At 71.1% G+C, this 54,546-nt stretch carries 52 protein-coding genes, 1 other RNA gene and 1 riboswitch (1 of these 54 only partly in view); of the genes, 20 read left to right on the plus strand and 33 right to left on the minus strand.

The window, feature by feature from the left end:
- The 3 genes from ftsL to AC1ROY_RS32345 form a co-directional block, all read right to left on the minus strand.
- Nucleotides 1–470: cell division protein FtsL (gene ftsL, locus AC1ROY_RS32335; RefSeq protein ID WP_493153071.1), on the minus strand; the 470-nt coding region annotated here is incomplete at its 3' end.
- Nucleotides 467–1,411, minus strand: a complete 945-nt coding sequence (gene rsmH, locus AC1ROY_RS32340) for a 16S rRNA (cytosine(1402)-N(4))-methyltransferase RsmH (protein ID WP_493153072.1) — start codon at nt 1,409–1,411, stop codon at nt 467–469. The genes rsmH and ftsL, both read right to left, overlap by 4 nt.
- Complete coding sequence (locus tag AC1ROY_RS32345; RefSeq protein WP_493153073.1) at nt 1,408–1,857, minus strand: division/cell wall cluster transcriptional repressor MraZ; 450 nt, start codon at nt 1,855–1,857, stop codon at nt 1,408–1,410. Before AC1ROY_RS32345 ends, rsmH begins: the two co-directional genes overlap by 4 nt.
- Before the next feature lie 381 nt (nt 1,858–2,238).
- Between AC1ROY_RS32345 and rnpB the strand changes: the two genes are divergently transcribed.
- From rnpB to AC1ROY_RS32360, 3 genes are all read left to right on the plus strand, one after another.
- Nucleotides 2,239–2,635, plus strand: an RNA gene (gene rnpB / locus AC1ROY_RS32350) — RNase P RNA component class A.
- 216 nt (nt 2,636–2,851) lie between these two features.
- Nucleotides 2,852–3,331, plus strand: a complete 480-nt coding sequence (locus AC1ROY_RS32355) for a DUF305 domain-containing protein (protein ID WP_493153074.1) — start codon at nt 2,852–2,854, stop codon at nt 3,329–3,331.
- A 16-nt stretch (nt 3,332–3,347) separates the two neighbouring features.
- The gene (locus AC1ROY_RS32360; RefSeq protein ID WP_493153075.1) at nt 3,348–4,811 is read left to right on the plus strand and encodes a YncE family protein; all 1,464 of its coding nucleotides are present in this window, start codon (nt 3,348–3,350) and stop codon (nt 4,809–4,811) included.
- 94 nt (nt 4,812–4,905) lie between these two features.
- Here AC1ROY_RS32360 and AC1ROY_RS32365 read toward each other — a convergent pair whose 3' ends face one another.
- The 3 genes from AC1ROY_RS32365 to AC1ROY_RS32375 all read right to left on the minus strand — a co-directional run bounded on the left by AC1ROY_RS32365 (nt 4,906) and on the right by AC1ROY_RS32375 (nt 7,055).
- A complete protein-coding gene (locus AC1ROY_RS32365; protein WP_493153076.1) occupies nt 4,906–5,445 on the minus strand; it encodes a nucleotidyltransferase family protein in 540 nt (179 codons plus the stop codon).
- Nucleotides 5,442–6,119 (minus strand): N-acetylmuramoyl-L-alanine amidase, encoded by a 678-nt coding sequence (locus AC1ROY_RS32370; RefSeq protein WP_493153077.1) that lies wholly within the window; start codon nt 6,117–6,119, stop codon nt 5,442–5,444. The genes AC1ROY_RS32365 and AC1ROY_RS32370 overlap by 4 nt, the downstream gene beginning before the upstream one ends.
- Before the next feature lie 174 nt (nt 6,120–6,293).
- Entirely contained in the window at nt 6,294–7,055 is a 762-nt protein-coding gene (locus AC1ROY_RS32375) for a TerB family tellurite resistance protein (RefSeq protein WP_493153129.1), read from the minus strand.
- A gap of 97 nt (nt 7,056–7,152) precedes the next feature.
- On the opposite strand from AC1ROY_RS32375, the gene AC1ROY_RS32380 reads away from it, so the two are divergent.
- From AC1ROY_RS32380 to AC1ROY_RS32395, 4 genes are all read left to right on the plus strand, one after another.
- Nucleotides 7,153–10,815, plus strand: a complete 3,663-nt coding sequence (locus AC1ROY_RS32380; RefSeq protein ID WP_493153078.1) for a hydantoinase B/oxoprolinase family protein — start codon at nt 7,153–7,155, stop codon at nt 10,813–10,815.
- Nucleotides 10,812–13,628, plus strand: coding sequence for an AsmA family protein (locus AC1ROY_RS32385; RefSeq protein WP_493153079.1), 2,817 nt, complete (start codon nt 10,812–10,814; stop codon nt 13,626–13,628). Before AC1ROY_RS32380 ends, AC1ROY_RS32385 begins: the two co-directional genes overlap by 4 nt.
- 68 nt (nt 13,629–13,696) lie before the next feature.
- A complete protein-coding gene (locus tag AC1ROY_RS32390) occupies nt 13,697–15,097 on the plus strand; it encodes a M20/M25/M40 family metallo-hydrolase (RefSeq protein WP_493153080.1) in 1,401 nt (466 codons plus the stop codon).
- A gap of 79 nt (nt 15,098–15,176) precedes the next feature.
- Entirely contained in the window at nt 15,177–16,427 is a 1,251-nt protein-coding gene (locus AC1ROY_RS32395) for an MgtC/SapB family protein (protein ID WP_493153081.1), read from the plus strand.
- A gap of 12 nt (nt 16,428–16,439) precedes the next feature.
- Here the strand turns inward: AC1ROY_RS32395 and AC1ROY_RS32400 are convergent, their stop codons facing one another.
- From AC1ROY_RS32400 to sdhC, 5 genes are all read right to left on the minus strand, one after another.
- Complete coding sequence (locus tag AC1ROY_RS32400; RefSeq protein WP_493153082.1) at nt 16,440–16,862, minus strand: DUF1489 family protein; 423 nt, start codon at nt 16,860–16,862, stop codon at nt 16,440–16,442.
- A gap of 187 nt (nt 16,863–17,049) precedes the next feature.
- Entirely contained in the window at nt 17,050–17,832 is a 783-nt protein-coding gene (locus AC1ROY_RS32405; protein ID WP_493153083.1) for a succinate dehydrogenase iron-sulfur subunit, read from the minus strand.
- Between the two features lie 96 nt (nt 17,833–17,928).
- Nucleotides 17,929–19,740, minus strand: coding sequence for a succinate dehydrogenase flavoprotein subunit (sdhA, locus tag AC1ROY_RS32410; protein ID WP_493153084.1), 1,812 nt, complete (start codon nt 19,738–19,740; stop codon nt 17,929–17,931).
- Nucleotides 19,741–19,843: 103 nt separating this feature from the next.
- Nucleotides 19,844–20,242 carry a succinate dehydrogenase, hydrophobic membrane anchor protein gene (sdhD, locus tag AC1ROY_RS32415; protein ID WP_493153085.1) on the minus strand — a complete coding sequence of 133 codons (399 nt, stop codon included), beginning with the start codon at nt 20,240–20,242 and terminating at the stop codon, nt 19,844–19,846.
- 5 nt (nt 20,243–20,247) lie between these two features.
- A complete protein-coding gene (gene sdhC / locus AC1ROY_RS32420) occupies nt 20,248–20,685 on the minus strand; it encodes a succinate dehydrogenase, cytochrome b556 subunit (protein ID WP_493153086.1) in 438 nt (145 codons plus the stop codon).
- A 268-nt stretch (nt 20,686–20,953) separates the two neighbouring features.
- On the opposite strand from sdhC, the gene AC1ROY_RS32425 reads away from it, so the two are divergent.
- Entirely contained in the window at nt 20,954–21,973 is a 1,020-nt protein-coding gene (locus AC1ROY_RS32425; protein ID WP_493153087.1) for a Bug family tripartite tricarboxylate transporter substrate binding protein, read from the plus strand.
- 49 nt (nt 21,974–22,022) lie between these two features.
- Complete coding sequence (locus AC1ROY_RS32430; RefSeq protein ID WP_213672230.1) at nt 22,023–22,364, plus strand: hypothetical protein; 342 nt, start codon at nt 22,023–22,025, stop codon at nt 22,362–22,364.
- 73 nt (nt 22,365–22,437) lie between these two features.
- On the opposite strand, the gene AC1ROY_RS32435 is transcribed toward AC1ROY_RS32430, so the two are convergent.
- From AC1ROY_RS32435 to AC1ROY_RS32445, 3 genes are all read right to left on the minus strand, one after another.
- Complete coding sequence (locus tag AC1ROY_RS32435) at nt 22,438–22,695, minus strand: hypothetical protein (protein ID WP_493153088.1); 258 nt, start codon at nt 22,693–22,695, stop codon at nt 22,438–22,440.
- 358 nt (nt 22,696–23,053) lie between these two features.
- The gene (locus AC1ROY_RS32440) at nt 23,054–23,395 is read right to left on the minus strand and encodes a hypothetical protein (RefSeq protein ID WP_493153089.1); all 342 of its coding nucleotides are present in this window, start codon (nt 23,393–23,395) and stop codon (nt 23,054–23,056) included.
- 8 nt (nt 23,396–23,403) lie between these two features.
- A complete protein-coding gene (locus AC1ROY_RS32445) occupies nt 23,404–24,807 on the minus strand; it encodes an amidase family protein (protein ID WP_493153090.1) in 1,404 nt (467 codons plus the stop codon).
- Between the two features lie 125 nt (nt 24,808–24,932).
- On the opposite strand from AC1ROY_RS32445, the gene AC1ROY_RS32450 reads away from it, so the two are divergent.
- On the plus strand, nt 24,933–25,301 hold the full coding sequence (locus AC1ROY_RS32450; RefSeq protein ID WP_493153091.1) for a hypothetical protein: 369 nt from the start codon (nt 24,933–24,935) through the stop codon (nt 25,299–25,301).
- 63 nt (nt 25,302–25,364) lie between these two features.
- Nucleotides 25,365–26,942: an FAD-dependent monooxygenase gene (locus AC1ROY_RS32455; RefSeq protein ID WP_493153092.1), complete on the plus strand. Its 1,578-nt coding sequence runs from the start codon at nt 25,365–25,367 to the stop codon at nt 26,940–26,942.
- On the opposite strand, the gene AC1ROY_RS32460 is transcribed toward AC1ROY_RS32455, so the two are convergent.
- The 4 genes from AC1ROY_RS32460 to AC1ROY_RS32475 form a co-directional block, all read right to left on the minus strand.
- Nucleotides 26,911–28,080, minus strand: coding sequence for an acyl-CoA dehydrogenase family protein (locus AC1ROY_RS32460; RefSeq protein WP_493153093.1), 1,170 nt, complete (start codon nt 28,078–28,080; stop codon nt 26,911–26,913). The two genes, AC1ROY_RS32455 and AC1ROY_RS32460, sit on opposite strands and share 32 nt — an antisense overlap.
- A gap of 138 nt (nt 28,081–28,218) precedes the next feature.
- Nucleotides 28,219–29,004, minus strand: a complete 786-nt coding sequence (locus AC1ROY_RS32465; RefSeq protein ID WP_493153094.1) for an enoyl-CoA hydratase/isomerase family protein — start codon at nt 29,002–29,004, stop codon at nt 28,219–28,221.
- Nucleotides 29,001–30,098: an acyl-CoA dehydrogenase family protein gene (locus tag AC1ROY_RS32470; protein WP_493153095.1), complete on the minus strand. Its 1,098-nt coding sequence runs from the start codon at nt 30,096–30,098 to the stop codon at nt 29,001–29,003. The genes AC1ROY_RS32465 and AC1ROY_RS32470 overlap by 4 nt, the downstream gene beginning before the upstream one ends.
- Nucleotides 30,095–30,736, minus strand: coding sequence for a 3-oxoacid CoA-transferase subunit B (locus AC1ROY_RS32475; protein ID WP_493153096.1), 642 nt, complete (start codon nt 30,734–30,736; stop codon nt 30,095–30,097). Before AC1ROY_RS32475 ends, AC1ROY_RS32470 begins: the two co-directional genes overlap by 4 nt.
- 308 nt (nt 30,737–31,044) lie before the next feature.
- Between AC1ROY_RS32475 and AC1ROY_RS32480 the strand changes: the two genes are divergently transcribed.
- The gene (locus AC1ROY_RS32480) at nt 31,045–31,467 is read left to right on the plus strand and encodes a hypothetical protein (protein ID WP_493153097.1); all 423 of its coding nucleotides are present in this window, start codon (nt 31,045–31,047) and stop codon (nt 31,465–31,467) included.
- On the plus strand, nt 31,464–32,441 hold the full coding sequence (dapA, locus tag AC1ROY_RS32485; RefSeq protein ID WP_493153098.1) for a 4-hydroxy-tetrahydrodipicolinate synthase: 978 nt from the start codon (nt 31,464–31,466) through the stop codon (nt 32,439–32,441). The genes AC1ROY_RS32480 and dapA overlap by 4 nt, the downstream gene beginning before the upstream one ends.
- A gap of 6 nt (nt 32,442–32,447) precedes the next feature.
- Here dapA and AC1ROY_RS32490 read toward each other — a convergent pair whose 3' ends face one another.
- From AC1ROY_RS32490 to AC1ROY_RS32520, 7 genes are all read right to left on the minus strand, one after another.
- A complete protein-coding gene (locus AC1ROY_RS32490; protein ID WP_493153099.1) occupies nt 32,448–33,260 on the minus strand; it encodes an alpha/beta fold hydrolase in 813 nt (270 codons plus the stop codon).
- Nucleotides 33,261–33,271: 11 nt separating this feature from the next.
- Nucleotides 33,272–33,955, minus strand: coding sequence for a 3-oxoacid CoA-transferase subunit A (locus tag AC1ROY_RS32495; protein WP_493153100.1), 684 nt, complete (start codon nt 33,953–33,955; stop codon nt 33,272–33,274).
- Between the two features lie 119 nt (nt 33,956–34,074).
- Nucleotides 34,075–35,163, minus strand: coding sequence for a hypothetical protein (locus AC1ROY_RS32500; protein ID WP_493153101.1), 1,089 nt, complete (start codon nt 35,161–35,163; stop codon nt 34,075–34,077).
- 46 nt (nt 35,164–35,209) lie between these two features.
- Nucleotides 35,210–36,022, minus strand: coding sequence for an isocitrate lyase/PEP mutase family protein (locus AC1ROY_RS32505; protein ID WP_493153102.1), 813 nt, complete (start codon nt 36,020–36,022; stop codon nt 35,210–35,212).
- A 166-nt stretch (nt 36,023–36,188) separates the two neighbouring features.
- Nucleotides 36,189–37,550, minus strand: coding sequence for a ribosome biogenesis GTPase Der (gene der / locus AC1ROY_RS32510; RefSeq protein ID WP_493153103.1), 1,362 nt, complete (start codon nt 37,548–37,550; stop codon nt 36,189–36,191).
- Nucleotides 37,551–37,554: 4 nt separating this feature from the next.
- Nucleotides 37,555–38,895, minus strand: a complete 1,341-nt coding sequence (locus AC1ROY_RS32515; RefSeq protein ID WP_493153104.1) for an outer membrane protein assembly factor BamB family protein — start codon at nt 38,893–38,895, stop codon at nt 37,555–37,557.
- A gap of 23 nt (nt 38,896–38,918) precedes the next feature.
- Nucleotides 38,919–39,569: a tetratricopeptide repeat protein gene (locus AC1ROY_RS32520; protein WP_493153105.1), complete on the minus strand. Its 651-nt coding sequence runs from the start codon at nt 39,567–39,569 to the stop codon at nt 38,919–38,921.
- 121 nt (nt 39,570–39,690) lie between these two features.
- Between AC1ROY_RS32520 and AC1ROY_RS32525 the strand changes: the two genes are divergently transcribed.
- Nucleotides 39,691–40,044: a hypothetical protein gene (locus AC1ROY_RS32525; RefSeq protein WP_493153106.1), complete on the plus strand. Its 354-nt coding sequence runs from the start codon at nt 39,691–39,693 to the stop codon at nt 40,042–40,044.
- On the opposite strand, the gene AC1ROY_RS32530 is transcribed toward AC1ROY_RS32525, so the two are convergent.
- Genes AC1ROY_RS32530 through AC1ROY_RS32540 form a run of 3 tightly spaced genes read right to left on the minus strand, consistent with a single transcriptional unit; the run spans nt 39,992 to nt 42,463 of the window.
- Entirely contained in the window at nt 39,992–40,702 is a 711-nt protein-coding gene (locus AC1ROY_RS32530) for a 5-formyltetrahydrofolate cyclo-ligase (RefSeq protein WP_493153107.1), read from the minus strand. The genes AC1ROY_RS32525 and AC1ROY_RS32530 overlap by 53 nt on opposite strands.
- Nucleotides 40,695–41,150: a group III truncated hemoglobin gene (locus tag AC1ROY_RS32535; RefSeq protein WP_493153108.1), complete on the minus strand. Its 456-nt coding sequence runs from the start codon at nt 41,148–41,150 to the stop codon at nt 40,695–40,697. The genes AC1ROY_RS32530 and AC1ROY_RS32535 overlap by 8 nt, the downstream gene beginning before the upstream one ends.
- The gene (locus tag AC1ROY_RS32540) at nt 41,147–42,463 is read right to left on the minus strand and encodes a dihydroorotase (RefSeq protein ID WP_493153109.1); all 1,317 of its coding nucleotides are present in this window, start codon (nt 42,461–42,463) and stop codon (nt 41,147–41,149) included. Before AC1ROY_RS32540 ends, AC1ROY_RS32535 begins: the two co-directional genes overlap by 4 nt.
- Nucleotides 42,464–42,554: 91 nt before the next feature.
- Nucleotides 42,555–42,776, plus strand: a riboswitch (cobalamin riboswitch).
- 127 nt (nt 42,777–42,903) lie between these two features.
- Between AC1ROY_RS32540 and AC1ROY_RS32545 the strand changes: the two genes are divergently transcribed.
- The 4 genes from AC1ROY_RS32545 to AC1ROY_RS32560 all read left to right on the plus strand — a co-directional run bounded on the left by AC1ROY_RS32545 (nt 42,904) and on the right by AC1ROY_RS32560 (nt 47,501).
- Nucleotides 42,904–43,110 (plus strand): DUF1289 domain-containing protein, encoded by a 207-nt coding sequence (locus AC1ROY_RS32545; RefSeq protein ID WP_493153110.1) that lies wholly within the window; start codon nt 42,904–42,906, stop codon nt 43,108–43,110.
- Between the two features lie 21 nt (nt 43,111–43,131).
- Nucleotides 43,132–45,429, plus strand: a complete 2,298-nt coding sequence (gene metE / locus AC1ROY_RS32550) for a 5-methyltetrahydropteroyltriglutamate--homocysteine S-methyltransferase (protein ID WP_493153111.1) — start codon at nt 43,132–43,134, stop codon at nt 45,427–45,429.
- 444 nt (nt 45,430–45,873) lie between these two features.
- The gene (locus AC1ROY_RS32555) at nt 45,874–46,704 is read left to right on the plus strand and encodes an ABC transporter ATP-binding protein (RefSeq protein ID WP_493153112.1); all 831 of its coding nucleotides are present in this window, start codon (nt 45,874–45,876) and stop codon (nt 46,702–46,704) included.
- Nucleotides 46,701–47,501: an ABC transporter permease gene (locus tag AC1ROY_RS32560; protein WP_493153113.1), complete on the plus strand. Its 801-nt coding sequence runs from the start codon at nt 46,701–46,703 to the stop codon at nt 47,499–47,501. The genes AC1ROY_RS32555 and AC1ROY_RS32560 overlap by 4 nt, the downstream gene beginning before the upstream one ends.
- A gap of 63 nt (nt 47,502–47,564) precedes the next feature.
- On the opposite strand, the gene asnB is transcribed toward AC1ROY_RS32560, so the two are convergent.
- From asnB to AC1ROY_RS32585, 5 genes are all read right to left on the minus strand, one after another.
- Nucleotides 47,565–49,316, minus strand: a complete 1,752-nt coding sequence (asnB, locus tag AC1ROY_RS32565) for an asparagine synthase (glutamine-hydrolyzing) (protein WP_493153114.1) — start codon at nt 49,314–49,316, stop codon at nt 47,565–47,567.
- A gap of 189 nt (nt 49,317–49,505) precedes the next feature.
- Complete coding sequence (locus AC1ROY_RS32570) at nt 49,506–50,546, minus strand: glycosyltransferase (RefSeq protein WP_493153115.1); 1,041 nt, start codon at nt 50,544–50,546, stop codon at nt 49,506–49,508.
- Nucleotides 50,543–51,499: a glycosyltransferase gene (locus tag AC1ROY_RS32575; RefSeq protein WP_493153116.1), complete on the minus strand. Its 957-nt coding sequence runs from the start codon at nt 51,497–51,499 to the stop codon at nt 50,543–50,545. The genes AC1ROY_RS32570 and AC1ROY_RS32575 overlap by 4 nt, the downstream gene beginning before the upstream one ends.
- Nucleotides 51,496–52,260, minus strand: coding sequence for a glycosyltransferase family 2 protein (locus AC1ROY_RS32580; RefSeq protein ID WP_493153117.1), 765 nt, complete (start codon nt 52,258–52,260; stop codon nt 51,496–51,498). The genes AC1ROY_RS32575 and AC1ROY_RS32580 overlap by 4 nt, the downstream gene beginning before the upstream one ends.
- A complete protein-coding gene (locus tag AC1ROY_RS32585; protein ID WP_493153118.1) occupies nt 52,257–53,183 on the minus strand; it encodes a glycosyltransferase family 9 protein in 927 nt (308 codons plus the stop codon). Before AC1ROY_RS32585 ends, AC1ROY_RS32580 begins: the two co-directional genes overlap by 4 nt.
- A 63-nt stretch (nt 53,184–53,246) precedes the next feature.
- Here AC1ROY_RS32585 and ygfZ point away from each other — a divergent pair, with 63 nt between their 5' ends.
- Together ygfZ and AC1ROY_RS32595 are read left to right on the plus strand one after the other, a co-directional pair.
- Nucleotides 53,247–54,071 (plus strand): CAF17-like 4Fe-4S cluster assembly/insertion protein YgfZ, encoded by an 825-nt coding sequence (gene ygfZ, locus AC1ROY_RS32590; protein WP_493153119.1) that lies wholly within the window; start codon nt 53,247–53,249, stop codon nt 54,069–54,071.
- A gap of 76 nt (nt 54,072–54,147) precedes the next feature.
- Nucleotides 54,148–54,546, plus strand: partial view of a hypothetical protein gene (locus tag AC1ROY_RS32595; RefSeq protein ID WP_493153120.1) — the 5' portion only. 309 nt of this gene lie beyond the right edge of the window; 399 of the gene's 708 nt are visible here — the first part of the coding sequence; the start codon lies at nt 54,148–54,150; the stop codon falls past the right edge of the window.

Raw genomic sequence — 54,546 nt, forward strand, 5'->3', positions numbered from 1 at the left:
GTCGCCGCCGCGGCCGCGACCACGGCAGGCGCGGGCGCCGGCACGACGCGCTGCGCCGGCGCGGCGCGGCGGGGCTCCGCCTCCGCCAGCATCGTCGCGGCGGTGAAGACCAGCACCTCGCCCGGGGCGGAGGGCGCGTCGGCGCGGCGGCGGAAGCCGGTGGGCTCCGGCACGAACGCCAGCGCCTGCGGCATGCGGCGCTGCGCGTCGTCCAGCCGCTGGAACTGCGAGGGCTCCATCGGCTGCATGTCGCGCAGGTAGCTCGTCACCATGCTGCGCAGCCGGTCCTGGTCGTTCAGCCGCGCCCATTCCGCCGAGAGCGTCTGGGTCCGCGAGCGCTCGCCCTCGATCTCGCGGGTCACGCCGCGCAGCTCGCGGTCGAGCTTGGCCACCTCCTCCTTGGTCTGGAAGACGTAGAGGCCGGCACCGAGGAAAGCCGCGAAGGTCACGAGGGTCAGCGGATGGATCATGCGGCGCGGCTTTCGGGCTTGCGGAGCAGGGCGCGGAGATGGGCGGAGCGAGCACGCGGATTTTCGGCGGCCTCGGTGGCGCCCGGACGGACGGAACGTGGTGTGAGCAGGGCGAATTCCGTCTCGGCGCGCGGCGCGAGCAGCGCGCCCGGGTCGTGCCGTGACGCCCCTGGCGTGCGGCCGGCGGCCTTCTGGAAGGCGCGCTTCACGATCCGGTCCTCCAGCGAGTGAAACGATACGACAACGATTCGGCCGCCGGGCGCCAGCAGGCCGAGCGCCTGCTCCAGCGCGCGCTCGATCTCGCCGAGCTCGTCGTTCACGCGGATGCGCAGCGCCTGGAAGCTGCGGGTCGCGCCGTGGATGCCGGAGGGGTCGCGGGGGACGGCACGGCGGATGGTCTCGGCGAGGCGCAGCGTGGTCTCGAAGGGGGCTTCGGCGCGATCGCGCACGATGGCGCGGGCGACGCGGCGGGAATGCCGCTCCTCGCCCAGCTCCCAGATGAGGTCGGCGAGCTCGGCCTCGGGCAGGGTGTTCACGAGGTCGGCGGCGCTCGGGCCGGTGCGGCCCATGCGCATGTCGAGCGGCCCGTCGAAGCGGAAGGAGAAGCCGCGCTCGGGCGTGTCGATCTGGAAGCTGGAGACGCCGAGGTCGAGCACCACGCCGTCCAGCGCGGTGACGCCGGCGGCCGAGAGATGGGCCAGCATGTCGCCGAAGCGGCCCTCGATGAGGTGCAGCCGGCCGGGATGGGCGGCCGCCAGCGCGGCGCCGCGGGCGATGGCCTCGGGGTCGCGGTCCATGGCCCAGACGGTGCAGGGGGCGGCCTCGAGGATGGCGCGGGCATAGCCGCCGCCGCCGAAGGTGCCGTCGAGGATGTTTTCGCCCGCGTGGGGGGCCAGGTATTCCAGGACCTCGTTCAGCAGGACGGGGATGTGGCCGGTCATTGGACCGTCCCCCCGGCGGCGCGGGCGCGGGCTTTCTCGGCGAGGGCCTGGCGGGCCTTCTCGATCTGCGCCTCGGCGGCCGCGGGCTCCCAGAGCTCGATGCATTCCATGCGGCCGAGGAAGGCCACGCTGTCGCTAAGGCCGGCGAAGGTGATGAGCTCACTCGGCAGGATCATGCGGCCGTCCGGGTCCGGCGTGATGTCCACCGTGTCGGAATAAAGGGCATAGGCGCGGAAATCCTCGTCCTCGTCCGGCTCGTCGAGCGGGTTCTTGGAGGTGAGGGCGACATCGAAGGCGGAGGCGGGCCAGGCCTCGATGCAGGGGTGGCGGGTGGAACGGCGCAGGACGAGGCCCTCTCCGGCAAGCCGGGTGCGGAACAGGGCCGGAACGCTGCAGCGGCCCTTCTTGTCCAACCCGTTGATGAACTTGCCCCGGAATTGGGTCATCGTGCCGTCGGATGCCCCTGCTCAATGCGCCACAGGGGGAGTGCCGGCTGCTCCGCTCGGGGCGGGAGCAGCGGCCGGCAAGATCCCCCCCGGAACCCTGCCGGCTCGCCCGACCAGCCCTTTCCAAACGGCTCGCCCCCCCGAGCGTGTCCATCTGTCCTGGGCTGGGAGTGGTTTTAGATGGGGGAATATGGGTAATCAAGGGATAACGACGCAGGATCAAACCGGGAACGACTGATGTTGTCGTGTTTTTCCAGTCGTTTAGGAGGGTTCGCTCAAACCTTACCTTCATGGTCTGTCACTTCTCCGCGCGCTGTTGCAATCCGGCAACATGGCGCCGCTTGACCAAGGACGGGCGGATGGCGCAGGAAGCGCGTGATGCCGGGCGGCTGGACGGCCGCTGGTCTGGCGAGCGATCGCCGGGCTGGAGGAAAGTCCGGGCTCCACGGAAATACGGTGCCGGCCAATGGCCGGCGGGCGTAAGCCTAGGGAAAGTGCCACAGAGAACAGACCGCCGCCCCAGCTTCGGCTTCGGCCGGGGTGCGGGCGGTCAGGGTGAAACGGTGGGGTAAGAGCCCACCGCGCTTCCAGCAATGGCGGCGGCACGGTAAACCCCACCGGGAGCAAGGCCGAATAGGGAGGGCAGCGCAAGCAGGGGCATTTCCGCCCCGTCCTCCGGGTTGGCCGCGCGAGGCCCGCGGTGACGCGGGTCCCAGAGGAATGGTCGTCCATGGCTTTCGGGCCAAGACAGAACCCGGCTTACAGGCCGCCCGGCATCATCTTCCGACGCGAAGCTAAGGATTGCCCGGCCTTTGTCGGGGTGGGTCCGGGGAGGCGCGAGCCCTCCCGGGAGGGTTCGCGCCTCCCCTCCAGCATCTCGAACCGAGGCACAAACAAGCAAACCCGCCGTCCTTCGAACTGACAGCCTTCTGAAGGCGCCGTTGCCGCCTGAAGGAGCCGTACCATGCGATATCGACAATTTCCGCGCGTTGGAATGATGGTCCTTTTCGCCGCGGCCGCGATGGCCGGAGCGACGGGCGCGCGGGCGCAGGACATGCCCCCTGGCGCGCCGCCGGCGCAGACTGTCGAGGAAGCCCCCTTCCTCGCCGAGAACAGCGCCGCCATGGACCGGATGATGGCGGACATGGACGTGATGCCGACGGGCGACGTCGATGCCGATTTCGTCGCCATGATGGTTCCGCACCACCAGGGCGCCATCGACATGGCGCGCGCCGTCCTGCGCTACGGCAGGAACGAGCAGATCCGGCGCATCGCGCAGGAAATCATCGTCGAGCAGCAGCAGGAGATCGTCGCGATGCGGCTGGCGCTCGGCCAGCCGCTGCCGCCTTCCGCGCCGGCGCCGACGCAGCCCGGAACTGCGGCGAGCGGGATGCCGGCGCCCGCTGCGGCGGCCAGCCACCACCATTCCGCGACGCTGCACGACGCCATGTCGATGCCGCCCGCCGCAAACTGAGACAGGAATCCCATCCATGAAGAGTCGCGTTCTCGCCAGCCTGCTGGCGACCAGCTTCCTGGCCTGCTCGATGCCGGCCTTCGCCGGGCAGGCGCCCTTCGCCGCCTCCGCACCGGATATCCTGCTGAGCGGCCAGGATCGGGTCTATGCCGCCGAGCAGTTCTCCAACACCGTCTCGGTCACCGATCCCGCGACCAACACGCTCGTCGGCGTGATCCGGCTCGGCGACCCGCAGCCCGGCAATTTCAGCCCGCTCTACAGAGGCCAGGTGCTGGTCCACGGCATGGGCTTCTCGCCCGACCACCGGACCCTCGCCGTGGTCTCGATCGGCTCGAACTCCGTGACCTTCATCGACACGGCGACCAACCAGGTGAAGCACACGACCTATGTCGGCCGTTCGCCGCACGAGGCCTTCTTCACGCCCGACGGAAGCGAGGTCTGGGTGACCGTGCGCGGCGAGGACTACGTCGCCGTGCTCGACGGGCAGACCTATGAGGAGAAGACGCGGATCAGAGTGCCGAACGGCCCCGGCATGCAGATCTTCTCGCCGGACGGCCGGTACGGCTACGTCTGCTCGTCCTTTACCCCCGAGACGGTAGTGGTGTCCGTTGCCGACCACCGGATCGTCGGCCATGTGCCGCAGGAAAGCCCCTTCTGCCCGAACATCGCGGCGACGCCGGACGGCGGGCAGGTGTGGTTCACCCTGAAGGACGTGGGCCGGACCCAGGTCTTCAACGCCCGGCCGCCCTTCAACCTCCTGAGGACCATCGACACCGGCCCGATCACCAACCACGTCAACTTCGCCCGCAACGCCAACGGCACCTTCGCCTATGTGACGGTCGGCGGGCTGAACGAGATCCGGGTGTTCCGCACCGACGATTTCTCGCAGGTCGCGACCATTCCCGTCGGCAACCTGCCGCACGGCATCTGGCCTTCGGGCGACGGATCGCGAGTCTATGTCGGCCTCGAGAATGCGGATGCACTGGCCGCCATCGACACGCTGAGCAACCGGGTGATCGCGACCATTCCGATCGGACAGGCGCCGCAGGCCGTCAACTACGTGCCGGGCGCGGTGCCGGAAGGCGACGGCACGGCCCATCTCCAGCCGCTCGGCGTTGCCGGCCAGACGGCGCACCTCACGCTGACGCGGGCCGGGAACACCCGGGCCGGCGACAGGACGCCGACCAGCGTCTCGCTGTTCGACCAGGGGCTCATCCAGGTCCTGCAGGCGTCCGTCACCGGCCTCGAGCCCGGGAAGCCCTACGTGCTCGCACTGTCGAGCCATCCGGATGGCACGGGCACGCTGGAGCCGCTTTCCGCCTTCATGGCGAATCCGGCGGGCTCGGCCATCGTCAACGCGGTCGGCCCGATCCGCCAGATCGTGCAGGACGGCGCCCGGACCGAGCGGCGCTATCTCGTCATCGCCGCGGGCACGGCGGCTCAGCACGGGGCGGTGGTGCAGCGTCAGGCGAGCAACTGAAGCCTGGGGCCGCCCTGGCCGCCGCGCTTGCGGGGCGGCAGGGGGCCCCTCCCACGGCCACCTGGCATGGCGCGGTCCAGCAAGGATGCCGGCCTCACACGCTCAGGCTCGGCCAGCGTGTGAGCCAGCCCTTCTCGGCGGCGCGCCGTGCCACGACCTCCGGCCGCGCGGCGAAGGCCGGCGTGGGCCGCACCACCATCCCGAGCAGGTCGTCCCAGCCGTGCGGCGCCAGCAGCGCGACCCCGCCGCTTTCCATCCGGGCGGCGACGGCGGTGGCGGTCTCGGGCAAATGCGCGATGGCGTCGGCGACATCGGCATAGGGCGCGTGGCCGTTGCGGCTGTGCATGCGCGCCTGGTTGGTGACGGACCAGGGCAGGCGCAGCACCCTGCGCAGCCGGGCCTCCCAGGCCGCGTCGGCCTGAGGGTCGGTTTCCGCGGCGTCGTGGAACACCACGTCCAGGTCGGCGAGCCCGGCCATATCCGGCCGTCGCCCATGCAGCACGTCCCAGACCGCATTCCGCAGAAATCCCGCGCCGATCCAGGCCCCAGGCGGCCCCTGCGCCGCCACCGCCTCCAGCGCCGCGCGCATTCCCGGATCGTCCCGGCACAGCGCGGCGATGTCCCGGGGCGTCATCCGATGGCGGCGAGCACGCCCTGCATCCGCGCCAGCGTGCCGGCATCGGCCAGGCCGTCGACGCGCTCGGGCCGCCAGTGGCGCTGGAAGGCGGTGACCAGCACGGGCAGTTCCAGGTCGGTGCGGTAGCCGATGCGGCCGAGCAGCTCCCGCGGATCGCCCTCCGCCGGCCCGTCCATGGCGGGCCAGATGCCGATGCCGTTCTCGGCCAGCCCCTGCCAGTCGAAGAGCTCGCCCGGATCCTGCTTGCGGTCGGGCGCCACGTCGCTGTGGCCGATCACGTTGCGGGCGGGGATGGGATGGCGGCCCAGGATCTCCAGGCAGAGGTCGGCCACCGCCGCCATCTGCAGCGCCGGGAAGTGGCGGTAGCCCCATTCATGGCCGGGATTGACGATCTCGATGCCGATGGAGACGTCGTTCAGCGCCTCCCGCCCGCGCCAATATGAGATTCCGGCGTGCCGGGCGCGCAGGGCCTCGGGAACCAGGCGGAAGACCTGCCCGTCCTCCTCGACGACGTAGTGCGAGGAGACCACCGCCTCCGGGTCGCGCAGCCGGGCGATGGCCTCCCGGCCGGACGTCATGCCGGTGTAGTGCAGGATCAGCGTGTCGATGACCGCGCCCGGCGGGCGCTCGTCGACATTGGGGGAAGGAAGCTCCGTGACATCAAGGCTCAAAGCTTGCGCTCGCGCTTGATCCGGTCCCCACCCCTTCGCTTGCGAAGGGGGTTGGCCAAACGGCGTGGGATCGGCCGCGCGCTGCTCACAGCTTGCGCTCGCGCTTGATCCGATCCCCACCCCTTCGCTTGCGAAGGGGGTTGGCCAAACGGCGTGGGATCGGCCGCGCGCTGCTCACAGCTTGCGCTCCCGCTTGATCCGATCCCAGGCATTGTTGATCTCGGCCACCTTGCCCGTGGCCCGCTGGATCAGGTCCTGCGGCGCCCCGCGCGAGGCCATGGCGTCCGGGTGGTTCTCGCGCATCAACTTGCGCCAGGCGGCGCGGACCTGCTCGTCCGTCGCGTCCTTGGGAAGGCCGAGCACGGCATAGGCATCCACGCCCGGCATCTCGTTGGCGCGGGCGCCCGGCCGCGCCTGGCCGTCGCGGGCGCGCTCCCACTCCTGCGCGTGGAGCCCGAAGCCCGTCTGCACCCGCTGCAGGAAGCGCACCTCGCCGCGGGTCAGGGGGCCGTCGGCCCGGGCGATCTGGAAGAGCGCGCCCAGCACGTCCTCCAGCATGGGCTTCTCGGCGGCGAAGGCCTCGCCGAGGCGGTCGGCGAAGGGCTCGAAATCCTCGGCCGTCTGCCGGGCCTCGTCGAAGAGCTCGGCCACATCCTTCATGTTCTGCGGGGGGATGCGGAACATGCGCTTGAAGGCGTCGATCTCGGCGCGGACCACCGGCCCGTCGCATTTCGCGAGCTTGGCCGAGAGCACGACCACCGAGATGGCGAAGAGCTGCTCGCGCGAGCCCAGCATCGCCGCCATGTTCGCGGCGTTGGGGCCGAGCCGCGTGGCGCTGTCAGCGGCATGCCCCGCCACGGCCCCCATGAGCGCGCCGACGGGCCCGCCCGTCGCGAAGCCCGCGATCCCCCCGATGATCTTGCCCCAGAAGCCCAAAGCCAATCCCTTTGCCTCCGCAGGGAAGTAACACGCCGACCCCCTTGCGCGCCACGCCCCGGGCCTGCAAAGCGGACGGCAATCGAGGAGTTTTCGAATGAGCGTTGGGACTTGGCAGTTCTGGATCGATCGCGGCGGCACCTTCACCGATGTGGTGGCCCGGCACCCGGACGGATCGCTCTCCACCGCCAAGCTGCTCTCCGAGAACCCCGAACGCTACAAGGATGCCGCGGTGGCCGGCATCCGCCAGGTGCTGGGGCTGGAGGCGGGCGCGCCCCTGCCCGAGGGGCTGGTCGAGGCCGTGAAGATGGGCACGACGGTGGCCACCAACGCCCTGCTGGAGCGCAAGGGCGAGCGCGTGCTGCTGCTGGTGCCGGTGGGCTTCGCCGACATGCTGCGCATCGGCAACCAGGCGCGGCCGCGGCTCTTCGATCTCGAGGTGAAGCTGCCGGAGCTGCTGCACGAGCGGGTCGCCGAGATCGGCGGCCGCGTGACGGTGGACGGCACCGGGATCGAGCCGCTGGACGAGGACGCGGCGCGCAAGGCCCTGCAATCCGCCTACGACGACGGAATCCGCGCCGTCGCGATCGTGCTGATGCATGCCTGGGCGCATCCGGCGCATGAGCTGCGGCTGGGCGCCATCGCCGGGGAGATCGGCTTCCCGCAGATCAGCCTGTCCCACAAGGCGAGCCCGCTGCCGCGCATCGTGCCGCGCGGCGACACGACCGTTGTGGACGCCTACCTCTCGCCGATCCTGGGCCGCTATGTCCGGCAGGTGGCGTCGGAGCTGGCCGGCCCTGTCCGATCGATCGACGCCGAAGGCGGAGAGCGTGAATCGGCCGGGCAGCAAATCAAGCTCTACTTCATGCAGTCCTCCGGCGGCCTGGCCGAGGCCAACAGCTTCCAGGGCAAGGATGCGATCCTGTCCGGCCCGGCCGGCGGCATCGTCGGCGCGGCGCGGACGGCGGCCATGGCCGGCTACGACCGGATCATCGGCTTCGACATGGGCGGTACCTCGACCGACGTGGCGCTCTATGCCGGCGCCTTCGAGCGCGCCTTCGAGACGGTGGTGGCCGGCGTGCGCATGCGCGCGCCGATGATGGCGATCAACACGGTCGCGGCCGGTGGCGGATCCATCCTGAAGTTTGACGGCGCGCGCTACCGCGTGGGGCCGGAAAGCGCGGGCGCGGTGCCGGGCCCGGCCTGCTACCGTCGCGGCGGGCCGCTGACCGTCACCGACGCGAACGTGATGGCGGGCAAGATCCAGCCGAAGCATTTTCCCGCGATCTTCGGGCCGAACGGCGACCAGCCGCTCGACGTGGAGATCGTGCGCGAGAAATTCGCTGCGCTGGCCGCCGAGATCGCGGCATCCACGGACACGAAGCCTTCGCCCGAGGAGGTCGCCGAGGGCTTTCTGCGGATCGCCGTCTCCAACATGGCCCATGCCATCAAGCAGGTGAGTCTGCAGCGCGGCTACGACGTCACGAAATACGCGCTGGCCTGTTTCGGCGGCGCCGGCGGGCAGCATGCCTGCCTGGTGGCCGACGAGCTCGGCATGGAGACGGTCTTCATCCACCCCTTCGCCGGCGTGCTGAGCGCCTATGGCATGGGCCTCGCCGACCAGGCGGTGATCCGCGAAGCGGCGGTGGAAAAGCCCCTCGCGCCCGAGGGCATGGAGGTGCTGGAAGCGCGCCTCGCCGAGCTGGAATCCGCCGGCCGGACCGAGCTGGTCCGCCAGGGCGCGGCGGCCGAGAAGCTCAAGGCCGAGCACCGGCTGCACCTGCGCTACGCCGGCACGGATTCCTTCCTGCCGGTGGCGTTCGGCGCCTATCACGACGTGCTGCGTGAATTCACCGAGGCGCATCGCGCGCGCTTCGGCTTCGCCACGCCCGAGCGCCAGGTGGTGGTCGAGGCCGCGCTGGCCGAGGTCACCATGCCCGGCGAATCCGTACAGGAGGAGAAGCTGGCCGATCGCCCCGCCGGCGAGGCCATCCCGCTGCTCGACCGCGTGACGCTTTTCGCCCAGGGCGCCGCGCATGACGCGCCGGTCCATGACCGCGAGGCGCTGCTGGCCGGCGACGCCATTCGCGGCCCGGCCCTGATCCGCGAGGCCATCGCGACCACCGTGGTCGAGCCCGGCTGGGAGGCGCGCGTCACGCCGCTGAACCACCTCGTGCTCCACCGCATCGAGGCGCGCGCCGCTGCGCGGCTGGCCGAGACGGGCCGCGTCGACCCGGTGATGCTGGAACTGTTCAACAGCCTCTTCATGTCCATCGCCGAGCAGACCGGGGTGGTGCTGCAGAACACCAGCCTTTCCGTGAACATCAAGGAGCGGCTCGACTTCTCCTGCGCCATCTTCGACGCGACGGGCCAGCTCGTGGCCAATGCGCCGCACGTGCCGGTGCATCTCGGCGCGATGGGCGAGAGCGTGCGCACGGTGATCCGCTCGCGCGGCAAGACGCTGCGGCCGGGCGACGTGGTCGCGCTGAACAATCCCTACAATGGCGGCACGCACCTGCCCGACGTGACGGTGATCACGCCCGTCTTCGACGAGGCCGGCGAGGAAATTCTCTTCTTCGTGGGATCGCGTGGGCATCACGCCGACATCGGCGGGCTCACGCCGGGCTCCACGCCGCCGGGCTCCGCCACGCTGGAGGAGGAGGGCGTCGTCATCGACGACTTCCTGCTCGTCGATGCCGGCCATTTCCGGGAAGCCGAGTTCCGGGCCCTGCTGGCTTCCGCCCGCTATCCCGCGCGCAGCCCGGACGTGAACGTGGCCGACGTGAAGGCCCAGGTCGCCGCCAACGAGATGGGCGTGCAGGAGCTGCGCCGGGCCGTGCGCGAGTTCGGCCTCGGCGTCGTTCGCGCCTATATGGGCCATGTGATGGACAATGCCGAGGAGAGCGTGCGCCGCGTCCTCTCCACGCTGAAGGACGGCCGCTTCGAGACCGTCACCGATGACGGCACGCCGCTCGTCGTCGCCGTGCGCGTGGATCAGGCGAACCGCAAGGCGGTCATCGACTTCACCGGCACCGGCCCCGAGCGCCCCGACAACTTCAACGCCCCGGCCGCCGTCTGCCGGGCGGTGGTGCTCTACTGCTTCCGCACGCTGGTCGGCGAGGACATCCCGCTCAACGACGGCTGCCTCAAGCCGCTGGAGATCATCGTCCCGCCCGCGAGCTTCCTGAGCCCGACGCCGGGCCGTGCCGTGGTCGCCGGCAACACCGAGGTCAGCCAGGTGACCTGCAACGCGCTGCTGGCTGCGCTCGACGCCTGCGCCGCTGCGCAGTCCACCATGAACAACTCGCTCTTCGGCGACGACACCTACCAGTATTACGAGACGATCTGCGGCGGCACGGGCGCGGGCCCGGGCTTCAACGGCACCAGCGCCGTGCAGACCCACATGACCAACACCCGCATGACCGACCCCGAGATCCTGGAGATGCGCTATCCCGTGCGCCTCGAGGAGTTCTCGATCCGCCGCGGCTCGGGTGGCGCCGGGAAATGGCATGGCGGCGACGGCTCGCGCCGCCGCATCCGCTTCCTGCGCCCGATGCAGGCGGTGGTCGTCGCCTCGCGCCGCAACGTCGCGCCGCATGGCCTGCATGGCGGCGCGAACGGCGCCCCCGGGCGCCAATGGGTCGACCGCGCCGACGGCACGCGCGACGTCATCCCCGGCAATGCGGGCAAGGCCGACCTGGCGCCCGGCGACATTCTCGTCGTCGAGACGCCCGGCGGCGGCGGCTGGGGAGAAAGTTGAGCCGAGCCGCCACCGCGCGCGGGGTCATCCTCGCGCTTCTCGCGGGGCTTGCCGCCCTGGCGGCGGTGGCGGCTTACCTGCTTCCCAAATACCTCGACTGGGACCGCCATCGCGGCACCATCGCCGCCATCGCCTCCGAGCGGCTGGGCCGGCCCGTCTGGCTCGAAGGCCCCGTCACGCTGGAGTTGCTGCCCCAGCCCCGGCTGCAGGCGTCGCAGATCGTCATCGGCCAGACTGCTGATGACGTCCGCATGTCGGCCCGCGCGCTGCGGCTGCGGCTCGACCTCGGCGCGCTGCTGCTGGGCCGCATCGAGGTGCGCGAGCTGGCACTGGTCGGTGCCGACATCCGGCTGCCCTGGCCGCCGACGGCGCTGCCCGGCCTCGCGCCGCTGCCGCGCCTGACCGCGCTCGATGCGCGGCTGGAGGACAGCCGCATTTCCATCGGCGATGCGGTCATGGAGGGCGTCTCCGCGCGCCTCACGGCCGGCAACCCCTCCGAGGCGCTGACGGCCGAGGGCGCGCTGGTCTGGCGCGGCCGTCCCGTGCGCTTCCAGGCCACGCTCGGCCGCGCCGGCGACGACGGCATCGCGCCGCTGGACGTCTCGGCGAGCCATGCCGGGGTGAACCTCCAGGCCCGCGGCGCCCTGCTGGCCGAGGGCGGCTTCGAAGGACGGTTGGAAATCGCCGGTCCCGACCTCGCCGCGGTGATCCCCGCGCCGCCGGGTCCCTTCCGCGCGACTTCCACCCTGCTCGCCGGCGCCGAGGCGCTGACCGCACGGCAGCTGGCGCTGGAGGTCGGCGGGCAGGCGGTGCGCGGCTCGGCGCTGCTGCGGCTGGGGCGCGAGCCGCGCTTCGACCTGACGCTGTCGACGCCGCGCCTCGAGGTGGAGCCCTGGCTCATGGCGCTGCGCGGCGCCGGGCCGCAGGCGGTGCCCGTCTCGCTCGACCTCTCCGCCGAGGGCGCCACGCTCGGCCCGCTCCGCCTGCGCAAGCTGCGCGCCGGCGCCTTCCTGCAGGGCGAGCGGCTGACGCTGAGCGACGTCTCGGCCGAGCTTCCCGGCGAGACCACGCTGGAGCTCTCGGGTGCCAGCGCCGGGCCGCGGCTGGACGTGGCGCTGCGCTGGCGCTCGGCCCGGCCCGAGCAGCTCGCCGAGGCGATGGGCCTGCCGGCCCGCTGGCCGCTGCCCATCGGCGGCTCCGAAGGCCAGCTCCGCCTCTCCTGGGAGGGCCAGCAGTTCACCGCGACCGACCTCACGGCGCGGCTGGGCGCGACGCGCGCCACCGGCGGCTTCGTCTGGCGCCAGCAGGCCCGGCCGAGCCTCGCGCTCGGGCTGGAGTTCGACACGCTGGAGACCGCCGTCACGCCCGGCCAGCTCCTGACCTCCCTGCGCGAGGCGGGCACGGACGCCGACTACCAGCTCCGCCTCGGCTTCGGCCGGCTCGCCCTGGGCGGCTCCGTCTGGGACAAGCTGACCGTGGACGGCGCCGCCGAGAACGGGCGGCTGCTGCTGCGCCGCCTCGCCGGCCGCCATCTCGGCCTGGACGTGACGCTGGCCGGCACGCTGGCCGCCGGGCGCGTGAGCGACCTCAGCCTGGAGGCCGAGGGCGTGGCCGGCCCGCTGCTCGCCCGCCTCGGGCTGGAGCGGTCGAGCCTGGCCGCCCTGCCGCTCCGGCTGCGGGCCACCGGCGCCGGCCCGATGGACGCGCTCGCCGTCCGGCTGGAGAGCGACCTCGCCGAGGCGCGCATCGAGGCCCAGGCCACGCTCGACGAGCCGCAGGGCCGCGCGCAGGGCACCGTGACCGTCCGCCACCCGGGCGCCGCCCGCATGATCGGCACGCTGCTGGAGCGCGCGCCGCCGGCCTGGATCGGCGAGGGCTCCTTCTCGCTCATCGCCAACCTGGCCGGGCGTCCCGAGGCCTGGAGCGCCGAGAGCTTCGAGCTCGTCGCGGGCGGGCTGCGCGGCCGCGGCCAACTCGCCGTCGCGCCGGCCGAAGGGCGCCGGGCGGTGACCGGCCGCCTCGCCATGGAGCGCCTGCCGCTGCCAGACTGGCGCAACCTGGACCTCGGCACCTGGCCCGACCTCAACCTGGACGTCGCGCTGACGGCCGAGCGCATCGAGCCCATGGACCTGCCGGCGATCGAGCAGGCCTCGGCCAATCTCCGGGCCGACGCGGCGTCGCTGCGGCTGGAGGACCTGCGCGGCAGCCTCGCCGGCGGCACGCTGGCCGGCACGGCGCGGCTGGAGCGCGGCCCGGCGCTGCGGCTTTCGGCTGAAGGCAGCTTCACCGACGTGGTGCTCTCCGGCCCGTTGTCCGGCCGCCCTGTGGATATCGGCGCCGGCCGGCTCTCGGGCGAGTTCCGGCTGGCCAGCACGGGCAATGCGCCGGCCTCGCTGGTCGCCGGGCTGAGCGGCGCCGCGCGGCTCACGCTGCGCGACGGCGTGGTGCAGGGGCTGGACGGCGTGGCGGCCGCCGGCGCGCTCGGCCTCGGCGACCTGCGCGCGGCGGAGGCGGCGCTGCGCGCGGCCCTGCGCGGCGGCGCCACCCCGGTCGAGCGCGGCGCGGCGAGCCTCTCCCTGGCCGCCGGCACCGTCACCATCGACGATGCGGCGCTGACCGGCGATGCGGGGCTGGTGCTGGGCCTCTCCGGCCAGATCGACCTGCCGCGCGACGTGCTCGACCTCCGCCTCACGCTGCCGGTGCAGGAGGGCGCGCCGGAGGTCGGCTTGCGGCTCACCGGGCCGAGCATGGCTCCGCGCCGGCTGGTGGAGATCGCGCAATGGTTGCGCTGGCGCGCGGAACACTCGCCCTGACCCATGGACGTATGCCGTTGGGCACGGCAATTTGTGGTCCCGGACCGGTCCGAAAAGGCAGTATTGAGATGACAATTGAGACAGGTACCCGGGCCGACGCCCTCGCGCGCGCCGCCGCGATGTTTGACGAGGGGCAGCTGAAGGCGCGGCTCTCGGATTTCGTCGCCATTCCCTCGACTGCGCAGGATCCGGCCTATGAGCCCTATCTGGCGCGGTATCTGGAGCAGGCCATCAAGCCCTGGGTCGAGAGCCTCGGCTTCACCTCGGTCACCCTCCATCCCAACCCGCTGGCGGGCTTCGGCCCCATCCTGACCGCCGAGCGCATCGAGGATCCCGCGCGCCCGACCGTGCTGCTCTACGGCCATGGCGACACGGTGCGCGGCCTGGACGACCAGTGGAGCGAGGGCCTCAAGCCCTGGGAGCTCATCGAGCGCGACGGCAAGTGGTACGGCCGCGGCACGGCCGACAACAAGGGCCAGCACGTCATCAACCTCATGGCGCTGGAGGCCACGCTGGCCGCGCGCGGCGGCAAGCTGAACGCCAACGTCAAGCTCGTCCTTGAGATGGCCGAGGAGCGCGGCAGCCGCGGGCTGCGCGAGTTCGTCGCCCAGAACGCCCGAGCGCTCGCCGCCGATGCGCTCATCGCCAGCGACGGCCCTCGCGTCATGCCGGAAGTGCCGACCATCGCCACCGGCACGCGCGGCACCTTTCACTTCGACCTCGTGGTGAAGCTGCGCGACGGCGGCGTGCATTCCGGCCATTGGGGCGGACTCACCACCGATCCGGCCGTGATCCTGGCCCATGCCATCGGCACCATGATGGACCGCAACGGCAAGATCCTCGTGCGCGACTGGCTGCCTCGCAACGGCGTCCCCGCCGACGTCCGCGGCGTGCTGCAGGGCTGCGAGGTCGGCGGCGGCGGCGAGGCGGCGACGATCGACCCGGACTGGGGCGAGCCCGGCCTGACGGCAGCCGAGAAGATCTACGGCTGGAACAGCCTCATCATCCTGGCGATGATCAGCGGACAGCCCGAGGGGCCGGTGAATGCCGTGGCGCCCGAGGCCCGCGCGCATTGCCAGATCCGCTACACCGTCGACAGCGATCCCGACACCTTCGCGGACTCGCTGCGCAAGCACCTCGACGCGCACGGCCTGCAGAACGTGAAGATCGAGAACGCCTTCACGCGCATGCCGGCCTCGCGCACCTCGCCCTCACACCCCTGGGTCGTCTGGGCGCGCGAGAGCTTGGAGAAGTCGCTGGGCAAGCATGTGCAGGTCATCCCGAACTCCTCGGGCGGCCTGCCGGGCGACGTCTTCGTCGATCACCTGAACGTGCCGCTGGTCTGGGTGCCGCACAGCTACAACGGCTGCAAGCAGCACGGGCCGGACGAGCACCTGCTGCCGGGGCCGGCACGGGAAGGGCTGCTGGCCTTTGCCGGGATGTATTGGGATCTCGGGGAGAAGACGTAAGGCGGGGGCTCTGCCCCCGAACCCCCGCTGGGGATCGTGTCGATCCCCAGACCCCTGACGTCACTATATATCCTTGATCATGGACAGCCTTCTGCTCCGACTCGGGTTGGCGCTCGCGATCGGCCTGCTGGTCGGTCTCGAGCGGGGCTGGCGCGAGCGCGATGAGCCGCCCGGGAGCCGGACCGCGGGCATCCGCACCTATGGCATCTCCGGCCTGCTCGGCGGCGTGCTGGCAGCGCTGGCCCAGGCCTTCGCGGCGCCGTCCATCTTCGTCGCGGGGCTGCTCGGCTTCGCCCTGGTGTTCGGCTGGTTCAAGTTCCAGGAAGGCCGGCACGACCGGAACTTCAGCGTCACCGGCACCGTCGCCGCGATCTGCGTCTTCGCCCTCGGAGGCCTCGCCGTGGCCGGGGACACCCGCGTCGCGGCGGCGAGCGGGGCCGCGCTGGCCGCCCTGCTCGCCAGCCGCGAGGCGATGCACGGGGTGCTGCGGCAGGTCACATGGATCGAGCTGCGATCGGCCATCGTGCTCGCGGTCATGACGGCCATCGTCCTGCCGCTCCTGCCGAACCGCACCATCGATCCCTGGGGCGGGCTGAACCCCTGGGAGATCTGGTTCTTCACGGTGCTGACGGCGGCGATATCCTTCGCGGGCTACGTCGCCGTGCGTGTCCTCGGGCCCGCCCGCGGGCTGCTGGTCAGCGCGCTCGCGGGGGCCCTGGTCTCCTCGACAGCGGTGACCCTGGCCTTCGCCCGGACGGCCCACCAGAGCGCCAATGTCCGGTCGCTCGCCGGCGCGGCCGCGCTGGCCGCCATGGTCTCGATCCTTCGGGTCACGGCGATCGTCACGATTCTGCAGCCGCGCGTCCTGCCGGCGATGGCGCCAGCGGCGCTTGCGGCCGCGTGCACCTTCGCGCTTTTCGGACTCCTGCTGCTTTTCCACGGCCGTGGTGAGGAAACGTCGTCGCCGTCGCGCAATCCCTTCGCTCTGGGAGGGCTGCTGCTGTTTGCGCTGCTCTTCGCGATCGTCTCGACCGCCAGCGCGGCGCTGGTCGGCCAGTTCGGCGGCGGAAGCCTGCTGGCGACCTCAGCGCTGTCCGGGACCTTCGATGTCGACGTCGCCGTGCTGAGCGCCCTTCGTCTCTTCGATCAGGGCCTTGCGGAACAGATGATCGGGCGGGCGGTCCTGGCGGCGCTATGCGCCAACGCGCTGGGCCGCCTGGCCCTGGCCATTCCCGCGGGGCCCGTCGCCTTCTGGCTTCCGCTGGTCGCAGCGACTGTCTGCGCCCTCGGCGCGGGCTTCGCGGCCTTCCTGCTCGTCGGAACGGGCTGAGGCCGGCAGGCCTCAGATGAGCCTGGCCTCGCGCAGCGCGGCCCGAAGACTAGGGGGGAGGGCTTCGATGCCGGGGGCCGTGCTGTGGTCTGCCAGATCCGGCGGCGCGGCCTCAGGGTCGAGATAGCGCCAGCCCTGGAACGCCTTCACCGATCGGGCCGCCACCGGGACCAGCACCGGATCGAGCACGATGCCGGCGCAGGCCGTGCCGTCCTCCATCGTGTCCTCGATGATGTCCACGATCCGCTGGCGCGCCTGGAGAAAGCCCGCGATCACCCAGTAGATGCTGCCGCCGTCCAGGATGTCGTCACGCCGCTTGGGCCGGTTGCGGGTGCGATGCCGCAGCGGCGCATGCGTGATCGCGCGCTCCGCCTGCCAGGCCTGCAGGCCCGCGACATCCTTCGAGCCGACGGAGAGCTTGATGAGATGCAGCATCCCGGAATGAATGGGCCCGACCCCGGAGTCGGGCAAGATCGCTGCAGGAAATGGCTGTGGAGAACTCGCGGCGCCCAACCAAATCCGGCCGCGACTGCGGCCGGCGCCGCCCAACTGGCTATACGGCCTGGAGCATCAGTGGCGCGGCGAAGCCAAGCGCGCGCCCGGCCTCTGAGGGAGGCAGGGTTTAACCCTGCCTCGTGACCATCAAGGTCTTGATCTTGCCGATCGCTTCCGCCGGGTTCAGCCCCTTCGGGCAGGTCCGCGTGCAGTTCATGATCGTGTGGCAGCGGTAGAGCCGGAAGGGATCCTCCAGGTCGTCCAGCCGCTCGCCGGTCGATTCGTCGCGGCTGTCCGCGATCCAGCGATAGGCGGCCAGCAGGATCGCCGGGCCCAGGTAACGGTCGCCGTTCCACCAGTAGCTCGGGCAGGAGGTCGAGCAGCAGAAGCACAGGATGCACTCCCACATGCCGTCGAGCTTGGCGCGCTCCTCCTTGGACTGGCGGCGCTCCTCGTCCGGCGGCGGGGGGGTCTCGGCCTTCAGCCAGGGCTCGATGCTCCGGTACTGCGCGTAGACCTGGCTCAGGTCGGGCACCAGGTCCTTCACCACGGGCATGTGCGGCAGCGGCGAGATGCGGACGTCGCCCTTCACCTCGTCGATGGGCTTGAGGCAGGCCAGCGTGTTCAGCCCGTCGATATTCATCGCGCAGGAGCCGCAGATGCCCTCGCGGCAGGAGCGCCGGAAGGTCAGCGTCGTGTCGACCTCGTTCTTGATCTTGATGAGCGCGTCCAGGACCATCGGGCCGCACTTGTCGAGGTCGATCTCGAAGTTGTCGGTGCGCGGGTTCGCGTCTTCGTCCGGATCCCAGCGGTAGATCTTGAAGGTCTTGACCTTCTTCGCGCCGGGCTCGGCCTTGAAGGTCTTGCCGCCCTGGATCGTCGAGTTCTTGGGGAGGGTGAAGGTTGCCATGATTCAGAGCCCGATCGGCTGAGGTTGCTTGCGACCGAAGCCGTGAATCGGTCTCTCAACGACGGCTAGGGCAGGATCCGCGAAGCGCGCCATGCCCTAGTACACCCGCGGCTTGGGCGGAAACACCTGGACCTCGTTGGTCAGCGTCCGCATCTTCACGTCGCGATAGTCGAGCCTGACCTCGCGCTTGTCGTTCACCCAGGCGAGCGTGTGCTTCATCCAGTTCACGTCGTCGCGGTCGGGGTAGTCCTCCTGGGCATGGGCGCCGCGGCTCTCGTGGCGCGCCTCGGCGCCATGGATCGTCGTCAGCGCGTTGCCGAGCAGGTTGTCGAGCTCCAGCGCCTCGACGAGGTCGCTGTTCCAGATCAGCGAGCGGTCGGCGACACGCACGTCGTCATAGCCGGCGGCGATCTTGTCCATCTTCTGCACGCCCTCCTTCAGCAGCTCGGAGGTGCGGAAGACGGCCGCGTGGTTCTGCATGGTGCGCTGCATGTTCAGCCGCAGGTCGGAGACGCTGGTGCCGCCCTTGGCGTTGCGCACGCGGTCGAGGCGGTCGAGCGCGTTCTCGCCGGCCTTGGGGGGCAGCGGCGGCTGGCTAGCGCCGGGCTTCAGCACCTCGGCGGCGCGCAGCGCGGCGGCGCGGCCGAAGACCACGAGGTCGAGCAGCGAGTTGGTGCCGAGACGGTTCGCGCCGTGCACCGAGACGCAGGCGGCCTCGCCGACGGCCATGAGGCCGGGGACGATGGCGTCCTGGTCCTGCGCCGTGGGGCGTAGCACCTCGGTGTGGATGTTCGTGGGAATGCCGCCCATGTTGTAGTGGACGGTGGGCAGCATCGGGATCGGCTCCTTCGTCACGTCCACGCCGGCGAAGATTTTTGCCGTCTCGGAGATGCCGGGCAGGCGCTCGTGCAGCAGGGCCGCGCCGAGATGCTCCAGATGCAGGTAGATGTGGTCCTTGAGCGGGCCGACGCCGCGGCCCTCGCGGATCTCCATGGACATCGCGCGCGACACGACGTCGCGCGACGCCAGGTCCTTCGCGGTCGGGGCGTAGCGCTCCATGAAGCGCTCGCCCTCGGAATTGGTGAGGTAGCCGCCCTCGCCGCGCGCGCCTTCGGTGACGAGGCAGCCGGAGCCGTAGATGCCGGTCGGGTGGAACTGCACGAACTCGTTGTCCTGCAGCGGCAGGCCGGCGCGCAGGACCATGCCGCCGCCATCGCCCGTGCAGGTGTGCGCGGAGGTGCAGGAGAAATAGGCGCGGCCGTAGCCGCCCGTCGCCATCACCACGCTCTGCGCGCGGAAGCGGTGGATCGTGCCGTCCTCGAGGTTCCAGGCCGTGACGCCGCGGCAGACGCCCTCGTCGTCCATGATGAGGTCGAGCGCGATGTACTCGACGAAGAACTCGCAATTGGCCTTCAGCGACTGCTGGTAGAGCGTGTGCAGGATCGCATGGCCGGTGCGGTCGGCCGCGGCGCAGGCGCGCATGGCCGGCGTCTTGCCGTAGTCCTGCATGTGGCCGCCGAAGGGACGCTGGTAGATGCGGCCGTCCTCGGTGCGGGAGAAGGGCACGCCGTAGTGCTCGAGCTCGATGATGGCCGGCACCGCCTCGCGGCACATGTACTCGATGGCGTCCTGGTCGCCGAGCCAGTCCGACCCCTTCACGGTGTCGTACATGTGCCAGCGCCAATCGTCCTCGCCCATGTTGCCGAGCGCCGCGCCGACGCCGCCCTGGGCCGCGACCGTGTGCGAGCGCGTGGGAAACACCTTGGTGATGCAGGCCGTCTTGAGGCCGGCTGCGCCCATGCCGAAGGTGGCGCGCAGCCCCGCGCCGCCGGCGCCGACGACGACAACGTCGTAGGTGTGGTCCACGACGCGATAGGCGCCGAAGGAGGGCTTGCTGATGGCGTTCATCGACCCGATCCGCTCTCTGGCGCGTCGGCAATGGCCCTCGCGCCCCAAATGACCCGCCGGAACATGCCGGCCTCAGAAATGGCGGCGCGAGGCCGCCGTGAACTCACAGCGCAAAGGCGATGCGCAGCACCGAGAAGCCGCAGGCCAGCGCGAGGATGGCGCAGGCAGCCTTCACGACGAGCAGCGCCGCGATGCGCTGGAACTCGTTGCGCACATAGTCCTCGATGACGACCTGCAAACCCGCCGCCATGTGGTGGAAGGTCAGCAGGATGAGCGCGATCAGCAGGACCGCGTTCAGCGGCGTCGCGATCCAGAGCAGCGTCTCCAGATAGGTGGTGCCGGCGAGGCCGATCATGCTCAGCACGAACCAGATCGTCAGCGGCAGCAGCGCGATCGAGGTGACGCGCTGCATCCACCAGTGGTGCGTGCCGGCCTTGGCCGAGCCGAGGCCGCGGACCCGCCCGAGCGGGGTGCGCATGGCGTGGGAGGAGTTTTCGGCCATGGCGCTCAGCCCCAGAATGCGATGGCGAGGAGCCAGGTCAGCACCGTCAGCACGCCCGTGCCGATCAGCACCGCGCGGCCGGTCCTGTAGACGGTCGGGATCTCGAAGCCGAAGCCCGCGTCCCAGGCCAGGTGCCGGAGGCCGGCCAGCGTGTGGTACCAGGCGGCCGCGGTCAGCCCGAAGAGGATCAGGATGCCCAGGAAGGAGGACATGAACCACTGCACGCGGGCGAAGGCGACCTCGCCGGTGGCGGCGGCCATGAGCCACCAGGCCAGCAGCAGGGTGCCGGCGGCCCAGCCGCAGCCCGTGATGCGATGCATGATCGAGGTGAAGCTCGTCATCTGCATCATGTCGTAGGCCTGCAGATGCGGGGAGAGCGGGCGGCGAACGATCTTGCCGTCCGTGCGGCGGCCGATCATGCCGGCCTCGCGCGGGTCACTCATGCGCTCAGCGCCTTCATCTCGGATGAACTCCAGCCATGGCTGATTTGCGGAGCTTTTCTAGGCGTGCCTTCGCAGTTGCGTCAATCCGACGCGGGTGCGCCGGAAGTGCTTCTGCTCATTGCGAATAACTCGCAATTCGGTGCGCGAAGACCCCGGCGCAAGGCCTTCGGTGCCGACCCCGTCAAATTCTACATTGACCCGGCCCATATGTGACGTGACTGTGCCAACCCAATCAGAACCGGAGGTTTCTCTCCGGCAGGAAAGCCTCGTGACGCTGCTTCGCCTCCACCTGCTGATCGGCTGCGTGCTGAGCCTCGCGCTCTCGGCCACGGTTGCCCTCGCGCAGGCCGGCTCCGCCATGCCCGGTCCCGCGACATTCCCTGGCGCGGCCCCTCGGGTTGACGAGCGCGAGCCGATCCGCCTGCTGGTCGGCCTGCCGCCAGGCAGCGGCGTGGACCGGATCTCGCGCGTCTTCGCCGAGGGGCTGAGCCAGCGCCTCTTCCGCCCCGTGAACGTCGAGAACCGAACCGGCGCCCGCGGCAACGTCGCCGGCGAGGAGCTGGCGCGCGCGACACCCGACGGCAACACGCTCGGCGTCGTGACCGCGACGACGATGATCCTGAACCGCCACCTGTCGCGCCAGCTGGGCTATGACCCACAAGCAGACCTGACCCCCATAAGCCGCTTCGCGAGCTTGCCTCTGCTCGTGCTCGGCGGGCCCGGCCAGGGGGTGCGCACCATCGCCGAGCTGATCGAGGTTTTGAAAACCAGACCAAGCACTTGCGGCACTCCGGGCGCGGGCACGGCGCAGCACCTGGCGCTGGAATTGCTCATCAGATCGGTGGGTGCCCGATGCGACTTCGTGCATTTCCGGGGGATCGCCGGCGCACTTCCGGAATTGCTCGACGGGGGTGTCCAGGTCTATGTGGAGTCTGCTGTCATCGGATTGCCACTGGTGCGGGAAGGGCGGGTCAGATTGCTGGCCGTGACATCCCGCGTTCGGTCGGCCCTTCTGCCCGAGACCCCGACAGTGGCGGAGACGGTCGCCGGCTACGAAGCCGAGACCTGGCTCGCGCTGATGGGGCCGCGCGGACTGGCTGATTCCGTCCTGGTCAAGCTCGAGGAAGCAGCCATTGCGGTGGCGCGCGACGCCGCGGTGGTTCGGAGATTGCGGGCGCTCTCCGCGGAACCCATCGGGGGGACGCGGACAGAACTCGCGGCTACGATCCGCGCGCAGGATTCCATTTGGGGGCCGGTGGCTAGAGCCGCCGGAGTGACCGCTGATTGACGCTGCCATCCAAGCCACCATTCCCCGCAAGCTCGGCTTCAAGCCCGGCATGGTGTGCTCCGTCCTCGAACCGCCGGCCGGGCTCAAGCACGGCCTGCCGGCCACCTCGGCCTCCGAGCCGGAACTGATCCTGGCCTTCGCGTCGGACCGCGCCTCGCTGGGCCGCGTCGCAGCGCGCGCGCTGGATCTCTACGGGGTCGGTGGGCGGCTGTGGTTCGCCTATCCGAAGAAGAACGGCCCCGTCCGCTCCGACCTTGACCGCGACCATGGCTGGGAGCCGCTGACCCAGGCCGGGCTGCTGCCGGTGACGCAGGTCGCGCTGGACGCCACCTGGTCGGCGCTGCGCTTCCGCCTGCGGGAAGAGATTCCGACGCTGGCGCGCAAAGCCTGAGGGCCTTCCGGCACGGGACATGAAAACGGGGCCGCGAGGCCCCGTTTTTCGTTTCGGGATGGGCGAGTCGCGCTCAGCGCGCGCAGCTCGCGGGGCCGGCCTTGCCCTTGCTGCGGGCTACTATGTTCCGATAGGCCAGCACCGCCGGGCTGTCGCCCCAGCCCCGCAGGCTGCCGAGCCAGTCGCGCGTCTGGGTGAGGGCGCCGGCATCCGCCGCGATGCAGACCGGCAGCCGGGCGACGGTGGTCGGCAGCGCGTGGCCGGCCGGACCCATCAGCGGCAGGATCGCCAGGCAGGTTCCGGCAAGGATCAGGGGCAGGGTGCCACGCATCTTCGAAACGCTCCGCTCGGTCGGTCCGGCCTGGAGTGCGGGCTTCGAGGAGTGGCGCGCTTCGGATGTTCCGAAATACGACAATCGTCGAAATTTTGACAATCCAAGCCCGGCATGGCTGCCGAAGATCCTGTTCGGGGCAGGCCTCGCCGCTGGGCCCATGCTATGCGGGTATTTTTGGGGATAAGCAAGATATAAAAATAAATCTTCGCGTCTTATCTCTAATTTAAGACGATCTCAGTCTTCGATCCTCGGGGATGGCGAGCCTGAACTCGCCTTAGGGTTGCATGCCTGGGGCGAGGCGGGAGCTCGTCACGGATCACCTCGCGTGATTGGCCGATCGGAATGGCGTGCCGGCTCAGCGGCTGGCCTGGAGACCGTTCGGCTGCACGATCAGGGTGGGATTGGCGCAGACGTCCATCCCGGCCATCTCGGCCGCTCGGCCGTTCACGAAGACCACGCGCACGGCGTTGATCCCCGGCCGCACCACGACGGACTGCGTCCCGCCCGTGGGCAGGATGCCCGGCGCCAGATAGTCGCGCCCCCAGTCAGACGGCCCGGCCGTGCTGACATAGAGCTGCTCGACCGCGACCGGAGCCGCGTTGCGCACCTGGATGCGCCCGTCGCAGCCGAGCGTTCCGCCGGAGGGCGGGACCGCGCAGGCGGCGAGAAGCAACGGCAGGAGCAGGAGGGCGCGCATGGTCTTCTCTAATCCCAGTCCGGGTCGATGGGCGAGGGGGGCGCGCCTCCCGCCGCGATGTCCTCGCCCGCCGCGAGCAGCAGGTCCTCGCGGTAGCGACCGCCGAGGAGCTGCACGCCCACCGGCGCCTTGCCCACCATCCCCGTCGAGACGGTCAGCCCCGGCAGGCCCATCAGCGGCAGGCCGACCTGCACCAGCTGCGCCTCGATGATCGCGGAAAAAGCCTCGGCGCCGCCCTGGTCGGCGTGGTTGGCGAAGGGGAGCTCGCCCGAAACAGGGACGATCACCACCGGGTAGCGCTCGAAGAACAGCATCCAGGCGCGGAGGAAGCCCATCCGCGCCGTCAGCGCGTCCTGGAACTCGATGAGGCTGGGTTGCTGGCTCAGCGCGGTCATGTGGCCGAAGATCGCGAGCGAGGCCGCCTCGCCCTCGCGCTCCGCCATCGCCATTCCGCCGCGCGGCAGCATCGCGAGCCAGAGCTGCGCCTGCAGCCGCGCGGGTTCGCGCAGCGGCGGCACCTCGGCGACCTCCTCGACCTCCCAGCCGGCGGCGAGCAGCCGCGCGGCCGCGTCGCGCAGGGCCGCGGCGACCGGCGGCGCGACCTTCATTCCCTCGGGCGCCACGCAGAGCGCCGCGCGCTTCGGCGCCGGCGGGCCCTCCAGCGGCGCCGGCACCCACCAGGGGTCGCGCACGTCGCGCGCGCTCATCGCCGCGAGCGCGAGCCGCAGGTCGGGGATGGTCCGCGCCAGGGGGCCGCTGACCGCCATGAGCTGCGGGCCGATGTCCCGGTCGGGCAGGCTCGGATTCCAGGCGGGGATGCGCCCGAGCGTGGGCCGCAGCCCGTGGATGCCGCAGGCATAGGCCGGGTAGCGCACCGAGCCGCCGATATCCGTGCCGTGACCGATCGCGCCGATGCCCGCCGCCGTGGCCGAGGCCGCGCCGCCCGAGGAGCCGCCGGGCGTGAGCCCCTTGTCCCGCGGGTTGTACGTCTCGCCATGGATGTCGTTCGAGGTGAACCAGCGCAGCGAGAAGGCCGGCGTGTTGGTCCGTCCGATGATGACGGCGCCGGCCTTGCGGAGATTCGAGACGACGGGGCTGTCCTCCGTCGCGCGATGATCCGCCTGGAGCTTGAGGCCGTTGGTGCTCGCGAAGCCCTTCTGGTCCGTGTTCACCTTCACCGTGACGGGTACGCCGGCCAGAAGCCCGGCCGTTTCGCCGCGCGCGATGGCCTGGTCCACCGCATCGGCCGCGGCCAGAGCCTCTTCCGGCATGGTCTGCACGACGGCGTTGAGTCGCGGGTTCACCGCGTCGAGTCGTGCGAGCGCGGAGAGGGTCACCTCGCGCGCCGAGATCTCGCGGGATTGGACGCGCCGCGCCACTTCCGTCGCATCCAACCGCCAGAGATCGGGCATCGCGTGCTCCTTCGGATCCATTCGTGATCCTTCGGCATGGGAAGGTTCCTGGTCAACCTGTCGCGGTCATGTATCCTGCGCCGCGGATCGGCCGAGGGGGCAGGGGTATGGAAGCTGGCGCGACGATGCGGGTCGATCCGCAGGCGGATCGACGCAGGCTGGTGATGCGCTTCGCGATCAGCACCAACGGCCCCGCCTTCATGGCCGCGATGCAGGGCTGGATGGACCAGCACCCCGAGGCCGTGGGCTACGACTGGCTCTACGACATGCGCATCTATCACGGCACCGTCAGCCACGACGACATGACGCAGTTCGCCCGCGCCTATGCCAGGATCGCCGACACCAGCGACACCGGCCGCTACGCGATCTTCGTCTCGTCGGACCCCGGCTTGCCGCTGTGGATCCGCGCCTGCGCGCTGCATTTCCCGCGGCGGATCTTCACGGTGGTGCGGACCATGGCCGATGCGGAGAAGCTGCTGCGGCGCGAGTCCTAGGCTTCCAGGTCCTTTGCATGAGGTTGCGGCGACGCGACGGAGCATGATGCATCGGAGGCACGGATGACCGACGAAGGGGAGATTCCGGTTCTCATTTCCGGCGCGGGGCCCACGGGGCTTTCCCTCGCCGTCACCCTGCGCCTGCACGGCATCCCCGTGCGCCTCGTCGACCGCAACCTGGAGCCCGCCGCGGTCTCGAAGGCGCTGGCGGTCTGGAGCGCCAGCCTCGAGGCGCTGGAAACCATGGGCGTGGTCCATCACTTCGAGAAGGCGGGCGTGCGCCTGAAATCGCTCATCGCGGGCGACGGGGCGAAACGCCTTGCCAGCCTGGCGGTCGGCGACGGCATCGACAGCCCCTATCCCTATCCGCTGCTCCTTCCCCAGTCGCGCACCGAAGCGCTCCTCGCCGGGCGCCTCGCCGAACTGGGCGGCGCCATCGAGCGCGGCGCCGAGCTCGTCGGCTTCTCCCAGGACGCGACCGGGGTTCAGGCCACGCTGAAGCACGCCGGCGGCGGGGAGGAGACCGTCCGCGCCCGGTATCTCGTCGGCGCGGACGGCGCGCGCAGCCTCGTACGCCATGCGCTGGACATTGACTTCGAGGGCTATACCGAGCCGCAGATGTTCGTCCTGGGCGACGTGAAGATCGACGGCGGGGCGCTCGACCGCCAGAGCATCTACATCTGGTGGCACCATGGCGGCACGGTCGCCCTCTTCCCCTTCGAGGACGAGGTCTGGCGCATCTTCACCGTGCGCCCGGACGCGGAGGACGACAGCACGCCCACGCTGGAGGAGCTTCAGGGCTACATGGATCGCCACGGGCCTCCGGGCGCCCGCCTGCGCGAGCCGAGCTGGCTCTCCGTCTTCCGCACCAACGAGCGCCTGGCGGAGAAGTACCGCGTCGGCCGCGTCTTCCTTGCGGGCGATGCCGCCCATATCCACAGCCCGGCCGGCGGCCAGGGCATGAACACCGGCATGCAGGACGCCGTGAATCTCGGCTGGAAGCTCGCCCATGTGCTCACCGGCAAGGGAGATGCGGAGCTCCTCCTCGAGAGCTACGAGGCGGAGCGGCGGCCGATCGCCCGGGAGGTGATCAAGGGCGCGGCCCAGAAACTCCATGCGGCCTTCGCCTCCAGCCGGGTGGCGCAGTTCGTGCGCGACATCGCCGTCACCATCGTCGGCAACCTGCCGGCGGCGCAGAGGAAGCTCCAGCTGGAGCTGTCGGAGACCAACATCATCTACGAGGACGGCCCCCTCGTCGCGCTCGGCGCCCCGCCACGCCGGCCGGCGCGCACGGAGGTGGGCACGCGGGCGCGCGACGCGCAGCTCGCGGATCCGCGGACCGGCGGGGCGACCACGCTGTGGCCGCTGCTCTGCGGCACGCATCATACCCTGCTGCTGTTCCCCGGGGCGGCGCCGATCGCGGTGGACGCGCTCCTCGCCGGGACGAACGGGGCAGTGAGGGTGGTCGAGATCGGTCCCGATCCGGCGGCGCGGGAACGCTATCGCATGAGCAGGCCCGGCTGGGTCCTGGTGCGCCCCGACCATGTGGTCGCGGCGCGCGGCGCCGCGGAGGACCTGGCTCCGCTCGCGCGCTACGTCGAGCGGGTGATCAGCCCGGCAGCTCCAGCACGTTCTTGCTGATGATGTTGCGCTGGATCTCGTTGGTGCCGCCGTAGATCGAAGTTGGCCGCGCCTGGATGTAGAGCGCGCCGGGATTGAGGTTCCGGTTGCCCTCCATCGGTCCGAAGAGCCCGGCATTCTCGCCGGCGATCTCCAGCATCGTCTCGGTGATGCGCTGGAAGAGCTCGGACTGGATGACCTTGAGCTGCGAGACGTCGGCGCCGAGCGGGCGGCCCTGCTTCAGCACCTCGACATAGCGGCCGTAGAGGGCCTTGAGGTCCTCCAGGTCGCAGCGGTGGCGCGCGTAGCGCTCCTGGAAGGACGCCTCGTCGGCCACGCCCATGCGCTCGGCGAGCTGCTTCAGCCGGGTCAGCGCATAGGCGCTCTGGCGCGGTGAGCCGAGGTAGATGCGCTCGAAGGAGAGCAACGCCTTGGCCATGTCCCAGCCCTTGTTGAGCTGGCCGACCAGGTTGGCCTTCGGCACCTTCACGTTGTCGAAGAAGACCTCGCAGAACTCGTCATGCATCTCGAGGTTGATGATGGGGCGCACGGTGATGCCGGGCGTGGTCATGTCCACGAGGAGGAAGGAGATGCCCTCCTGCTTCTTCGCCGCCTTGTCGGTGCGGACCAGGAGGAAGATCCAGTTGGCGTCCTGCGCCAGCGTGGTCCAGATCTTCTGGCCGTTCACGACATAGTGGTCGCCGGCGTCCACGGCCTCGGTGCGGAGGGAGGCCAGATCCGATCCGGAGTTCGGCTCGGAATAGCCCTGGCACCAGATGTGCTCGCCGCTCAGGATCTTGGGCAGGTAGTGCTGCTTCTGCTCCTCGGTGCCGTAACGGATGACCAGCGGGCCCAGCATGATGATGCCGTGGTCGTTGCAGCGGGCGCAGCCGTGGCGCTCCAGCTCCTCGGTGAAGATGATCTGCTTGGCGGGGGCGAGGCCCAGGCCGCCGAACTCGCGCGGCCAGCCTGGGCAGAGCCAGCCCTTCTCGGCCAGCTTGAAGTACCAGGCCTTGTTCTCGTTCCAGTGGAGGCGCTTTTCCGGATTGCGGATCTCGGCGGGGTAGTTGGCCTCGATCCAGGCGCGGATATGCGCGCGGAAGGCGTCGTCGGGGAGGGCGTTGAGGTCTTCGGGCTCGCGGCCGGTGATGGCGTTCATGTTCTTTCCTCTCGGTTGCGAGGGGCTCTGCCCCTCGCGCTCCCCGCCAGGGCTTTTGGCCCTGGACCCTTTTACGAATGAAGGTCCAGGAAACGAGTTTCCTGGTGGGGGAGTTTGAGGGGGCAAAGCCCCCTCAATCTACTTCCCCTTGAACTCGGGCTTCCGCTTCTCGAGGAACGCCGCGCGCCCCTCCTTGAAATCCTGCGTCACGAAGAGCGCCGCCTGGAAATCCACCTCGCGCGCCAGCGCGCGCTCCAGCTCGTCCGCGAACCACTGCTTCGTGTAGGCGATCGGCAGCGGCGCCTCCTTGGCGAGGAACTGCGCCTTTTCCATCGCCACCTCCAGCGCCTTGCCCGGCGGCACGACGTAGTCCACCAGGCCGATCTGCTTCGCCTCGCTGCCGAGATACTGCGTGTGGTGCAGCAGCATATCGCGTGCCCGGCCGACGCCGATGCGCGCCGGCAGCAGCGCCGGCATGCCCATGTCCGCCATCAGCCCGATCTTGTGGAAGCCCGCCATGAAGCGCGCATCATCCGCGGCCACGATCGTGTCGCAGAGCAGCGCGAGCGAGAGGCCTGCGCCCACCGCCCAGCCCTCGACAGCGGCCACCATCGGAAGGTTGCCGCGCGCCATGATGCGCACCATCCGGTGCGTGCGGCGCATGCGCTCGCGCCCGTCATAGGCGCTGTCGATGTCCATGCCGGAGATGTCGCCGCCGGCGGAGAAGGTGCCCTCGGATCCCGTGAGGATCAGCGCTCGTATGCTGCTGTCGGCGCTGGCGCGCTCGATCGCGTCCTCCAGCTCCTTGCGGAGCGGCACGGCGAGCGCGTTGCGGCGGGCGGGGTAGTCGAGCGTCAGCACCAGCACGGGGCCGTGACGCTCCTCGGCGATCCGCATGCGTGGCGCGTCGGGCATGTCGTTCATTCTTCGGTCTCCGGCGCGAGGGCCATGAAGCGCTTCCGGTGCAGCGCGGCGCCGCCGAGGGCGGGCGCCTGCACCATCGCGCGGCGCATGTAGAGGCCGACGTCGTAGTCGTCGGTGTAGCCGATGCCGCCGTGCAGCTGCACGCAGGCCTGGGCGACGAGCATGCCGGCCTCGCTGGCGCGCGCCTTGGCGCGGCTGACGATGGCTTGCGCGGCCTCGCCGGCGGCGCCGTCGTCCAGCGCGGCGGCGGCCTGCTCGACGGCAGCGCGGGTAAGGGCCACCTGCATCTTCGCATCCGCCGCCTTGTGCTGCAGCGACTGGAAGGTGCCAATGATCTTGCCGAACTGCTGCCGCGTGCGGAGGTAGTCCAGCGTCATCGCGAAGGACACCTCCATGCCGCCGAGCAGTGAGGCCGCGGTGGCGAGCGCGGCGCGATCCAGCGCCTCGGCGAGCGCGGCCTTCACGTCGTCGGCGATGTGCGTACCCGGGCCGTGGCCGGTCCAGGGCTTCGGCACGATGGTGCCGAGATGGCCGCCGTCCTGCGTGGATTCGACCGTGATCTCGACCTGGTCGCGCGTCAGCACGTGCAGCATCACGCTGCTGCCGTCGGCGACGGGCCAGAGGATATGCGTGGCGCCGGCCGCCATGGGCACGAAGGCGCGTGCACCGTCCGCCGTCGAGGCCAGCGACAGCGTGTTCGCGCGGTCCTGCCAGGCGGTGAGCACCACGGCCTCGCCGGCGAGCAGCTGCCCCAGCAGTTCCGTGGCATCGGCGGCCGCGAGCAGATGCGCCGAGAGCGCGCAGCCGATCAGCGGCTCCGGCGCCAGCGCGCGGCCCATCTCCTCGGCCAGCGCGACCATCTCGCCCATGCCGAGGCCGGTGCCGCCCGCGTCTTCCGACACGGCAAGGCCGATCCAGCCCGCCTCGCCCATCTGGCGCAGCAGTCCGGGGTCGAATCCCGGCTCCGTGAAGCGCAGCTTGCGGATGCGCGCGAGGTCGGCGCCGAGCAGCCCGCGCGCGGAATCGCGGATCATTCCGATGCTCTCGGCGCGATCGCCCGCGAAGGGCGCCACGCCGGCGGCGGAGGCGCTCATGCTCGGGTGTGGAGCTTGGCGGAGCTCTTGGCCTGCAGCTCTTCCAAGCTGATCCCGTCCGCTATGTCGCGCACGACGAAGCCGAGGCCCTGCACCACGTCCAGCACGGCGAGGTTGGTGTAGACGCGCGACACGTTGCCCAGCGCCGTCAGCGGGTAGCCGCACTTCTCGACGATCTTCGAGCGGCCGTCCTTGGTCGTGTGGTCCATCACCACCCAGAGCCGCTTGGCGCCGGCGCCGAGATCCATCGCGCCGCCGACCGCGGGCGCCGTGTCGTTCTCGCTGGTCGCCCAGTTGGCGAGGTCGCCGTTCTCCGCCACCTCGAAGCCGCCGAGCACGCAGAGGTCGATATGCCCGCCGCGGATCATCGCGAAGCTGTCGGCATGGTGGCAAAAGGAGCCGCCCGGACGCAGCGTCACGAACTGCTTGCCGGCATTGATCAGCCAGGGCGTCTCCTTGCCCTTCTCGGGGGCGGGGCCCATGCCCAGCACGCCGTTCTCCGACTGGAAGATGACCTCGCGCTCGAGCGGCACCTCGTTGGCGATCAGCGTCGGCATGCCGATGCCCAGATTGACCACCCAGCCCTCGGGAATATCGGCGGCGGCCTTGGCGGCCATGTCGGTGCGGCTGTAGGGCATTTGGGGGTCCTCCTTAGGCTGTCGAAGCTAAGCCCGCGAGGCGCGCAGGTCCAGCGTGGCGCCGGGTTCAAACCCGTCCGGAGCTGGGATGGATGGCCGAGGGCCGGTCGTTGCTGGCTAGGAAGCGGACGAAGCCGGTGCTGAGGCACCGGCGAGCGCCGCTGACGCCGCCAGCGGCGACCGGAACCGGCCAGACGCCCGGCGCCGGATGGGTTTGAACCTTGATGCGCCGCTTACGGAACGGGGGTGCGAACCGCATCGCGCCGTGACGCCCGATGCGCGCAGTTTGGCGGCATGGAGAGGACCCCATGCCAGACCCTGATCACCCCGCCCATTTCAACCCCCTCGGCGACCTTCTCGACCTTGTCGAGGCCAAGCCCGAGGACCGATTAATGCTCGTGCACGGCGGACCGGAGCTGCTCTGCTCCGCGCTGCGCCACGGCTGCCGCTCTGCGGTGAGCCTGGCCACGCCGCCGCGCCATCCGGAACCCGCCGACCTCGTGGTCGCGGAAGACGTCGCCAGCCAGGCCGAGGCCGTCGCCGTGGCCGAGAGCGCCCGCCGTGCGCTGGGCCGCGATGGAAGGCTCGCTTTGATGCTGCGGGGCACCGCCGCCAAGGCGACACGCGGCCTGCGCCAGCGACTGTACGAGTACGGCTTCTCCCGCGTGCGGCGCCGTGCCGGTGCTGACGGCGCGGTGCTGCTGCTTTGCCGCTACGGAGCGGCCCGATGAGCGGCCCTGCTTCCTTCGCCGGGCTGCGCGGCTCCATCCCCGCCCTGGTGACCCCCTTCGATCCGGACTCGCTGGAGCCGGACCTCTCCGCCCTCGCGCACCTGGCCGACCGCGCCGTGCTGCGTGGCGCCGCGGCGCTCGTCGTCTGCGGCACCACGGGCGAGGCGCCCGCGATGCGGCCCGAGGAGCAGGCGCGCGCCCTGCACGCCGTCGTCGAATCCGTGGCCGGCCGCGTGCCCGTCATCGCCGGGATCGGCGCGCCCTGCACGGAAGCCGCCGTGGCCCTGGCCGAGGCTGCGGGCCATGCCGGAGCCTCCAGCCTGCTGGTCTCCGCGCCGCCCTATGTGCGGCCCGGGCAGGAAGGGCTGCGCGCGCATGTCCGCGCCGTGGTCTCGCGCAGCGGATTGCCGGTGATGCTCTACGACGTGCCCTCGCGCGCCGCCGTCGCCTTCTCGGACGAGACCGTCGCCCGGCTCTGGGAGGAGGGCGCGATCGCCGCGATCAAGGACGCGACATCAGATCTCGCGCGGCCCACGCGGCTGCGCCGGCTCTGCGGCGAGGATTTTTTGCAGTTTTCCGGCGATGACGGCACGGCCGCGGCGCATCTGGCCATGGGGGGCATGGGCTGCGTCTCGGTGACGGCCAATGTCGTGCCCGCCCTCTGCGCCGCGCTCGACGACGCATGGCGGGCCGGCGACCTGGACCGCTTCGCCGAGCTGCGCGACCTGCTGGCCCCACTGCACGCGGCGCTCTTCGCCGAGACCAATCCGGTGCCGGTGAAGGCGGCACTGCACCTGCTCGGCCTGTGCCCGCCCACGCCGCGCCTGCCGCTGCTGAGGGCCGGCGAGGCGACGCTGGCGCTGCTGGCACGCGCTATGGTGGACATCACGCCGCAGGAGGAAACGCGGGCCCGCGCCATGGCCCGGGCCCGCGAGCTGAAGGCGGCGCTGCACTGGCGCCGGCCGGCGGCGTAGAGCCGCCTATCCCTGGCTTTCGATGAATTCGGCGATCAGGGCTGTGACCTCCGCCGGTCGATCCAGGCTCGGCAGGTGGGCCGTGCCGGACAGCGCCTGGAACCCACCGTTCGGAACCATTTCTGCGATATGGCGGCAGCGGTCCTGGATATAGGGGAATTCGAGATCGCCGCAGATCACCAGCGATGGCATCGCGACCTCGCCCAGGCGAGGGTAGGCGGGCGCGGTATCGAGGCTCGGCCCGGCCGGCGGCGCCCGCAGCGCGACGCCGTTCATCTCGAGGAAGAGCTCGCGCGGCGTGCCTGTGACGCGACCTTCGGGCGCCAGCGGCCCGTCCAGGAACAGGCGGGCCTTCATCGCGTTCACCCGATGCAGGTCGCGGGCTTTTTCCGCTGCCTTCAGCTCGGCCATCAGGCCTTGGATGTCGGGCGGATACACCGCCTCCGGCGCGCCGCCGACGCTGGGCGAGATGAGAACCAGGGCGCGGATCCGGGAGGGATGCCGAAGGGCGGCGTCGAGCGCGATCCGTCCACCGGCCGAACAGGCGACGAGGATCGGCGGCGTGCCATCCGCCATTGCGTCGATGACTGCCATCAGGTCGGCGACATCGGAGAACGGCTCCGCTTCGGCACGCGTCTCGCCGAAGCCGCGCCGGTCATAGGCGATCGCCTTGCTGCGGGCGCCGAGGCCGTCCAGCTGCGCGCGCCACATGCGGCGATCGCAGACGGCGGCGTGCAGGAAGACCATGGGGTCGCCGCTGCCGGCGACCTCCGCAGCGAGCCCGGCGCGGCCGGAGGCAACCCGACGAGCGGTGCTCATGCGTTGCGGTCTTACGGCGCCCAGGGCGCGCCGCGATCCACCCGTACCACGCGGTTCACGTAGAGGCCCGGCGTCGCGACCGCCTCGGGATCGAGCTCGCCCAGCTCCACGATGTGCTGCGTCTGGCAGATGGTGAGCTCTGCCGCCGCCGCCATGACGGGGTTAAAATTCCGGCCGGACTGATTGTAGACGAGATTGCCCCAGCGGTCGGCCTTCCAGGCCTCGATCAGCGCGACGTCGGCCTTCAGCCAGCGCTCCATCACGTATTTGCGGCCCTCGAACTCGCGCTCCTCCTTGCCCTTGGCGAGCAGCGTGCCGTGCGAGGTCGCGGTGAAGAAGGCCGGGATGCCGGCGCCGGCGGCGCGCATGCGCTCGGCCATGGTGCCCTGGGGGACGATCTCCAGCTCGATCTTCCCCTCGCGGTACAGCTCCTCGAAGACGACGCTGCCGGCGCTGCGCGGGAAGGAGCAGATGATCTTGCGGACGCGGCCGAGCTCCATGAGCCGTGCCAGCCCGACATGCCCCGTGCCGGCATTGTTGGCGACGCAGGTGAGGTCCTTCGCGCCCTGCTCGATGAGCGCCTCGATCAGCTCGTCCGGCTGCCCCGCGCTGCCGAAGCCGCCGATGAGGACCGTGGATCCGTCCTTCACGCCCGACAGCGCCTCGGCCAGCGTGTTGACGATCTTGTTGATCATGAAGAGTTCCGCCCCCGAAGCGCCGTCTGTCGCGGCGCACGGCGCGCCGCCCTGGTTCGCGGCGGATACTGCGGTGTCGGGCCGCAATCTCCAAGAGGGGCGTCCGGACGGTCGGTCGGCTACCCGTACCGGCGCCGGCACTCCTGCAGCGCCCCATGGGCCCGGCGCGGGCCGAGCACCTTGGCGATGGTGTTGCGCGCATGCAGCGCCCGGTTCGACACGCCGTCATGGTCGCTGTCCCAGGTGAGCCGCCAGGCCTCGTCGTAGAGCCTCGCCAGCTCGGCCTTGCTCGGTTCCGCCGCCACCTGGTTCTCGACGCGCTCGATGCGCCGCATGAGCGTCGGCGGATCGCCGGGCTGGGGCTGCAGCGGCACGCGACGCTGCCCCTCGCGCTGCAGGATCGCCGCCCTGTCGAGAATGGCGGCGCGCTCCTCCTCCGGCAGCTCCAGCGGCTGCAACTGCGCATCCAGCAGCACCGCCGAGCGTCCGGAGACCAGCGCCGCGCCCCTCGTGCGCAGCCCGTCGAGCACCAGCGGCACGGTGTCGGAATCGGCCCGCTGGAAGCGGGTCCGGCCGCGGTCGTCGGGGAAGGCGAACCAGGGGCGGCCGCGCCAGGTCAGCAGGTCCACCACGCGGATGCGGCCCTTCCGGGCGCGCATCAGCCGCCGGTCCGGCGCCGCCCAGCACAGGGCCGCCAGCGCGATCGCCATCAGTCCGAAGCCGATGACGAGCAGGATGGCGACGTTCCACCAGCGCGCGGCGAGCACGCCGGCGGGCCAGTAGATCCCGATCCGGCCGAGGATGGTGCCCGCGCCCGAGGGCCGCAGGTCGAAGCGGCTGACGGTGTCGAGGGTGAGCACCGTCGGCTGCCGGTCGACGATCACCGTGGCCGTGCAGGTCCATTGGCCGGGCAGGCGGCTTCCGGCGCGCGTGCCGGCATATTCGCAGCCGCCGATGTTCACCCGGGCGCCGGGCAGGGGGCTGCCGAGCCCGGCGGCCAGCGCGGTGTCGAGAAGGAGGCCGCGACCGGCGCGGTCGAAGCCGAAATAGGCGATGAGGAGGCAGAGGCCGATGAGGAAGAGCAACGCCGCGGCGATGTAGCCCGCCATCAGCCGCGTCCGGGAGCGCCCTGCGCGAATCCGGTGCGGAGGATCGGGGAAGCCGATCCACGCCTCCAGGGTCTCGCCGTCAGGGGCCGCCTCGCTCATCTCGCGCTACGAGACCAGACCCCGCGCTGCAACGCAACGGGCGAAGTCAGTCCAGCGGCGGCAACAGTTTCGTGATCTCCGCGCTGGTCGGAACCCCGGCCATGATGTCGAAGTCGCCGGCCTTCAGCCGCCGCGCGGCGCTGACGGTCGCGCCCATGGCGACACGATAGAGCACGCCGCCCAGGGAGACGCGGCGGACGCCGGCCGCGGCCAGCACCGCCAGTGGCACCGGGCCGCTGCGCGGGCCGAAGACCACGTTCACGGGCTTCGGCGCCACCGCCTTCACCACCGCCTCGATCGCCGCCATGTCGGGCAGGCCGGGCGCGTAGAGCACGTCCGCGCCCACCTCGGCGAAGGCCTGAAGGCGGCGGATGGTGTCGTCCAGGTCCGGCCGGCCGTTGAGGAAGTTGTCGGTCCGCCCGGTCAGCACGATCTTGCCGCGCGCGGCCTTCGCGGCCGCCTTCACGCGCGCCACGGCCGCGTCGAAGCCGTGGATGGGGTCGGCCGGATTGGCCGTCGTGTCCTCGATGCCGAGGCCCGCCAGGCCGGAGGCGATGGAGGCCTCCACCGTCAGCGCGCAATCCTCGGGCGAGGGGCCGAAGCCGTCCTCCAGGTCGCCGTTCACCGGCAGGCCGGTGAGGCGGTGGATCATGGCCGCGTTCTCGATGGAGACCTCGCGGCTCAGCGCCGCGCGGCCGTCGGGCACGCCCATGGCAAAGGCGATGCCGAGCGAGGTGGAGGCGAGCGCGGGAAAGCCCTCGCACGCCAGCAGCACCGCCGAGGCGCCGTCCCATGGGTTGGGCATGACGAAGCAGCCCGTCTCGTGCAGCGCGCGGAATTTCTCGTAGGCGACGCTCATCCCGGCTTTCCTCCTCGGTGAGCGCGGAGCCTAGACGCCTGGGCGGGCGAAACTGTTCGGCGTTTTCCGAAGCGCAGCCCCGCATCGGGGCCGTTGCGGGCCCCCGTGCCGTCGTCGCGCGTCATTTTCGGGGCCGCCGGGAAGGTCCACGGCGCCTGACGGAAGCCTAGTCCTGCTCCTCGCCCGCGTAGGGATTCTCCGTCCCCCGCAGCTGCAGCCGGATCGGCACGCCAGGCATGTCGAACTCCTCGCGGAATCCGTTGAGCAGGTAGCGCTGGTACTCCTGCGGCAGCTGCTCGGCGCGGGTGCCGAAGATGGTGATGGTGGGCGGCCGCGCCTTGGGCATGGTGGCGTAGCGCAGCTTGAGGCGCCGGCCCTCGACCAGCGGGAGCTGATGCTTCTCCAGCATGTGCGCGAACCAGCGGTTCAGCGCGCCCGTGCCGATGCGGCGGTTCCAGCGCTCATGCGTGCGGCGGACGGCGGGCATCAGCTTGTCCACGCCGGCGCCCGTCGCGGCCGAGATCGGCACGACCTCCACGCCGCGCAACTGGTTCAGCGAGGTCTCCAGCGTGTCGGAGACGCGCTGGCGTGCGGCCGCGCGGTCCTCGACGGCGTCCCACTTGTTCAGCGCGATCACCACCGCGCGGCCCTCGCGCTCGGCGAGGCGGGCGATGCGGATGTCCTGCTCCTCGAGGCCCAGCAGCGCGTCGAGCACCAGGATCACCACCTCCGCCTCGCGCAGCGCGCCGATGGAGGAGGCGACGCTCATCTCCTCCAGCCGATGCGTGATGCGGGCGCGCTTGCGCATGCCGGCGGTGTCGACGATGCGGATGGGGCCGTGCTCGTCCTGCCACTGGCTGGCGATGGCATCGCGCGTCAGGCCCGGCTCGGGGCCCGTGATCATGCGCTCCTCGCCCAGCAGCGTGTTGAGCAGCGTGGACTTTCCGGCATTGGGCCGGCCGAGGATGGCGAGGCGCAGCAGCTTCGCGTCGCCCTCTTCCTCCGGCTCGGCTTCCACCTCGGGCAGGTGCTCGGCGATGGCCTCCATCAGCCCCGCGATGCCCTCGTTGTGCTCGGCCGAGACGGCGATGGGGTCGCCGAGGCCGAGCTCGTAGGCCTCCATGGCATTGGCCGCGCCGCCGCGCCCCTCGGCCTTGTTGGCGACCAGGATCACCGGCCGGTGCGCGCGCCGCAGCCAGTTGGCGAAGGCGCGGTCGGAGGCGGTGATGCCGGTGCGCGCATCCACCACGAAGACCGCGACGTCGGCCTGCTCCAGCGCGGCCTCGGAGCTCGCGCGCATGCGGCCGAAGAGGGTCTCGGGCGCGGCCTCCTCGAGGCCCGCCGTGTCCACCAGCAGGATGTCGCGGCCGCCCAGCTGGGTCAGCGCTTCCTTGCGGTCACGCGTCACGCCGGGCGTGTCGTCCACGATGGCGAGCCGCCGGCCCACCAGCCGGTTGAACAGTGAGGATTTGCCCACGTTCGGCCGGCCGAGGATGGCGACCACCGGGAGGCTGTCGCCAGCTGCCATGGGATTATCCTACGCCGCGCAGGGCGACGACGGCGCCCCCGTCGGTCATCAAATAGACGCTGTTGTTGGCCACCACCGGTTGCAGCGTGGCGCCGTCGGGCAGGCGCAGCCGCTGAAGGATGTCGCCCGAGCCGGCATCCACCTCCAGGAGCTGCCGGTGGCTGGAGGAGAGCAGGAGGCGGCCGCCGGCCAGGACCGGCGGGCTCCAGATGATCGGCCGGCGCCGCCGGGCCTCGTCCTCGTAGCTCTGCAGCTCGGTGATCCAGCGGACGCGGCCGTTGTCGCGCTCCAGCGCCATCAGCCGGTTGCCGCGAGTGAGCGCGAAGCACCAGTCGCCGGCCAGCGCCGGCGTGAGCGAGCCACCCACCTCGCGCTCCCAGACGCGGCGGCCGGAGCGCAGGTCGAGGCTGGTCGCGGCCCCGGCCATGCCGATGGCGAAGACCCGGCCGCGGTCGATCACCGGCAGCGCCGAGATGGCGCCGATATCGGCGATGGAGACACCGCCCCGCGTGGTGCCGAGGCTGTCGCTCCAGAGCACGCGGCCGTCGGCGACGTTGAGCGCCACGATCTCGCCCGAGGCGAAGCCGGCTACGGCCACGTCGCCCTCGACGGCCGGGCTGGGCAGGCCGAGCGGCAGCGCCTGCACGGGCGAGGCGCGGAAGGCCCAGGAGCGGCTGCCGTCCTCGGTGGTGAGCGCGAGGAGGTGGTTCTCCACCGTCGGTACCAGGATCTTGTTGCCGGCGACGGAGAGGCCGCCGCGGGCCGGTACGGGCAGCGGTGCGCGCCACTTGATCTCGCCCGAGCCAGGGTCGAGCGCCAGCACCTCGGCGAGGCCGGTGGCGACGTAGAGCACGCCGTCGGAGAAGGCGATGGCACCGCCCAGCGCGCCGTCGCGGTCGCGGCGGGGGCGGGTGTCGGTCTGCCAGCGGCGGCCGCCACGGGCGACGTCGAGGCAGGTCACCCAGCCCTGCGCGTCGACTGCGAAGATCGAATCCCCGACCACCAGCGGCGAGGCGGTGAGGCGGCGGCGGTAGGCGTTGCCCGAGCCGATGGAGGTGCGCCAGACCTCGCCGATCGGCTGGGGCAGGGAAAGGTGGCCCGGCGCATGGCCCGGCGCGCCGCCCGCGGTCGGCCATTCGAGGTTGAGCGTGGGCGGCGGCAGCGAGAAGGCGCGGCTGAGGGCGGCCTGGTCGGCGGCCACCTCGCGCTCGCTGGAGAGCACCGGGCGGCGCTCACCGGGAAGCGGGACCTTGGGGGTGCCGAGGAAGTCGTCCACCCAGTCGCGGGCGGTGTCGCAGCCGGCCAGGAGGGCGGCGCCGCCGAGCAGAGCCGTGCGGCGACCCAAAAGCCGTTTCGTCGAATCAGGCATCAGCTTCCCAGTCCCTGGAGCAGGCGGCCGGCGCGGTCGCGCAGCCCCTGCGGCGTCGCCGCGTCGCTCGTGATCGCCTGGAGCGTGGTGCGTGCCTGTTCGGTGTTGCCGGCCTTGAGCGCGGCGAGCGCCTGGACCTCCTGCGCGGAGGCGCGCCAGGGGGCGCCGGGCGCGGCCAGCGGGGCCATGCGGGCCTGGATCTCGGCCGCATCGCCCGAATCGAGGGCGTGCAGGCCCCACATCACGGTCGCGAGGTCCCGGTAGAGCGGTTCCGCCTCGGCGTCGCGCGAGAGGGCGTCATAACCGGCCAGGGCCTGCTCCGTCTGGCCGGTCTCGGCCAGGAGGGCGGCGGCGCGCAGCCGAGCCAGGGCGCGGTAGCCGGCGGGCGCGTTCGGCGCCATCGCGGTGAAGCGGTCGGCCATGGCGCGGAGGTCGGCGCCCGGGGCGGCGGCGTCGCGGGTGACGGCCAGGTAGGATTCGGCGGCCTTGCCGGCCTCGCGCCGCTCGTGCCAGCGCCAGGCCTCCCAGCCGCCGATGCCGGCGAGCGCCAGCAGCACGACCCCGGTGACGAGCCCGCCATAGCGCTGGGCGAGCTTGCGCGCGCGCTCGGCGCGGAGCTCCTCGTCAACCTCGTCGATCAGATCGGACAATGCAGGCGCCTTCGTTCCGGGGGATGGGCGTTCGGGAGGAGGGGGTATAGCGGCCCGTTCGCACGGCGTTAAGGCTTGCGGGTGTTTCGTGGCGGATGTGCGGCACCTGATCCCTCTCCCGATGCTCCTCCTTCTCTTCCTGGGAGGCTGCGACGGCCCGGCGCTGGTCGTGACGGCGGGGGTGAACGTGGCCTCGCTGACCCTGGTGGGGCGGAGCGTGCCGGACATCCTGGTCTCGGGCGTGACGGGGCGGGACTGCTCGATCGTCCGGCTGGACCGGGGGATGAGCTATTGCGCGGCCCGGGAGCCGGCGCCTGGGCCGCCGCCCTACTGCACGCGCAGCCGCGGCAGCGTGGATTGCTGGGTGACCCGGCCGGGGACGATCCCGATGGTCCAGGGCGTGGTGGACGGGCCGGCGAGTCTCAACCCGGCCCAGGAGGCGGACCGGACGGCGCGCTGGCCGGGGCTGTGGTGATGCCCTGCTCGGTGACGATGGCATCCATGGGGATGTCGTGCGGCTGGGGAAAGATGGTCGGCATGGCGGCGCGCGAGGTTCCGACCCCCAGGACCCTGGGCTTCACGGCCATCGCGGCCAGGGTCCGGTCGAAGAAGCCGCCGCCGTAGCCGAGCCGGTAGGCGCCGGGATCGAAGCCGACCACGGGGGCGATGACGATGTCGGGCACGACTTCCGCCCCTTCGGCGGGGACGGGGATGTTCCAGACGTCGCGCGCGAGCGGGGCGCCCGGCCGCCATTCGCGGAAGACGAGGGGCCGGGCCTTCTCCACCACCACGGGAAGGGCGCAGCGGCCGCCGCGGGCGTGGATTCGCTCCAGCCAGGAGCGCAGGTCGGGCTCGCCGCGGAAGGGCCAGTAGGCGCTGACGATGCGGCCGGCGACCTGGCCGATCGCCGAATCCAGCCCGGCGGTGATGCGCTCCGTCTCCTGGCGGCGGGTCTCGGGCTCGACGGCCAGGCGCAGCGAGATCAGCCGCTCGCGCTCTGCCTTGCGCCAGCGGGCGACGTCGCGGCGCTGCTGGGCGTCGGGCTCAGGCGCATGGCCGAGATAGTCGGGGTCGACCTCGTGCAGGAAGCAGGCCGGGGAGGCGTAGTCGTGGAATTCCGGCGGCTCAGCCACGGCGGAACCGCTCCTCCCGGCCGAGCAGCACGCCCTGGCCGGCGGCGATGCCCATCTCCAGGCTCTGCGCGATGCGCTGGGCGCGCTCGATGAAGTGCTCCGCCGCGGCCGGCGGGCAGAGCTCGCGCGCCGTCGCGCCGAAGAGGGCGAGCCAGCGGTCGAAATGCTCGGCGTCGACCGGAAGCGGCAGGTGCTTCTCCATGGGGCTGCCGTGATATTCGCCGGACATCAGCGCGACGGACGACCAGAAGGCGAACATGCGCTGAAGATGCGGCTCCCAGTCGGCGATGCGGGCGGCGAAGACGGGGCCGAGCAGCGCGTCCCTGCGCACCCGCGTGTAGAAGCCGCGCACGAGACGCTCGATCATCGCGGCATCGATGCCGGTGCGCGCGACGATCCCGGCGGTGATTTGCGCGCGTCGCTCGGCGGCGTCGCGCGCCGTGCTCACCGGAAGGTGACCGGCTTGCCGATCGGGGCGCCCAGCACCTCGTCGTCGCGCATCGCGACGTTCCCACGGATGATGGTGCCGACTGGCCAGCCCTGGCAGCGATAGCCGTCGAAGGGCGTCCAGCCGGCGGGGCTGGCGATCCAGTCGTTGGTGATCTCGCGGGACTTCTTCATATCCACCAGCGTGAAGTCGGCGTCGTAGCCGACGGAGAGGCGGCCCTTGTTCACCGCGCCGTAGATCCGCGCGGGGCCGGCGCACATCAGGTCCACGAGGCGCGAGAGGCTGAGGCGGCCGGCGCTCACATGGTCGAGCATCACCGGCACGATGGTCTGCACGCCCGTCAGGCCGGCGGCGGTGTTGGGCCAGGGGCGCTCTTTGGCCTCGCGGGAATGCGGGGCGTGGTCGCTGCCCACCACGTCCACCGTGCCGTTGCGCACGGCGGCCCAGGCGGCCTCGAGGTGGCGCTGCTCGCGGATGGGCGGGTTCATCACCGCATAGCCGCCGAGGCGGTCATAGGCCTCGTCGGTCTGGGTGAGGTGGTTCATCAGCACCTCGACGGAGCAGATGTCCTTGAAATCGCCGAGGTATTCGAGCTCCTCGGCCGTGGACACATGCAGGATGTGCGCGGGACGGCCGGTCTTGCGGGCGAGGGCCATGAGGCGCTTCGTGCCGAGCATCGCGCATTCCACGTCGCGCCAGACCATGTGGTTGCGGTGGGGCATGCCCTCGGTGAAGAGCGGCTTGCGCTCCTGCAGGCGGTACTCGTCCTCGGAGTGGTAGCAGATGCGCCGGCGGCCGGAGCGCATCACGGCCTCCAGCGTCGCGTCGTCCTCGATCAGCAGGTCGCCCGTGGAGGAGCCCGCGAAGACCTTCACCGCGCAGACATTGTCCTCCAGCTCCAGCTCGGCGAGCTCGGCGATGTTCTTCTTCGAAGCGCCGACATAGAGGCCCATGTCGCAATACGCATGCTCCGCCACATAGGCGCGCTTCCAGGCCAGCTGCGCCGAATCGGTGATGGAGGGCGCGGTGTTCGGCATGTCGAAGACCGTCGTCAGGCCGCCGAGGATCGCGGCCTTCGTGCCCGTGGCGATGGTCTCGACCTTCGGGTCGCCCGGCTCGCGCAGATGGACATGCGCGTCGATCAGGCCGGGCAGCACGTGCAGATGCGTGCAGTCGATCACCTGGGCGGCCTCGGCCTTGCCCAGCGCGCCCATGGCGGCGATCCGCCCGCTGCGCACGCCGATGTCCAGCGGCTCGATGCCCCAGGGCAGGACGGCCTGGCCGCCGCGCAGGATGAGATCGAAATGGGGCATCGGGGGGAGAACTCCGCAGGTCGGTAATTGGCCGCAATCTGACGGGTCCGGCGGGGCGCGCAAGACGTGCTTGACTCGGTGAGACATAAGGATATGTTGATGACGTGTTGGTCCGGCGCGAGCCGGTGAAAAGGGAACGCCGTGAGGCTCGTGATGCGAGCCAAGTCGGCGGCTGCCCCCGCAACTGTCAGCGGCGAGCTGGCCTCTCATCGCCCTCGCAAGAGGGCTGGTCACTGGGATCCCGATCCCGGGAAGGCCGAGGGGCGAGTGACGACCCGTGAGCCAGGAGACCTGCCGGCACGCGCGAAACCCAACCGCCGGGGCGGGGTGCCCCCGGACAGGGAGAGACCGACCATGCGCCAAAGCCGCGCCCTGAATGTCCTGAACCGAACACCCTGTCGTGGGCGAATGCGGGCCTGTCCCCAGAAAGCCTGACCGCCATGCCGGCCGTTCCCCGGCCCTCCGAGTCCGATCCGACCTCGCCCTGCCTGCGCATCTGCAAGCTGGATGGGGAGGTCTGCCTCGGCTGCGGCCGCCGTCTCGACGAGATCGTCGCCTGGCCCACGGCTTCCGCCGCGGCCCGGCACGCGATCCTGCGTGCGGCTCGGGCCCGGCTGGCGACTCATCCCGACAGATCCGGGGCCTGAGCGCCCCTTCAGGAGACGACCATGACCGCCTACAACCTGGGCTTCCCCCGCATTGGCTTGCGGCGGGAACTCAAGACCGCGCTCGAATCCCATTGGTCCGGCAGGACCGGCGAGGATTCCGTGCTCGCCACCGCCGCCGAGCTGCGCGCCCGCCACTGGGCGCTGCAGGCCGAGGCCGGCATCGCCATGCCGCCGAGCAACGATTTTTCCCTCTATGACCACGTGCTGGACACGGCCTGCGCCGTGGGCGCCATCCCGCATGGCTATGGCTGGCATCCGGGCGAGGCGGTCTCGCTTGCGACCCGCTTCGCCCTGGCCCGCGGCGGGCGCGGCGACGAGGACGCCTGCTGCGGCGGCCACGGCGCGCCCGCGCTTGAGATGACCAAGTGGTTCGACACGAACTACCACTACCTCGTGCCCGTCTTCGGCAAGGGACAGGAGTTCGCCCCCACCGGCTTCCCCGCCGTCGAGGCCTTCCTGGAGGCCAAGGCGCTCGGCCACATGACGCGGCCGGTGCTGCTCGGTCCGGTCTCCTTCCTGCTGCTCGGCAAGATGGCCGAGGGCGCGGGCGATCCGCTCGACCTGCTCCCCGGCCTGCTGCCTGTCTATGCCGAGACGCTGAAGCGCCTCGCCGCCGCCGGCGCGACCCAGGTGCAGATCGACGAGCCCTGCCTGGTGCTCGACCTCGCGCCGCAGGCCCGCGCCGCCTTCGGCACGACCTATGCCGCGCTGGCCTTGGCCGCGCCGGGCCTCTCGATCCTGCTCGCCGCCTATTTCGGCGATCTCAGGGAGAACCTGGAGACGGCGCTGAACCTGCCCGTCGCCGGCGTCCATCTCGACCTCGTGCGTGCGCCGCAGATGCTGGACGTGGCCCTGCGCCACGCGCCGGCGCGGATGGTGCTGTCCCTCGGCGTCGTGGACGGCCGCAACGTCTGGGCGACGGACCTCTCGCGCGCCTTCCTGAAGCTGCGCTCGGCGGCCGCCTCGCGGCGCTTCGAGCTGCTGCAGGTGGCGCCCTCCTGCTCGCTGCTGCACAGCCCGATCGACCTCGCCGGCGAGACCGGCCTCGATGCCGAGCTCAAGGGCTGGATGGGCTTCGCGAAGCAGAAGCTGGAGGAGGTGGCGCTGCTCGCGCGCGGCCTCGTCGAGGGCCGCGGCGCCATCGCCGAGGCGCTGGACGCCAGTGACGTCCGCCAGGCCGCCCGCCGCGCCTCGCCGCGGCTGCACGACAAGGCGGTGGCCCGGCGCCTCGCGGCGGGAACGCCGGAGGATGCGCGGCGCCTGCCCTTCGCAGAGCGCCGCCTCGCCCAGCGCGCACGGCTGAACCTTCCGGACTATCCGACCACCACCATCGGCAGCTTTCCGCAGACGCAGGACATCCGCGCCGCGCGAGTCGCCCGCAAGCGCGGCACCCTGCCGGAGGCCGAGTACGACGCCTTCCTCGAGGCCCGCATGGAGGAGGCGGTGCGCTGGCAGGAGGAGATTGGTATCGACGTCCTCGTCCATGGCGAGTTCGAGCGCAACGACATGGTCGAGCACTTCGCCGATTTCCTCACCGGCTTCGCGGTGACGAAGAACGGCTGGGTGCAGAGCTACGGCTCGCGCTGCGTGAAGCCGCCGGTGATCTACGGCGACGTCGCGCGGCCGAAGCCCATGACGGTGGACTGGGCGCGGCGCGCGCAGGCGCTCACGGAGCGGCCGGTGAAGGGCATGCTCACGGGGCCGGTCACGATGATGCAATGGGCCTTCATCCGCGACGACGTCCCGGCGCCGACCATCCGCCGCCAGCTCGCCTATGCCATCCGCGACGAGGTGGTGGATCTGGAGACGGCCGGCATCGCCATCATCCAGATCGACGAGCCGGCCTTCCGCGAGGGCCTGCCGCTGCGGCGCGACCAGTGGGACGCCTACCTGCGCGATGCCGCCGCCTGCTTCCGCATCTCGGCGAGCGGGGTGGCGGAGGACACGCAGATCCACACCCACATGTGCTACTCGGAGTTCAACGACATCATGGCCAGCATCGCCGACATGGATGCGGACGTGATCTCGATCGAGACCTCGCGCAGCCGGATGGAATTGCTCGAGGCCTTTCTCGACTTCCGCTACCCGAACGAGATCGGGCCGGGGGTCTACGACATCCATTCGCCGCATGTCCCGGGGGCGCCGGAGATGCGGGAGCTGCTCGGCATCGCCGCGCAGCGCCTGCCGGCGGACCAGATCTGGGTGAATCCCGATTGCGGGCTGAAGACCCGCCGCTGGGAGGAGGTGCGCCCGGCGCTGGTGAACATGGTGGAGGCCGCGCGCGCCATGCGGGGCTGAGCTGCGGCAATGCGGGAGGATCCCGGTCCTCCCGCAACCTCGGAGATCACCGCTTGGGCGCCTGGGCCGACCCGCCCGGCGTGTTCTGCGCTGTGCGCTAACATAGGACACAAATAAAAATAAGCGAAAATATCAGACCCCTATAAATCGCGTGGGTCGCATTTCAATTTTGCTCGTTACTGAAAATAATGAGTGACTTTTGGGCTTTGCAGATGGCCAGATTTTTATTCGGTGCGGTATGGGCGGTCATGTTTTGGATTGTGATTGTCGACATCGCCCTGCTTTCATGAGGCCTCGCCGGGGCATGGACCTTGGGCTTGCGCGTTGAACTGGCGGCGGCACGCAGCTCCCCCGGGCCATCCCGTGGTTCTCGATCCTGTTTTCGGCCTGCGTCATGCGGGAGGTGCCCATGGCCGCCCACGCCCCATGATTCCGGCGCTTCGGATGTCCGGGCTGCCCGCCGAGGTGGCGCATCGATGCCGCCGCGGGGGTGACGACGCGGCGCATTGGCCGCATATCCCCGCCATGTCCCAGGCGCTGATCGTCGAGAATCTCGTGAAGACCTATGTCGCCGGCCGCCCGCCGGCGGTGGGTGGGCTGAGCTTCACCATGCCCATGGGCGCGACCTACGGGCTGCTGGGCGGCAACGGCGCGGGCAAGACCACGACCATCGCCATGCTGCTGGGCCTGCTGGTGCCGACCTCCGGCCGCATCACCGCGCTGGGCCACGATATGGAGAAGGACCGGTTCAATGCCCTCGCGCGGATGAATTTTTCCTCGCCCTACATCGCACTGCCGCACCGGCTTTCCGTGGCCGAGAACCTGCGCGTCTATGGCCACCTCTACAACGTGAGGAACGCCGAGGCGCGCATCATGGAACTGGCGCACGACCTGCAGCTGGAAGACCTGCTGGACCGCCCGGCCGGACAGCTCTCGGCAGGCCAGAAGACGCGCGTGGCACTGGCCAAGGCGCTCATCAACCGGCCCGAGCTGCTGCTGCTCGACGAGCCCACCGCCAGCCTCGACCCCGACACCGGCGACTGGGTCCGCTCCTGGCTGGAGCGCTACCGGGAGCAGACCGGCTGCGCCATCCTGCTCGCCAGCCACAACATGGCCGAGGTGGAACGGCTCTGCGACCATGTGCTCATGCTCAAGCAGGGCCAGGTGGTGGACCAGGGCAGCCCGGCCGCGCTGGTCGAGCGGTTCGGCCGCAGCGACCTGGAAGAGGTCTTTCTCGATATCGCGCGGGGCACGCATGCGGAGGCGGCCCAATGAACGGATCGCTTCGCCGCATCTGGGGGCTCGTCTATCGCCACCTCGCCCTCTACCGCCGTTCGCCGCCGCGGCTCATCGAGCTCATGTACTGGCCTGTGCTGCAGATGGTCGTCTGGGGGTTCATCACGGCCTATCTCGCCGGCGTGCAGAACAACCTCGGCTCCGTCGCGGCCGGCGTGCTGCTGGGCGGCGTGCTGCTCTGGGAGGGCGCGCTGCGCAGCCAGATGGGCTTCTCCGTCTCCTTCCTGGAGGAGATCTGGTCGCGCAACCTCGGCCACATCTTCGTCTCGCCGCTCAGGCCAGGCGAGCTGGTGGCGGGCCTCGCCGCCATGGCCCTGCTGCGGACGATGATCGGCGTGATCCCGGCCATGCTGCTGGCCTGGTTCCTCTATTCCTTCAACATCTTCGCCCTCGGCCCGCTGATGGTCGCCTTCTTCGCGGCGCTCATCATCATGGGCTGGGCGGTGGCGCTGGGCGTGACCTCGCTGATCCTGCGCTACGGCGCGGGGGCGGAGACGCTGGCCTGGTCGGTGCTCTTCGGCATCACGCCCTTCGCGGCGGTCTTCTATCCCGTGAGCATCCTGCCCGCCTGGCTGCAGCCGGTCTCGCTGGCGCTGCCGGCCTCGCACATTTTCGAGGGGATGCGCGCGGCGCTGACCCATGGCGAGATCGCCTGGGGGCACCTCGGCGCGGCCTATCTGCTGGACGCGGCGTGGATTGCCGGGATGGGCTGGGTCTTCATGAGCCAGTTCCAGGCCGCGCGGGTGAAGGGCGCGCTGCTGAATATCGGCGAGTAGCCCGAGCATGATCGCCGAAGGCGGAATCGCCGGAGACGTGAATCATTCTCGCCGGAAATGGCTTCAGGCCAGGAACTCGAAGACGTTCCCCTCGGCGCGCTTCCCCTCGACGTGGCGGCGGTGCCAGATCGCATAGAAGAGCAGGTGCCAGGCCGCGTTGCCCGGCCGCTTCTCGGCCGCGTGGCGGAAGAGCTGCTCGACCTTCCCGGGCAGGCAGAGCTCGGCGATGCCGGGCTGCCGCGCCACCAGCGGCCCGAGCTTGTCGGCCCGGCGCGCGATCCAGGCGCCGATCGGCACGGTGAAGCCCTGCTTCGGTCGGTGAGGCTCGGATGCCGGAAAATTCCGCGCCAGCCATTTGCGCAGGAGCCACTTGCCCGTGTTCTTCCGCACCTTCAGCGCGTCCGGCAGGCGGAAGGCGGCCGCGGCCACGCCTTCGTCCAGGAAGGGCGTGCGGCCCTCGACGCCATGGGCCATCAGGCAGCGGTCGAGCTTGGTCAGGAGGTCGTTGGGCAGCCAGTCGGCGACGTCCACGGCCTGCGCGGCCTGCAGGCGGGTGCGGCCGCCGGTCGCGGCCTCGGTCTCGGCGGCGGCGATGCCGTCGCGCCAGGAGCGCGGCGGGTTGCGGAACACCTCCAGCCGGTCGAAGGCGCCGCGCGCGCGCATGGCGCGGCCCCAGAGCCACCAGGGCCGCATCGCCGCGCGATAGCGGCCGTAGCCCCCGAAGATTTCGTCGCCGCCTTCGCCGGCCAGCACCACCTTCACATCCTGCCGCGCGCGGCGGGCGAGGAACCAGGTGGGGATGATGGCGTAGTCGGCGGCCGGGTCGTCCATGGCGCCGACGATCTCGGGGAGGTGCTTCCAGACCATCTCCTCGCTGACCAGCACCTCGACATGATGGGCGCCGGCGGCCTCGGCGGCATGGCGGGCGGCCGCGCGCTCGTCGGCGGCGCCCTTCACGTCGAAGCCGGCGGTGAAGGCCATCACCGGCTTCTCGTTGAGGCGGGCCATCATGGCGAGGATCGCGGCCGAATCCGTGCCGCCCGAGAGGAAGAGGCCATAGGGCACGTCGCTGCGCTGGTGCAGCAGGACGCTCTCCTCCAGCGCCGTGTCGAGGCGGGACAGCGCCTCCTCCTCGGAGATAGCCTCGGGCGGGCCCTCCGGCAGGGCGATGCGGCGGTGCCGCTCGACGATCTTGCCGTCGGCGATGCAGAGGCTCTCGCCCGGCAGCAGGCGGCGGATGCCCTGGAAGATGGTCTCGGCGCCGGTGGTGAACTGCAGCTGCAGCAGCTCGTCGCGCGCCTCGGTGCGGATGCGGGGCTGCACGAGGCCCGCGGCGATCAGCGCCTGCGGCTCGGAGGCGAAGGCGATGCCATCCTTGGTCTCGGCGATGTAGAGCGGCTTGATGCCGAAGGGGTCGCGCGCCAGCACGAGGCGGCGCGTGGCGCGGTCGTGCAGGGCGATCGCGTACATGCCGCGCAGGTTGTCGACGAAGTTCAGCCCGTCGCGGCGGTAGAGGTGCAGCGGCGGCTCGCAGTCCGACTGGGTGGCGCAGACGAGCTGGTTCCGCTCGCGCAGCTCCCGGTAGTTGTAGATCTCGCCATTGGCGACGAGGGCGGCGCCGCCGGCGAAGAGCGGCTGGTCCCCGGTCACGAGGTCGATGATGGAGAGGCGCGTGTGGGCCAGGGCCACGCCGCCGGCCATGTGGTGCCCAGCGCCGTCCGGCCCGCGATGGGCGAGGGCGGTCGTCATCGCCTCCAGCGCCGCGGCGGGCAGGGGCGCGCCCGGGCGCAAAGCAAGGCCGGCGAGACCGCACATGTCAGGGTGCATCCCCAAATGGCTGCGCGGCCGCTCGCCGGGTCTTTTGCGTCCTGGCGGCGTCAGCGGCTTGGCTCGATGGGTAGGCATCGGACTCGGCCCGTCGCGGCAGTGCCGCGACCCTGGCCAGCCCACAAAATCCCTCGGCGATCGATCCGCGGTCCATTTGGGGACGCACCCTTCGGTTCCTCATCGCTGCACCTTGTGGAGGAAATCCCGCCACTGGGCGAGGACGGGTCCCTCGGCGAAGTTTTTCTCGAATTCCTTCCGGCCGTTATGCGCCAGCCGTGCGGCGTCCCGCGGGTCGGCGAGCGCTGATTTGATGGCATCGGCCAGCGCCTCGGCCGAGTCGACAGGGACGAGGAGGCCGGTCTCGCCCGGTACGATCAGCTCGCTCGGCCCCTGGGCGGCGGCGGCGATCACGGGGCGTGAGGCGGACCAGGCTTCCAGCACGATGTTGCCCAGCGGCTCGTGGCGGGACGAGCAGACGAAAAGGTCGCAGGCCGCCAGCAGGGCGCCGATGTCCTCCCGCCAGCCGAGCAGATGCACGCGATCGGCGACGCCGCATGCGCGGGCCAGGGCGGTCAGGGCCTCGCGCTCCGGGCCTTCGCCGGCGATGCAGAGGGTGGCGTCGGGGACGAGGGCCAGGGCACGGATCGCGACGTCGAAGCCCTTGTTCCGGTGCAGGCGGCCCATGGCGAGCAGGCGCGGCGCGGCGCCGGGAAGTTCCGCCGGCGCGGCGCCGGCCAGATCCGTCACGAAGTTGGGGAGGTAATGGGCGTTCGCCGCCGGACAGCCCTGGGCGACGATCCAGTCCCGCAGGTCGCGCGTGTTGCCGACGAGATGGTTGCAATCCCGATAGTATTTGAGGTCGTAGTAGCCGCCGAGCCGCCCGACCGTGGGCCAGAGCTGTGGATCGCCGGGATAAGGATCGGGGGCAGACGGCGTCTTGCTGCCCGCGCGGTTCATCCAGGCCATGGTGACGGTCGGCTGGAACTTCTTCAGCAGCAGGCCGATGCGCGGGCGCGTCAGGATGTCGATCGGCCCACCGAAGCGGAGCTCGACCGGGCACAGGCCGCCAGCGGCGAGGCGTGCGGCGCGCTCGGGATCGCGGCGGATGATGGGCAGCACCTCATCGCCCGCGCCATGCAAGGCGAGGGTCAGGCGCTCGTAGAAGGCCTCGGCGCCGCCGTGCTTCGCGCCGGCCATGATATTGGCGAGTCGGATCATGCGAGCGCCTCGAAGCGGGTGGCGACATCGCCCCAGCCCGGACCCGGGCCGCGCGCGAGGCCGGCGCGGTGCATGGCGAGCCAGGCCGCGTCGTCCGTGAGGAGGCGGCGCGCGGCCTCGACGAAGGCTGCCTCGTCGCGCGCGACGATGCCGGTGACGCCGTCCACGATGCGCTCAGCCACGGCGCCGCGGTCCATCACCACGCAGGGCAGCCCGACCGCCTGTGCCTCCGCGAGGGCGAGGCAGAAGGTCTCGCCCTCGTCGCCGAGGTAGAGCATGCAGCGTGCCTCCATCAGCCTCTCCCGCAGCTCCGTGCGCGCGACGGGGGCGAGGATGCGGGCGCCGCTCGCGGCCGCCCGGTCCAGGATGGGCGCGGCGCGCCCGGCGAGGCGTGCGTCGCCGCCATAGGTCGCGGCGCCGGAATAGGCGTGCAGCTCGCCGGTCCCGATGCGCGGCCAGAGGGCGGCCAGCTCGTCCAGCCCGCGCGTGGGGTTGGAGGTGAAGATGGCCACCGGCGCGGGCGGGCGGCGCTCGGGCGTGGGCTCCCCGAAGGGCGGGGCGACGGCGAGCGGGATCTGCGCGCGCCGGCCCGGCAGCCATCCGGGGAGCGTCGCCGCGTGATGCGGCCCGAGCGTGACGAGCGTGGGGCGGGCCATCAGCAGCGGCCAGGCGTGGCGCGGCTTGCGCAGGTAGCGCGCGGGGTTGTGCAGCCAGAGGACGCGCCGGCCCTTTGGCAGCTCGGAGAAGAGGCGCGGCACGCGCGCGGCGACGACGAGGTCCGCGCGGTCGGGCAGGGGGGCGGTCTCGCCCTCGAAATGCAGATGGAAGTCATGGTCGCGCGCGGAAAACTCCCGCGCCAGCAGGGCCACCGCCGTCTCCACCCCGCCGAGCGGCCGCGTGCCGACGGCGTCGGCCTCGATGCGCGGGCCCTCATTGGCGAGGACGATCCTCAAGGCCGGTGCCGCTCCGGCTCCAGCCGCGCCTTGAGGTGCGAGAGCAGCGGGAAAAGCCCCGCGCAGAGCGCGATCAGCACGCCCCAGCCGCCCTCCTTGTAGCCCTTTCGGCCGATGAGGCACTTGAAGGTCCGCGAGACGAAGCGGCGCAGGTTGTTGCCGAGCGTGCCGATGTCGCCGGACTCCAGAAGATCGGCCGCCTTGGCGCTGCTGTAGCGGTCGAGCCGGCGCAGCATGTCGGAGATGTCGCGGTCCACCTCGTGGCGGATGCCGTGGGCGGTGATCCGTGCGCCCTCGCTGCCCGTCCAGTCGAGGCCGGGATGCACGCGCTGGGCGCGCCAGTGCTTGGCGCCCTTGCGGAAGAGGATGGGCTTCAGCGTCGTGCCGAAGCTGCCGCCCCAGCCGTGCAGGATCAGGCGATCGCCCACGTAGTTGTCGATGCGGACGCGGTGGAAGGCGTCGGGGCTCACGGCGACGACGTGGCGGATGTCGTTCCCGAGCTCCGGCGGCACGCGCTCGTCGGCGTCCACCTCCAGGATCCAGTCGCCGGTGCAGGCGGCGATGCCGGCGTTCCGGCGATCGCCCTCCAGCGTCCATTCGCCCTGCAGCACGCGGGCGCCCACGCCGCGGGCGATCGCCGCGCTGGAATCGGTGCTGCGGTCGAGCACCACCACCACCTCGTCCGCGAAGCCGAGCGTGGCGAGGCAGGCAGGCAGGCGGGCCTCCTCGTTGCGCGCGACGACGAGGGCGGACAGCCTCATGCCGGCACGCCTGGCGCAGGCAGGGGGGTGAGCAGCCGCGTGGCGGCCTCGACGACGGTCTCCACCTCCAGCTTGTCCATGGGCGTGGTCGCGGGCGGGCCGTCGGCCAGCACGGCCTCGGCGCGGGCACCGACGGGGCCGTACTCACTGGCCGGGGTCGGGCCGAAGAGGCCAAGCGTCGGCACGCCGGTTGCGGCCGCGATGTGCATCAGGCCGGAATCGTTGCCGACATAGAGCGAGGCCCGGGACAGCACGGCCGCGACCTCGGGCAGAGAGAGCTTGCCCACGAGATCGACGGCATTGGGCAAAGCCTTCAGCACCGGCTCGGCCATGCGCCGCTCCTGCTCGCCGGGCCCGCCCAGGACCGCGACATAGGCTTTGGGCAGCGGGCCGAAAAGCTTTGTCAGCCGATGGGTCATGTCCACGAAGCGCTCGGCGGGCCAGGTCTTCACATGCCAGTTGGCCGTGGGGCCGAGGATGAGGTAGGGGCCGTGGGGCAGCACCGCCTCGGCGCGCGCCATGTCCTCCGCATTGAACCAGACGACCGGGCGCGGGGCGGGGGACACGCCCAGCGCCTCGGCGAGGTACTGGATGCGATGTCCGGGACGCCGTCCGCCGCGCATCACCGCCCGCCGGCGCGTCCAGAGCAGCCAGGCCATGGCCGAGCCGCGCAGGTCCACCACCAGGTCCCAGCGGCGGAAGGCCACTTGCCACCAGAGCTCCAGCCAGTGCAGCGACCAGCGCTTCTTGGTCAGCGGGATGATCCGCTCCAGCCCGGGCATGCGGGCGAAGACGCCCTCGGCCACATGGCCGCAGGCGATGGTGATCCGGGCCTCCGGGTGCTGCCGCAACAGGTGGTCGAGCAGGCCCGTGGAGAGCACGGCGTCGCCGATCCGCGTCGAGGTGATGAAGAGAATGCGCACCGCGCCCCTCTAGCAGAAAGCTTCCCGGTTGAACCCCCTGGCGAAGCTGCCACATTCCAGCGCATGCCCATTGCCACCCAGCCTATCGCCACCTTGGCCGACCGTGCCGTCCTGGAAGTCACCGGCGAGGACCGGCTGGCCTTCCTCCAGGGCCTGATCTCGAACGACGTGACGGCGATCCCGGAGGGCGGGGCGCTCTGGGCCGCGCTGCTGACGCCCCAGGGCAAGTGGCTGGCCGACTTCTTCCTGGTGCCGGAGCCGGAGCGGCTGCTGATGGATGTCGAGGCCGGGCAGGCCGAGATGGTCATGACCAAGCTGCTGCGGTTCAGGCTCCGTTCGAAGGTCGCCATGGCGCGGCTGGAGGGGTTTTCCGTGCAAGCGGGATGGGGCGAGCCGATGCCTGTGGGCGGGGTGCCGGACCCGCGGCTCCCGGAGGCGGGCTGGCGGCTCGTCACGGAAGCGCCCCTGCCGACGACGGCCTCAGTGGAGGCCTACGATGCCCACCGGCTGTCGCTGGGCCTGCCCGACGGTAGCCGGGACATGCAGGCCGAGCAGTCCATCCTGCTCGAGGCCGGCTTCGACGAGCTGCACGGCGTCTCCTGGTCCAAGGGCTGCTACATGGGCCAGGAGCTGACGGCGCGGACCAAGTATCGCGGGCTGATCAAGCGGCGGCTGGTGCCGGTGGAGGTCGAGGGGCCGATGCCGGCACGGGGCACGCCCGTGACGCGGGATGGCGCGGAGGTCGGCGAGATGCGCTCGGGGCAGGGTGCGCGCGGGATGGCGCTGCTGCGGCTGGCGGCGCTGTCGGGCGAGCTGCGCTGCGGCGAGGCGGTGCTGCGGCCGCGCGTGCCGGGCTGGATGAAGCTGCCGGAAGCGACCGAGGCTTAATCGTCCGTTAGATTCTTCCAGGCATCTTCGCGGCGTGGAACAGATTCGCGCCGCCGCCCCCGCCCAGGCTTCCTCCGTGCCTCGCGCTCGCGCCGCCGTGGCAGGCGGCGGGTTCCAGGTCGCCATGGCGCGGGCGCAGGAGGGGGCTGCGCCCATGCGGGGCGTACCGCTCTCCGGCGTCGGGACGATCACGCGGGCCTGGGAGACCTGGCCCAATGGTGAGTTCCGCCAGCGCATCGCCCAGGCCGAGCGCAGCGCGGAGCAGGCGCAGCACGGCTACGGGCTGCGCAACCCCCGTTCGGGCGCGCTGGGGCGGTACCAGTTCCTGCCGAACACGCTGCTCGACATCGGGTGGAAGGATGCGCAGGGGAACTGGACGGCGGCGGCGCAGCGGGCTGGGGTGAGCAGCGATGTGGAGTTCCTGGCGAATCCTTCGGCTCAGGAGGCGGCGTTTTCCGCCTATCTCCGGCGGACG

It is taken from the genome of Roseococcus sp. GW821-FHT12F05 (assembly GCF_058806835.1).

Excerpts from the sequence above, each read along its gene's own strand:
- AC1ROY_RS32465 (WP_493153094.1), bottom strand. The coding sequence starts at position 29,004 with ATGAACGACATGCCCGACGCGCCACGCATGCGGATCGCCGAGGAGCGT.
- AC1ROY_RS32580 (WP_493153117.1), bottom strand. The coding sequence starts at position 52,260 with ATGAGGCTGTCCGCCCTCGTCGTCGCGCGCAACGAGGAGGCCCGCCTG.
- asnB (WP_493153114.1), bottom strand. The coding sequence starts at position 49,316 with ATGTGCGGTCTCGCCGGCCTTGCTTTGCGCCCGGGCGCGCCCCTGCCC.
- AC1ROY_RS32525 (WP_493153106.1), top strand. The coding sequence starts at position 39,691 with ATGCTCCTCCTTCTCTTCCTGGGAGGCTGCGACGGCCCGGCGCTGGTC.
- der (WP_493153103.1), bottom strand. The coding sequence starts at position 37,550 with ATGGCAGCTGGCGACAGCCTCCCGGTGGTCGCCATCCTCGGCCGGCCG.
- AC1ROY_RS32360 (WP_493153075.1), top strand. The coding sequence starts at position 3,348 with ATGAAGAGTCGCGTTCTCGCCAGCCTGCTGGCGACCAGCTTCCTGGCC.
- ygfZ (WP_493153119.1), top strand. The coding sequence starts at position 53,247 with ATGCCCATTGCCACCCAGCCTATCGCCACCTTGGCCGACCGTGCCGTC.
- AC1ROY_RS32505 (WP_493153102.1), bottom strand. The coding sequence starts at position 36,022 with ATGAGCGTCGCCTACGAGAAATTCCGCGCGCTGCACGAGACGGGCTGC.
- sdhA (WP_493153084.1), bottom strand. The coding sequence starts at position 19,740 with ATGAACGCCATCAGCAAGCCCTCCTTCGGCGCCTATCGCGTCGTGGAC.
- AC1ROY_RS32475 (WP_493153096.1), bottom strand. The coding sequence starts at position 30,736 with ATGCCCTACAGCCGCACCGACATGGCCGCCAAGGCCGCCGCCGATATT.
- AC1ROY_RS32430 (WP_213672230.1), top strand. The coding sequence starts at position 22,023 with ATGGTGTGCTCCGTCCTCGAACCGCCGGCCGGGCTCAAGCACGGCCTG.
- AC1ROY_RS32560 (WP_493153113.1), top strand. The coding sequence starts at position 46,701 with ATGAACGGATCGCTTCGCCGCATCTGGGGGCTCGTCTATCGCCACCTC.
- AC1ROY_RS32445 (WP_493153090.1), bottom strand. The coding sequence starts at position 24,807 with ATGCCCGATCTCTGGCGGTTGGATGCGACGGAAGTGGCGCGGCGCGTC.
- AC1ROY_RS32345 (WP_493153073.1), bottom strand. The coding sequence starts at position 1,857 with ATGACCCAATTCCGGGGCAAGTTCATCAACGGGTTGGACAAGAAGGGC.
- AC1ROY_RS32390 (WP_493153080.1), top strand. The coding sequence starts at position 13,697 with ATGACAATTGAGACAGGTACCCGGGCCGACGCCCTCGCGCGCGCCGCC.
- AC1ROY_RS32500 (WP_493153101.1), bottom strand. The coding sequence starts at position 35,163 with ATGAGCGAGGCGGCCCCTGACGGCGAGACCCTGGAGGCGTGGATCGGC.
- AC1ROY_RS32540 (WP_493153109.1), bottom strand. The coding sequence starts at position 42,463 with ATGCCCCATTTCGATCTCATCCTGCGCGGCGGCCAGGCCGTCCTGCCC.
- AC1ROY_RS32495 (WP_493153100.1), bottom strand. The coding sequence starts at position 33,955 with ATGATCAACAAGATCGTCAACACGCTGGCCGAGGCGCTGTCGGGCGTG.
- AC1ROY_RS32460 (WP_493153093.1), bottom strand. The coding sequence starts at position 28,080 with ATGAACGCCATCACCGGCCGCGAGCCCGAAGACCTCAACGCCCTCCCC.
- dapA (WP_493153098.1), top strand. The coding sequence starts at position 31,464 with ATGAGCGGCCCTGCTTCCTTCGCCGGGCTGCGCGGCTCCATCCCCGCC.
- AC1ROY_RS32435 (WP_493153088.1), bottom strand. The coding sequence starts at position 22,695 with ATGCGTGGCACCCTGCCCCTGATCCTTGCCGGAACCTGCCTGGCGATC.
- AC1ROY_RS32470 (WP_493153095.1), bottom strand. The coding sequence starts at position 30,098 with ATGAGCGCCTCCGCCGCCGGCGTGGCGCCCTTCGCGGGCGATCGCGCC.
- AC1ROY_RS32365 (WP_493153076.1), bottom strand. The coding sequence starts at position 5,445 with ATGACGCCCCGGGACATCGCCGCGCTGTGCCGGGACGATCCGGGAATG.
- AC1ROY_RS32555 (WP_493153112.1), top strand. The coding sequence starts at position 45,874 with ATGTCCGGGCTGCCCGCCGAGGTGGCGCATCGATGCCGCCGCGGGGGT.
- AC1ROY_RS32380 (WP_493153078.1), top strand. The coding sequence starts at position 7,153 with ATGAGCGTTGGGACTTGGCAGTTCTGGATCGATCGCGGCGGCACCTTC.
- sdhC (WP_493153086.1), bottom strand. The coding sequence starts at position 20,685 with ATGAGTGACCCGCGCGAGGCCGGCATGATCGGCCGCCGCACGGACGGC.
- AC1ROY_RS32545 (WP_493153110.1), top strand. The coding sequence starts at position 42,904 with ATGCCGGCCGTTCCCCGGCCCTCCGAGTCCGATCCGACCTCGCCCTGC.
- AC1ROY_RS32395 (WP_493153081.1), top strand. The coding sequence starts at position 15,177 with ATGGACAGCCTTCTGCTCCGACTCGGGTTGGCGCTCGCGATCGGCCTG.
- AC1ROY_RS32570 (WP_493153115.1), bottom strand. The coding sequence starts at position 50,546 with ATGATCCGACTCGCCAATATCATGGCCGGCGCGAAGCACGGCGGCGCC.
- rsmH (WP_493153072.1), bottom strand. The coding sequence starts at position 1,411 with ATGACCGGCCACATCCCCGTCCTGCTGAACGAGGTCCTGGAATACCTG.
- AC1ROY_RS32450 (WP_493153091.1), top strand. The coding sequence starts at position 24,933 with ATGCGGGTCGATCCGCAGGCGGATCGACGCAGGCTGGTGATGCGCTTC.
- AC1ROY_RS32400 (WP_493153082.1), bottom strand. The coding sequence starts at position 16,862 with ATGCTGCATCTCATCAAGCTCTCCGTCGGCTCGAAGGATGTCGCGGGC.
- sdhD (WP_493153085.1), bottom strand. The coding sequence starts at position 20,242 with ATGGCCGAAAACTCCTCCCACGCCATGCGCACCCCGCTCGGGCGGGTC.
- AC1ROY_RS32405 (WP_493153083.1), bottom strand. The coding sequence starts at position 17,832 with ATGGCAACCTTCACCCTCCCCAAGAACTCGACGATCCAGGGCGGCAAG.
- AC1ROY_RS32440 (WP_493153089.1), bottom strand. The coding sequence starts at position 23,395 with ATGCGCGCCCTCCTGCTCCTGCCGTTGCTTCTCGCCGCCTGCGCGGTC.
- metE (WP_493153111.1), top strand. The coding sequence starts at position 43,132 with ATGACCGCCTACAACCTGGGCTTCCCCCGCATTGGCTTGCGGCGGGAA.
- AC1ROY_RS32455 (WP_493153092.1), top strand. The coding sequence starts at position 25,365 with ATGACCGACGAAGGGGAGATTCCGGTTCTCATTTCCGGCGCGGGGCCC.
- AC1ROY_RS32490 (WP_493153099.1), bottom strand. The coding sequence starts at position 33,260 with ATGAGCACCGCTCGTCGGGTTGCCTCCGGCCGCGCCGGGCTCGCTGCG.
- AC1ROY_RS32355 (WP_493153074.1), top strand. The coding sequence starts at position 2,852 with ATGATGGTCCTTTTCGCCGCGGCCGCGATGGCCGGAGCGACGGGCGCG.
- AC1ROY_RS32480 (WP_493153097.1), top strand. The coding sequence starts at position 31,045 with ATGCCAGACCCTGATCACCCCGCCCATTTCAACCCCCTCGGCGACCTT.